Below are 56233 nucleotides of genomic sequence, written 5' to 3'. Positions count from 1 at the left end.
GTAGGCGGTGGTGGTCTTGCCCGAGGTTCCGGTGATGCCGATCTGGAGCAGGTCGCGTCCGGGGTGGCCGTAGATCTCGGTGGCGAGCTCGCCCATCCGGCCCCGCGGGTCGCCCGCCACCAGGACCGGCAGGCCGGTCGCCGCGGCGCGTTCACGGCCCGCCGGGTCGGTCAGCACGGCGACCGCGCCCAGGCTCGCGGCCTGGGCGGCGAAGTCGGCGCCGTGCGTATGGGCGCCCGGCAGCGCGGCGTACAGGTCGCCGGGGCGCACGGCCCGGGAGTCGTGCGTGATGCCGGTGACCTCTCCCGGGCCGGGGGCGGCGGTCCCCAGGCGTTCGGCCAGCGCGCCGAGCGAGGTCGGACGGGCCTGTTCCGGTCGGGGCGCTCCCGGCTGTTTGGCGGGGGCGTCCGGCTGGGCGGTTCGGTACTGATCAGCGTGTGGCACGGCGGTGAGCGTACCGGGCCCACCCTCCGGGTCGCCAAAAGAGGGGGGCACGGCGTCCTGGGTCCCGTCGTGGTTCCCAGGGCCCTGGGTGATGGTTGTCACTGGGGTTCCGGATTTCAGTCGTTGCCGCCGAAGGTGACGGGCAGGTTGGGCGGCTGGGCTCCGCTCGGCGGGATCTGGAGGGTCTTGAGGGCGAACTCCATGACCTGCTTGTAGATGGGTCCGCAGATCTGGCCGCCGAAGTAGCTGCCCTTGGTGGGGTTCTGGATGGCGCAGTAGACGGTGATCCTGGGATTGTCGGCGGGCGCGAACCCGGCGAAGGACGCGGTGTAGCCCTTGTAGGTACCGGTCTTGGGGTCGACCCGGTTGGCGGTGCCGGTCTTGCCCGCGACCCGGTAGCCGGGGATCGCCGCCTTGGTTCCGGTGCCCTCGGCGTCGCCGACGACCGATTCGAGCATCTGGGCCAGTGTCTTGGCGGTCTTCTCGCTGACCACCCGCGTCTGGCGGGGCGCGGGCGCCGGCGTGAAGCGCCCGTCGGGGCCCTTGGTACCGCGCACCAGCGTCGGCTCGACGCGTACGCCGCCGTTGGCGATGGTCGAGTACACCGATGCGGCCTGCATGGCGTTGAGCGAGAGGCCCTGGCCGAAGCGCACCGTGTACTGCTGCGAGGTCGACCACTTGTTCACGGGCGCGAGGATGCCCGGGGTCTCCCCGGGGAAGCCGAGTCCGCTGGGCAGGCCGATGCCGAACTTGCGCAGGTACGAGTACAGGACCTTGTCCGCCTGCGCGTCGGTCTTGCCCAGCTGTTCGACGGCCAGGATCGTGCCGATGTTGCTGGACTTGGCGAGCACGCCGTTGAGGGTCAGGTTCCAGGTGGCGTGGTCGACGTCGTCCTTGAAGAGGCGGTCGCCGCGCTGGAGCCGGTTGGGCACCACCACGTGCGTGTCGGGCGCGGCGACGCCTTCCTCCAGGACGGCGGCCATGGACATGACCTTGGCGGTGGAGCCCGGTTCGAAGGCGTCCTGGAGCGCCGGGTTGCCCAGGACGGCCGCGTTGGCCTGGGCGATGTTGTTGGGGTCGAAGCCGGGCGCGTTCGCCATGGCCAGGACCTCGCCGGTGTCGGACCGCTGCACTATGACGTACCCGCGGTCGGCGTGGGACTCGGCGACCTGGTCGGAGATCGCCTTCTGCGCCATCCACTGGATGTCCCGGTCGATGGTCAGCTCGACGTCGGAGCCGGGCACGGCCGGGGTCTCGTGGGTGCCCGCCGTGGGCACCCGCCGGCCGCCCGACTGGGCGTAGGAGATCTTGCCGTCGGTGCCGGCCAGTTCCTTGTTGAGCGAGGACTCCAGGCCCCCGCCGCCCTTGCCGTCGGCGTTGACGTAGCCCAGTATCCCGGCGGCGAGGTCCCCGTTGGGGTACACCCGCTTGGTGCTGGACTCGTTGAGGACGCCGGCCAGGACGTTGGCGCCGGGGCCCCCCTTGGCCCGGTCGGCCGACGCCTTCTCGCCCAGGACCTTCTTCAGGTCCTTGATCTGGTTCCAGACCTGCGGGGTCTGGCGCCGGGCCAGCACCACGTAGCGGGTCTTGGGCGTCTTGAGCTTCTTGGTGAGCTCGGCCTGGTCCTTGCCGGTCAGGGGCGCGAGCAGGGCGGCGGCCTGCTCGGGGGCGTCCGGAATCTTGGTGGAGCCGGGGGTGAAGAGGGTGGGGTCGGCGGTGATGTCGTACGCGTCGACGCTGGTGGCGAGCGCGACGCCGGCCCGGTCGGTGATCCGGCCGCGCTCGGCGGGCAGCGCGTAGCTGGCGTACCGGTTCTTGTCGGCCTTGGCCGCGTACGCGCTGGCATCGACGGCCTGCACCTGGAGCAGGCGCACCACGAAGGCCAGCATGACCAGGGTGAGTCCGAGGCTGACCAGGCGCAGGCGCGGCCGGTGGCTGCCGAGCTTGAGCTTCTTGGCGGTCGCGGGGCGGCGGGCGGGGGGACGGGAGCGCGCGGGCGGGGGCACCCGTCGGCGCGGCGCTTCCTTGGGGCTCACTGCGTCACCTGCCGGGGGCCGGGGCCGGCGAGGTCTTCGCCGGCCGGCTGGGTCGGGGGGCCGGGGTGTGGTGCTGCTTGGGGTGCGGCGCGGGGGCCTGGCCCTGGGCCGGGGCCAGCGGCGCGGGCTCGGCGGCCTCGGCGGGCGAGGGCTCGCCGGCCGGGGTGGGGACGCCCTTGACGGTGCCGTCGGGGCCGAGGAAGACGGGGTTGCCGCCGGGCACCATGCCGAGGTCACCGGCCCGGCGCGACAGGGCGTCGGGGGCGGACAGGTCGTCCACGTCCCGTTGCAGCGCCTGCTGTTCGTCGGTGAGTTCGGTGGTCTGCCGGCGGTACTCGCTGAGTTTGAACGAGCCCGCGTTGAGGGCCGAGTTCAGCACCAGGAGGGTGATGAGCCCGCCGCCGAGGAGGGCGACGACGAGGAGCACGAACGGGGTGCGGGCGGCACTGTTGGCCCCCTGCGACGGCATCAGCCTGCCGAGCCGCGCGGCCGTGCCGCGCAGCTGCCTGGCCGGTTTGCTCACACGTCCTCCCTGATCCGCTGGACCCCCCGGAGCCGGGCGGGGGCCGCGCGCCGGTTCTCGGCGACCTCCTCCTCCGTGGGGAGTTCGGCACCGCGGGTGAGGAGCTTGAGCCGCGGCTGGTAGCGCTCGGGCACCACCGGGAGCCCGGGCGGCGCGGTGTTGGCGGCGCCGGCCGCGAACACCTGCTTGACGATCCGGTCCTCCAGGGACTGGTAGGAGAGCACCGCGACGCGGCCGCCCACCGTGATGGCCTCGACGGCGGCCGGGATCGCCCGTTCCACGCTGGCGAGTTCGCCGTTGACCTCGATGCGCAGCGCCTGGAAGGTGCGCTTGGAGGGGTTGCCGCCGGTGCGCTTGGCGGCCTGCGGCAGCGAGTCGCGGATGAGTTCCACGAGCCGGGCGCTGTTGGTGAACGGCTCCTTCTCGCGCTCGCGCACGATCGCCGAGACGATGCGCTTGGCCTGCTTCTCCTCGCCGTACGCCCGCAGGATGCGGACGAGTTCGCCGGCCGGGTAGGTGTTGAGCACCTCGGCGGCGCTCATGCCCGTCGACTGGTCCATGCGCATGTCCAGGGGCGCGTCCTGGGCGTAGGCGAAGCCCCGGTCGGCCTCGTCGAGCTGCATGGAGGAGACGCCGAGGTCGAACAGGACGCCCTGGACGCGCGGGGTGCCGAGACGTTCCAGTACGTCGGGGAGCTCGTCGTAGACGGCGTGCACCAGGGTGGCGCGCTCCCCGAACGGGGCGAGGCGCTCGCCGGACAGGCGCAGGGCCTCCTTGTCGCGGTCCAGCGCGATCAGGCGTGCCTCGGGGAACCGGGTGAGCAGGGCCTCGCTGTGGCCGCCGAGGCCGAGGGTGCAGTCGACGACGACCGCTCCCGGCTCGGTCAGGGCCGGGGCCAGCATGTCCAAGCATCGCTGGAGCATGACGGGGACGTGTCGCTGGCTCAAAGCCGCCCTCTCAAGGATCCGGCGCGCGCCGCGCGTACGGGTCCGGCCCGCTTCCCGGGGGCGAACGGCCGGCGCCGGGAAGGGACGTCAGCCGGCCGGAGGGCGGAGGAGGCCGAGCCGTACGTGCGCCGCGCACGCGGGTGAACGGAGGTCGGGGAGGTGGTGCTTCCCGGCCGCCGGGGTCGTCGGACTGGGGTGTGCAAACTTGGGGTGTGCACAGGGGGAGAACGTGTGTCACGCCTCCCACTTCGCGCCACTTTAGTCCACTCGCCCTTGGGGTCAATCAACCCTCCAGCGCGGCGCCGGGCACTTTTCTCACTCGTTCGGGTGAGGCCTCGCCGACCCTGTGGGGTGGCTCACAAGCAGCGGGTTGACCCGCTCTTTCCGCCCCCGTGACGCGCCCGGACGATCAGCGGCGGCTACCGTCGTATACATGTCGACTCCTGCGCACATACCCGCAGAGCCTCCCGCCCCCCGTCCGCACCTCACCGTCCGCGGCGGCGGCACGGTGACCGACCGCCTGGTGGAGGCGAACCGGCGCTACGCCGCAGCCTTCGACGACCCGGGCATGGACGCCCGCCCCGTGCTGCACGTGGCTGTCGTGGCCTGCATGGACGCCCGGCTCGACCTGCACGCGGCGCTGGGGCTCGAACTCGGCGACTGCCACACCATCCGCAACGCGGGCGGCGTGGTCACCGACGACGTGATCCGCTCCCTCACCATCAGCCAGCGCGCGCTCGGGACCACCAGCGTCATGCTGGTGCACCACACCGGCTGCGGCATGGAGTCGCTCACCGAGGACTTCCGGCACGCCCTGGAGGACGAGGTGGGGCAGCGCCCGGCCTGGGCCGTCGAGTCGTTCCGGGACGCCGACCAGGACGTACGCCAGTCCATGCAGCGGGTGCGGACCTCGCCGTTCCTGCCGCACACCGACGACGTCCGCGGTTTCGTCTTCGACGTCACGACCGGCCTCCTGCGGGAGATCGACCCGGCCGTCCGACCGTCGCAGGAACGGAAATAGGGGGACAACTCACTAACAATCCCCCGCACTTGTCCACAGGCAAGTGACACGGCGCGCCAACGGCAACAAGAATGCGGATGTGACACCGCGGTCGAACCGTTCGGCCGCGCTGTCCGTATTCCGGGGTGGGCCGGGCCGTTGGCAGTGCGCCGGCCCGGATGAAAGGGCCGAGGAGGGCCGGGTGACGACCTATGACGATCGAGCGAGCCTCAGCGATCTGACCGCCACAGCGGAGCGAGTCCGCGGGGCGGTGGAGCGCGTGATCGAGGGCAAGCCCGAGGTCGTACGGCTTTCGCTGACCGTACTGCTCGCCGAAGGGCACCTCCTGATCGAGGACGTGCCGGGCGTGGGCAAGACCATGCTGGCCAAGACCCTGGCCAGGTCCATCGACTGCTCGGTCCGGCGCATTCAGTTCACGCCCGACCTGCTGCCCTCGGACATCACCGGGGTGTCGATCTACGACCAGCAGCGGCGGGACTTCGAGTTCAAGCCCGGCGCGATCTTCGCCCAGATCGTGATCGGCGACGAGATCAACCGGGCCTCGCCCAAGACCCAGTCCGCGCTCCTGGAGTCCATGGAGGAGCGGCAGGTCACCATCGACGGCCAGACGTACGAGCTGCCCAGCCCGTTCATGGTCGTCGCCACCCAGAACCCGGTGGAGATGGAGGGCACCTACCCGCTGCCCGAGGCCCAGCGCGACCGGTTCATGGCCCGCGTGTCCATGGGCTATCCCACCCCCGAGGCCGAGCTCCAGATGCTCGACGTGCACGGCTCCGTCTCGCCGCTCGACGACCTCCAGCCGGTGGCCCACGCCCACGACATCGTCAAGCTGATCGACGCGGTGCGCGGGGTGCACGTCGCCGACGCCGTGCGGCGCTACGCGGTGCAGCTGGTCGGCGCGACGCGCAACCACCCGGACCTCCGACTCGGCGCCTCCCCGCGCGCCACGCTCCACCTGCTGCGCGCGGCGAAGGCGTCCGCCGCCCTGAGCGGCCGCGAGTACGCGCTGCCCGACGATGTGCAGGCCCTGGCCGTCGCGGTCCTCGCGCACCGGCTGCTGCCCACCGCGCAGGCCCAGCTCAACCGGCGCACCGCCGAGCAGGTCGTCCTGGAGATCCTCCAGCACACGCCCGTTCCGCAGGCCGGGAACCCGCTGTACGGCCAGCAGCCGCCCGGCGCCCGGCGGCTGTGATGGCGGCCGGGGGGCTCCCCGCCGAGTCCGCCGACGAGCAGGGCAGGGGCGGTCTCCGGGCGGCCCTGGCCGGCCTGACCACCCGCGGCCGCTCCTTCCTCGCGGCCGGCGTCGCCGCCGCGATATGCGCCTTCGTGCTCGGCCAGGAGGACCTGCTGCGGGTCGGGCTGCTGCTCGCCGTGCTGCCGCTGGTGTGCACGGTGGTGCTGTACCGCACCCGCTACCGGGTCTCCGGCACCCGCCGGCTGGAGCCGGGCCGGGTGCCGGCCGGCTCCGAGGCCCGGGTCCAGCTGCGCATCGACAACGTCTCGCGGCTGCCCACCGGCCTGCTGATGCTCCAGGACCGGGTGCCCTACGTGCTCGGTCCGCGTCCGCGCTTCGTCCTCGACCGGGTCGAGGCGGGCGGCCGGCGCGAGGTGTCCTACCGGGTGCGCTCCGACCTGCGCGGCCGGTATCCGCTGGGCCCGTTGCAGCTGCGTCTGACCGACCCGTTCGGGATGTGCGAGCTGACCCGCGCGTTCAGCGCGTACGACACCCTGACCGTCATCCCGAGGACCGAGCCGCTGCCGCCGGTGCGGCTGTCCGGCGAGGCCGCCGGGTACGGCGACGGGCGGCACCGCTCGCTCGCGCTGGCCGGCGAGGACGACGTGATCCCGCGCGGCTACCGGCACGGCGACGACCTGCGCCGGGTGCACTGGCGCTCGACCGCCCGCTACGGCGAGCTGATGGTGCGCCGCGAGGAGCAGCCGCAGCGGGCCCGCTGCACGGTGCTGCTCGACACCCGGGACATCGCCTACGCGGGCGCCGGGCCCGACTCGGCCTTCGAGTGGGCGGTCTCGGGCGCGGCCTCCGCCCTGGTGCACATGCTGGAACGGGGCTTCTCCGTACGTCTGTTGACCGACACGGGCAGCTCGGTGCCCGGCGAGGGGGCCGGCGGGTTCGCGGGCTCCACCCAGGACTCCTCGGACTCGGCGGGCCTGATGATGGACACCCTCGCGGTCGTCGACCACTCCGACGGCGGCGGCCTGTCGCGCGCCTACGACGTGCTGCGCGGGGGCAACGAGGGGCTGCTCGTCGGGTTCTTCGGGGACCTGGACGAGGAGCAGGCCGCCGTCGCCGCGAAGATGCGGCGGCGCAGCGGCGCCGCCATCGCCTTCGTGCTCGACAGCGGGCTGTGGACGCACGGCTCCGACGGGCACGGCCCGGCCGAGGAGCGGCTGCGGCAGCTGCGCGAGGCGGGGTGGACGGCGCTCGCGGTGCGGCCGGGGGCGGCGCTGCCCGACCTGTGGCGCCAGGCCGGGCGGGAACGGAGCAACACGGGGGCGGCGTCCGGCGCCGCGGGCACAGGAGGATGGTCATGAGCGGGCGCGGACGGCTGGCGCTGTGCGCCTGGCTTGCCACGGTGATGGCGGCGTGCTCGATGCTGCCGCTGGTCGACCCGGCGAGCTGGATCCTCCAGGCCGCCTTCCTGCTCGCGCTCCTGACCGGGGTCGGCGCGCTGGCCCGGCGGGTGCCGCTGGCCCGGCCGGTGACGGTGCTCGCCCAGGCCGTAGTGGCCCTCCTGATGCTGACCCTGGTCTTCGCGCGCCATCAGGCGATCGGCGGCGTACTGCCGGGTCCGGACGCCTTCCAGCAGCTGAGCACGCTGCTCCAGCAGGGCACCAATGACGTGGGGCAGTACGCGATCCCGGCCCCGGCCACCCCGGGCATCCGGCTCATGATGGTCGGCGGGGTGCTGGTCATCGGCCTGGCCGTGGACGCGCTCGCGGTCACGTTCCGCAGCGCGGCCCCGGCGGGCCTGCCGCTGCTCGCGCTGTACTCGGTGGCCGCGGGCCTCACCTCGGGCGGCGCGAGCTGGCTGTGGTTCGTGCTCGCCGCGGCCGGCTATCTGCTGCTGCTGCTCGCCGAGGGCCGCGACCGCCTCTCGCAGTGGGGGCGGGTCTTCGGCGGCTCGGCGCGGGCTGCCGGGCGCGACCGGCAGAGCGTGTTCGAGAACAACGCGCCGCTGGCCCCGGTCCGTACCGGACGGCGCATCGGCGCGCTCGCGCTCGGGATCGCCCTGGTGATCCCGGCGATGCTGCCGGCCCTGGACAACGGACTGCTGGGCCCCGGCGGCGGTGAGGGCGGCGACGGCACGGGCGGGACCATCTCGGCGGTCAACCCGCTGGTCTCGCTGCAGAACAGTCTGAACCAGCCCGAGGACCGCGAGGTGATGCGGTACAACACCAACGCGGCGGACACCCGGCAGATGTACCTGCGGATCGTCGCGCTCGACGAGTTCGACGGGGCGTCCTGGAAGTCCTCGGAGCGGCACATCAAGGACGTGCCGAGTCCCCTGCCCGCGCCCGACGGGCTGAGCCCCGCGGTCGCCGTCACCAGTGTGGAGACCAGCGTCTCGGCGGCCGGCTGGTACGCGCAGAGCTGGCTGCCCATGCCGTTCCCCGCGACCGAGGTCGCCATCAAGGGCGACTGGCGGTACGAGCCGGTCGGGCGGACCCTGGTCGGCGACCGCAAGCAGACGACGCGCGGCGCCCAGTACACGGTCTCCAGCCTCCTGGTCCGCCCGACCGCGGCCCAGCTGGCGAACGCGCCGGCGCCGTCGGCGGCCCTGCTCAAGGAGTACACCCGCGTCCCCGACTCGCTGCCCTCGGTGGTCGGCGCGACCGCACGGCGGGTCACCAGCGGCGCGGCCAACGGCTACGAGCAGGCCGTGAAGCTCCAGGACTGGTTCTCCACCAGCGGCGGCTTCAGCTACAACACCCACGTCCAGTCGGGCAGCGGCACCGAGGCCATCGCCAACTTCCTCAAGGACAAGGAGGGGTTCTGCGTCCACTTCTCCTTCTCGATGGCGGCGATGGCCCGCACGCTCGGCATTCCGGCCAGGGTCGCGGTGGGCTTCACCCCCGGCACTCCCCGGCCCGACGGCACGATGTCGGTGGGCCTGCGCGACGCGCACGCCTGGCCCGAGCTGTACTTCGAGGGCGTGGGCTGGACGCGCTTCGAGCCGACGCCGACGCGGGGCTCGGTGCCGGACTACACCCGGCAGCAGTCTCCGGTGGGCAGCCCGAGCAGCCCGGCCGAACCGTCCGCACGGGCCTCGAACGCGCCTTCCGCCGCGCCCAGCGCCTCCGACTCCTGCCCGCCGGCCGCCCGGCGCCTCGGTGACTGCGGCCCCTCGGCCGCGGCGGGCATCGCGGGCCCGACGGACAGCGGGCCCTCGGCCCCGGCGCTGATCGGTACGGCCCTGGGCGTGGCGGCGCTGCTCGCCCTTCCCTTCCTTCCGCTGCTGTGGCGGGGCCGGGTACGGGCCCGACGGCTCGGCTCGGGCGGGCGCACCCCGGCGGACGCGGTGGCCCGTACGCTCGCCGCCTGGCAGGAGGTCACCGATACGGCCTGGGACCACGGCATCCCGCCCGACGAGTCGCTGACGCCCCGCCGGGCGGCGGCCCGGGTGGTGCGCCTCGGCCGCCTCGACGGGGCGGCGGCCGAATCCGTCCACCGGGTGGCGGGCGCGGTGGAGCAGGTCCTGTACGCACCCGAGCCCCGGCCCACGCCCGGACTCGCGGACGACGTCACCCGGGTGGCGGCGGCCCTGCGCGCCTCGGCGGGCCGCCGCGCCGCCCTGCGCGCGATATTCGCCCCGCGCTCGGCCGTACGAGTGGGGTGGGCGCTGGCGCGGCGCTGGGAGGGGGTGCGTCGCGTGGCCTCCTCTCGCTGGGAGGGGGTGCGTCGCGTGGCCTCCTCTCGCTGGGAGGGGGTGCGTCGGGCGGGGTCTCGTGCTGGTGGGGCTTGAGGTGGGCGGGGGGCATCGAGCGCCCTGGGGCTCCGCCCCAGACCCCGAGGGATTTGCCCACCCACCCGCCCGTGACGGGGGTTGGAGGGCACCTGGCCCTGGGGCTGCGCCCCAGACCCCCAGGAGGCTGCCCACCCACCCGCCCGTGCAGGGGGCTGAAGGGTGCCTGGCCCTGGGGCTGCGCCCCAGACCCCCTTGAGGGGCTCCGCCCCTCGGACCCCGATCGCGCCTGAACGGCGCTCGTCCTCAAACGCCGGACGGGCTGAGGATGCGCATGCTGGCCCGCACCGGTGCAGTCAGGGGCGCGGGGAACTGCGCAAGGCAAGCTGAGATGCACGTGCGGGTCAGCACCGGTCCCGCCAAGGGGCGCGGGGAACTGCGCAAGGCAAGCTGAGTTACTCGCGCGGCCCAGCACCAGTCCTGCCAGGGGCGCGGGGAACTGCGCGAGAAGCGACCACGGTCCGCACACGACCGAGGGGTTGAGGGGCGCGGGGCACAGAAGGCACCCCGTCCCGCACCAGCACCGAAGGGGCGCGGGGACTGCGCGACCAGCCACCCACGGCCCGCACACACCAGAGTTCAGGGGCGCGGGGAACTGCGTGAGGGCAGCTCCGGGACGCCCGGAAAGCAGGGGCGGCGGTGCCGGCCGAGGGGACCCGGGGCCACGGCACGGGCCCCGGGATCGCCAAGGGGCGGCCACCCTTGGAAAGGTGACCGCCCCTGGAGCCGGCTCAGAGCGGGGCCGACGCTAGCGACCCTCGTCGCGCCGCCGCTGCCACCGCTGCTCAATCCGATCCATCACCGAGCGCCGCTGCCGAGCCTGCCGCTGCGCGGCAGAACCACCGGAACGCGCCTGTTCACCGGGCCGCGGCGCCTTGCGCCAGCCGGTCACCGCGAGCACCGCACATCCGAGCATGACGAGGAACCCCACCACACTGATCCAGATCTGCTGCGCGACCATTCCTGCCATGAGGAGCGCGATACCCACCAGGAAGCCGGCGACCGCCTGGTAGACCCGTCGCCGGGTGTACGTACGCAGCCCGCTTCCCTCAAGCGCTGTCGCGAACTTGGGATCTTCGGCGTACAGCGCTCGCTCCATCTGCTCGAGCATGCGCTGCTCGTGCTCCGAGAGCGGCACGGAGTCCTCCTACTCGTCGGTCGCGGGGGGCGACCGGATGCGGCCCCTTCAGGATAGGCAGGGAATCGCCCCCGTGAAACCCGCCCTCTACGCCCAATCACCAGCCGGGCCGCCAGGGCGGCTCGGCTGTGGAGATTCAATTCCCCGTGAGCCGATCCGTCATGCCGGACCGTGTCCCCCGATCATACGGGGCGGAGCCGCCGATCGGGGGGCCTGTGGCGTACTCCATGCGGCACAGCGTCGCTGATCAGCCCGCCGGGGGCCACCGGAGCGGGTCAGCCGAGCTTCTCGCCCAGTACGTGCAGCTGGGTGGCGACGGAGTGGAAGGCGGGAAGCTCCGCCGCGGCGGCCTCCAGCTTGAGCAGCGCGTCGAGGGCCCCGGGCTCGGTGTCCACCAGGACGCCGGGCACCAGGTCGGCGAAGACGCGCACCCCGTGCACCGCCCCGGCCCTCGCGCCGGCCGCGCCGACGAGCTCGACGAGCCGGTCGGCGGTGAACCGGTGCGGCACCGGGTCGCCGGCGCCCCAGCGGCCCGCCGGGTCCGACAGCGCGTGCTGGGCCTCGGTGAAGTGCCCGGCGAGCGCGCGGGAGAGCACCGCTCCCCCGAGGCCCGCGGCGAGCAGGCTGAGCGCACCCTCGGGCCGCAGCGCGTCCACCGCGTTGCGCACGCCCTCCGCCGGGTCCTCGACGTACTCCAGGACCCCGTGGCACAGCACCGCGTCGTACCCGCCGCGCTCGACCACGTCGAAGAGGCCGAGCACATCGCCCTGGACGCCCTGCACCCGCTCGGCCACCCCGGCCTCCGCGGCCCTGCGCTCCAGCGCGAACAGGGCGTTGGGGCTCGGGTCCACCACGGTGACCCGGTGCCCGAGCGCGGCCAGCGGGACCGCGAAGTTGCCGGAGCCGCCACCGGTGTCGAGGACGTCGAGGGCTTCGCGCCCGGTCGCCTTGACCCGGCGGTCTAGCGCTTCCTTGAGGACCTCCCAGACCACGGCGGTACGGAGGGAGGCGCGGGGGCGCATGGGGTCCGACACGGCAGTTGACTCCTCGGCGCGGTGCCGCCGCGGACGCGGCGTGGGAAGGGTGAAGACCCGTCCACCCTATTGCCTTCCCACACCGCTCCGGATCAGCCACGGATCATTGCCTTCCCACACCGCTCCGGATCAGCCATGGACCAGTAGTGGATCAGGAGTGGATCAGGAGTGGATCGGCTCCCGATCAGCCCCGGATCGCGCCCGGGCCCAGCCACGGATCGGCTCTCGCCCGGGCGGCCCGAGCGGCACGACCCGTCCCCCTCAACCCGCCCCCCGCTCCGCCTCCGCCTCGCGCGGTCGGGGCTGGGGAAGGACCGGCTGCAGGACGAGCAGGCGCTCGACCAGGCGCAGGAACATCGCCGCGTCGCGCAGCAGGTCGTCCGCGTCCCGGGCGGTGGCGGCGCCCCGGATGCCTGCCTCGGCGCGGGCCCGCCGGTCCGCCCCCGAGGCGAACAGGGCGCTCCACTCGGCCAGTTCGGGCGCTATCTCGGGCAGCACCTCCCAGGCGCTGCGGATGCGCTGCCGGCGGCGCGGGCTGGTCTCGGGCCGGCCGCGGGCGGCGAGCACGGCGGCCGCGGTGCGCAGGGCGGCCAGATGGGCCGTGGCGTACCGCTCGTTGGGGGCGTCGAGGACGGCGGCCTCGTCCAGACCGCCGCGGGCCTGGGCCAGGAGATCGAGGGCGGCCGGTGGTGCGCCCTCGCGGCGCAGCACGGGGTGGACGTCGTTCGCGGGGCCGCCCGCCGGACCGTTCAGTGAGGGGGCAGGGCTGCTTGCGCGGCGCCGGGGTACAGCTGCTGCGTGGGAGCGGGCCATGACGAACCTCCTGTCGTCGTGTGACGGCACTGTGGCCGTATGTGTCCATCGTGAGGGTCACCACTGACAATCGATTCGAATCGGGCCCTGACCTGCTTCTTTGCTCCGCACGAGGGTTCGGGTTATGTTTTGTACTGACCAGTCAGTTCAAATATCGTCGTCCGCTTGGGCCGGAGGCGCGTCCCCGGGGGACGCGCAGAGCAGGGGGGAATGTGGACAGCCCGCACACGGAGCCGCGCGCGGATGCGGCCGGCGCGGCGATCCGTGCCCAGAACTTCGGCCTCAAGGGCCCACGCGGCTGGGCCTTCCGGGGGATCGGCATCGACGCCGCCCCCGGCTCGCTCGTCGCCGTCACCGGCCCCTCCGGCTCCGGCCGCACCTGCCTGTTGCTCGCCCTCACCGGGCGGATGAAGCCCGCCGAGGGCTGGGCCCGGGTGGGCGGCGAACAGCTGCCCCGGAAGATGGCCGCCGTCCGGCGCTTCAGCGCGCTCGGCCAGGTGCCCGGGGTCAGCGAGCTCGACCCCGCCTTCACCGTCGCCGAGCATCTGCGCGAGCGCGTGATGCTCCAGCGGCGCTACGACGGCTCGCTGCGCTCGCTGCTGCGCTCCCCCGCCAGGCGCCGGGCCGAGTCCCGCGCGCTGATCGAGGAGGCACTGGCGGCGGCCGGGCTCGACACCGCCGCGCTGCCCAAGCGCGATCACACCTCCGTACGCGATCTCGAACGCCTGGAGGCGCTGCGCCTGACCGTGGCCCTCGCGCTGATCCACCGCCCCCGGCTGCTCGCGGTCGACGACACCGACATGAAGCTGTCGGACGCCGAGCGCGCGGCGGCCTGGGGCCTGCTGCGCTCGCTCGCGGACAGCGGGATCACGGTCCTCGCGGTGTGCAGCGAGGTGCCCGACGAGGCCGACACCGTGGTCACGACGGAGACCGGGGCAGCGGAAACCGCGGTGCCGGAAGGCGCGGAGGACGCGGAGGACACCGTGGCCGCGCGGGGCACGGCCGTGGGGAGCACCGCCGCGAAGGGCACGGCCGCGAAGGACACCGCGGCCGAGGACGCGACGACACAGGACGGCGCCGGGGACGGAGCCGCGAGCGGAGAGGGGGCGGACGATGCGATCGCCGCGACTGGCAGCGCTTGAGCTGAGGCGGTTCGGCAGGGGGAAGCTGCCGCGGGCCGCGCTGGTCGCGCTGCTCCTGCTGCCGCTGCTCTACGGCGCGCTCTACCTGTGCTCGTTCTGGGACCCCTACAGCCGTCTCGACCGGATACCGGTGGCCCTGGTCAACGACGACCGGGGCGCCGAGGCCGCCGGCCAGCAGCTCCGGGTGGGCGACGAACTCACCCGCAAGCTGCGGGACAGCAAGACCTTCGCCTGGCACGAGGTCAGTGACACCGAGGCCCGCGAGGGTCTCGAAAAGGGCACCTACTACCTGTCGCTGACGATGCCCTCCGACTTCAGCGAGCGCATCGCGTCCAGCTCGGGCGACACCCCCGAGACGAGCGCCCTCCAGGTGCGCACCAACGACGCGAACAACTACATCGTCGGCTCGATCTCGCGCACGGTCTTCGCCGAGGTGCGGGCCGCCGCCTCCACCAAGGCCTCCCGCTCCTTCCTCGACAAGATCTTCATCTCGTTCGGCGACCTCCACGACCAGACGGAGAAGGCGGCCAAGGGCGCCGGCGACCTCAAGGACGGGCTCGGCAAGGCCAAGGACGGCTCCAAGGCGCTGGCCGACGGGCTCGGCGACGCCAAGGCCGGCAGCGGCAAGCTGGCCGGCGGCATCACCAAGCTGGACACCGGCGCGGGCGCCCTGGCGAGCGGCGCCCGGCAGGTCGCGGACGGCACCCAGCGGCTCGCGGACGAGGCCAACGGAGTGGCCGGCAAGGCCCGGCCGTACCTCAAGGACAACGGCAGGACGGTCGGGGACGCCGCGAAGCTCCTGGCCGACTCGATCCAGCCGGTGCGCGACCACCTCAAGACGATCATCGAGCTCGCGCCGGCCGCCGCGTCCGGCACCCACAAGGCCTCCCAGGACCTCGACGCGCTCTACCAGCAGCTCTGCGTGGACACCGCCACCACGGGGCAGGTCTGCCCCAAGCTGAAGGAGGCCAAGAAGGCGATGGCCACCGGTGCGACCCTGACCGCCGACGTCAACAACCTCGTCAAGGACCAGGGCGGTGACTTCAGGAAGCTCGACAAGAGCCTCGCCGACCTCCAGACCCAGGCGCGGGACCTGGCCGCGAAGGCGCCCCACCTCGCCGGCGACCTGAACCAGAAGATCGCCGACGTCAACCGGCTCAACAAGGGCGCGCACGACGTGGCCAAGGGCGCGGCCGACATCCACTCCGGTCTCGGCACCGCCAAGAAGGGGTCCACCGACCTCGACGCGGGTGTGGGCAAGCTGAAGAAGGGCGCGGGCACCCTGGACGGCGGGATCGTCAAGCTCTCCGACGGCTCGGTGCAGTTGTCGAACGGCCTGCACGACGGCGTCGGCAAGATCCCGGACTACGACAAGCAGCAGCGCGACCAGCGCACCGGCGTGATGGCCGACCCCGTCCAGCTGGCCTCGCAGGCGATGCACAAGGCACCCAACTACGGCACCGGCTTCGCCCCGTACTTCATCCCGCTGTCCCTGTGGGTGGGCGCGATGGTGGCGTACATGCTGATCGCGCCGCTCAACCGGCGCGCCCTGGCCGCCGGGGCCTCGGCCTGGCGGATCGCGTTCGCGGGCTGGCTGCCGGTGGCCGCGATCGGGCTGCTGCAGATCGCCGCCCTGATGGCGGTGCTGCACTACGGGCTCGGCCTCGAAATGCAGCGGACCGCGGGGACGCTGGGCTACCTGGCGCTGACCTCCTGCTGCTTCGCGGCGATCGTGCAGTGGATGAACGCCAAGTTCGGCGCGGCCGGACGCATCCTGGTGCTCGCCGCCCTGATGCTCCAGCTGACCTCGGCGGGCGGCACCTACCCCGTCCAGACCAGCCCGGCCTTCTTCGACGCCATCCACCCGTACCTGCCCATGAGTTACGTCGTGGACGGCCTGCGCCGGCTGATCACCGGCGGCGACCTGGGCGTGGTGTGGCAGGGCTGCGCGGTCCTCGCGGCCTTCACCGCGGGCGCCCTCGCGCTGACCGCGCTCGCCGCGCGGCACAAGCAGGTGTGGTCGCTCGACCGCCTCCACCCCGAGCTGAGCCTGTGAGAATCGACGTCATGGACAGCAGCAGCACCAGACGCCAGGCGACCCGGCAGAAGCTGTACGAGGCCGCCGTGACGCTCATCGCCGAGCAGGGCTTCTCGGCCACCACGGTGGACGAGATCGCCGAGCGGGCCGGCGTCGCCAAGGGCACGGTCTACTACAACTTCAAGAGCAAGACCGAGCTGTTCGAGGAGCTGCTGCGGCACGGCGTGGGCCTGCTCACCGCCTCGTTGCAGTCGGCCGCGGACGAGACCGACGAGCGGGGCGGGACCAGGATCGAGGCGCTGGACGCGATGATCCGGGCCGGTCTCGGCTTCATCCACCGCTATCCGGCCTTCACCCAGCTGTACGTGGCCGAGCTGTGGCGCACCAACCGCGCCTGGCAGTCGACGCTCCTGGTGGTGCGCCGGGAGGCGGTGGCGGTGGTGGAGACGGTGCTGCGGGACGCGGTGGCCGGCGGCGAGCTCAGCGAGGAGATCGACATCCCGCTCACGGCCGCGGCCCTGGTCGGGATGGTGCTGGTGGCCGCGCTCGACTGGCAGGCCTTCCAGAGCGAGCGCTCCCTCGACGACGTCCACGCGGCGCTCTCGCGACTCCTGCACGGCCGGGTCGGCGGGCGCTGACCCGGCAGCCGGTCCGCGACGGACGCACGCCGGGCCGGTGCGGTTCAATCCCCCTTGAACCGCACCGGCCCGGCGTTTCCCCCGTACCCCTCACGGAAGGGAGCCGTGCCGGTTCCGCCGCCCCGTGCCGGCGGTACCGGCGCTGCGCCCTTCCGTGACCTCCACCTTCCCGTCCGCGCAGGTGGGAGCCCATCCGTGCGGGTACTCATCTCGCCGTCTAGGTACGGATACTCAGACCTGCGCGCGCGACCCCAGGCCCGGCCTCATCTGGCTACCATCACGACCGTGTCCGTACTCCCCCTCGTTTTCACCAGCGGCTGGGCGAGCGGGATCAACGCGTACGCGGTGGTCCTGCTGCTCGGCATCTTCGGCGCCACCGGCCTCAGCGACGAGGTGCCCGACGCGCTCCAGCGGCCCGACGTCCTGATCGTGGCGGGCGTGCTGTTCCTCTGCGAGGCGGTCGCCGACAAGATCCCGTACGTCGACTCGGTCTGGGACTCCGTGCACACGGTGATCCGGCCGATCGCGGGCGCGGTCGTCGGCGCGCTGCTCGCCGGACAGAACGGCTCGCTGCCGGACCTCGCGGCCGGCGCGGTGGGCGGCTCGTCCGCGCTGCTCAGCCATCTGGTCAAGGCCGGGACGCGGATGGCGGTGAACACCTCGCCCGAGCCGTTCAGCAACATCGCCCTCAGCACCGCCGAGGACCTCGGCGTCGCCGGGCTCATCAGCTTCGCGCTCTTCCACCCGCTCGCGGCGGCCGTCATCGCGGGCACGCTGCTGCTCCTGGGCCTGGTGATACTGGTGGTCCTGTGGCGCAGGATCCGCCGGTTCCGGCGGCGCAGGGCGCAGCGCCGCGAGGAGAAGCGGCTGGCGGCGGCCGGGGTGCCGCGACCACCCGGGTGAGCTGTCGGCGGCGGCCGATAAAGTCGCCGGCATGGCACGAATTGCGGTGATCGGCGCCGGTGCGGGCGCCATGGCGGCGGCCGCCCGGCTGGCCGTGGCAGGCCACCAGGTGACGGTGTACGAGCGCGCGGCGACGTACGGCGGGGCCCTGGGGCGGTTCGAGCGGGACGGGTTCGTCTTCGACACCGGCCCCGCCCTGCTGCGGCTGCCCGCCGTCTATCGCGACCTGTTCGTGAAGACCGGCAAGGAGCCGCTCGAAAGCCGTGTGGAGCTCGCGCCGGTGGACCCGGCGGCGCGCCACGTCTTCGCCGACGGCAGCGAGGTCGCCCTGCCCAACGCCTCGCGCGCGGGCGTGCTTTCGGCGCTGGACGGCGCGCTCGGCGCGGGCGCGGGCGAGCGCTGGGGCGCGTTCCTGCTCCGGGCCAGGGAGGCCTGGGACCGCACCCGCAGGCCCCTCCTGGAGGAGCCGCTCTGGCCCAACTGGGAGGTGCTGGCGCGCGAGCCCTACCCGGCGCCCAAGCAGCGCAGGCTGCTGCGCCCGCCCCGGCAGGCGGCCACGCTGGGCGAGGTCGCCGCCTGGGAGCTGGGCGGCGGCCGGCTCGGCGCGCTCCTGGAGAGCTACGCCCTGGAGTACGGCCTCGATCCGCGCACGGCCCCCGCCTCGGCCGCGGTGCTGGCCTACATGGAGCAGACCTTCGGCAGCTGGTACGTGCGCGGCGGCACCCGGGAGCTGGCGCGGGCGGTGTACGAGCGCTGTGTGGCGCGGAAGGTCGCGTTCGTCTTCGGCGCCGAGGTGCGCGCGATCCACGAGAAGGACGGCAGGGCCGCCGGGCTCGAACTCGCCGACGGCACGCCGGTGGAGGCCGACCACGTGGTGTGCGGCATCGATCCGCGCGGGCTCGAACGGATGCTGCCGGGGCGGGAGTTGTGGGCGCCGGGGCGGGTGCGGCCGGCGGCCGCGCGGTGGCCGAGCCGGTTCACGGTGCTGCTCGCGCTGCGCGGCGCCCGTGCCTCGGACGCGGTGCACCGCACGGTGGTCCACTCCCCCGGCGCCCCGGCCGGGTCCCCGTTCGCGGGCCCGGCCGCCGTCCCGCCGACGGTCACGGTGCTGCGCCCGGACGATCCGGCCACGCGCCCCGACGCCGGCCACGAGGCGGTGACGCTGACGGCGACCGTCGCTGCGCAGGGCCCGGCCGACTGGACGGACCGGGAGCTGGTGGCGCGCTTCACCGACGAGCTGCTCGGGGCCGCGGCACGGGCCGTGCCGGAGCTGCGCGAGCGCCTGCTGTGGCACGAGGTCCGCACCCCGGCGGACGTGGAGCGGGCCACCGGCGCCGGCGGCGGTGCGGTGCCCGCGCCCTCCCTGGCCGGCGCCGGGGCCGCGCTGCTCCACCCGTCGAACAGCACGGCGCTGCCGGGGCTGCATCTGGCCGGCGGCTGGGCGCACCCCGGCGGCGGGCTCGCCCACGCCGGGATGTCGGGCGCGCTGGTGGCCGGTCTGATCGTGGAGGGGGAGGACTTCCGGGGCTCGCAGTGAACCCGCGCCGCCGACCGGCCCCGGGTTCCGGCGCCGACCGCCTCGGGCCCCAACGGCCGCGCGGGGCCGGTCAGTAGCGGTAGGGCTGCTGCTCGGGGTACTGCGGCAGGTCGGGCCCGTTCTGGTGGACCGGGTGGTTCGGGTCGTACGGCTGCTGTGCCTGCGGGGCGGCCTGCTGCTGGTCGTACGGGACGTACTCGCCGTCGCGCTGCTGCGGCACCCAGACGCCGCCGGGCGGGGTGTCCGTGCCGTACTGCGCGGTGAGCGGGTCGGCGTAGGAGGAGTCGGGGTAGGACTGCTGGCCGCCGAAACTGTCGTAGCCGCCGTAAGTCCCGTAGGCCTGGCCCCCGTTGCCGATGTACGGGTCGGAGTACGCGGCGTACTGCCGCTCGCCCGCGTCCGTCCCGTCGTACTGCGGGGTGTAGGGGTCGGCGTACGGCTGCTGCGGGTCGTAGTCGCCGTACTGGGGTGCCGCCTGGGGCTGCTGGGGCGTTCCGTAGACGCCGTACTGGCCGGTGTCGTCGGGCATCGGAAGCGGTTCGTAGACCGAATCGGCGTGCGCCGCCGGGGCGTTGGGGTCCGGCGCGCCGGCTTGCGGGGCCTCGTCGTACTGGAGGTCCGAGACTTCGAGGACCGGCTCGGCCGCGGGGGCGCCCCTGCGGCCCGCCTTGCGGCGCCGGCTCGCGCCCGGTTTGCCGCCGATCGCCCAGCCGGTGGAGAAGCCGCTGCGGAAGGACAGCGTGACGTAGACCTGCCCGACGGCGAAGGCGACGGCGCCCACGATGATCACGAGGACGGACGGGACGAGGACGCCGACGACCACGCCCAGAAAGCCGGTGAAGGCCAGCAACCGCCAGCGCAGCCGCGCCTTGTACTGCAGCAGCACCTCGCCGAGCAGCCACAGTGCGACGATCGCGAACGCGATGTAGAGGACCGTCCAGCCCATGTACGCCCCTCATTCTCCTGCCCCGGGTACGGCTGTCCCACGACCCGGGTACCGGTTTTCGGCTACGCCTGCTGGTGCAGACCGAGATTCTCGTAGATTTCGAGCGTCGCCGTGGAGTTGTTGAGGGTAATGAAGTGCAACCCGGGAACGCCATCGGCGAGCAGCCGCGAGCAGAACTCGGTGGCGAACTCGATGCCCATGGAGCGTACAGCGGCCGGATCGTCCTTGACCGCAAGCATCCGCTCGCGCAGGTCGTCCGGGAAGGCCGCGGTGCTGAGCTGGGGCAGCCGTTCCAGCTGCTTCACGCTGGTCACGGGCATGACTTCGGGGATGATCGGGGTCTCGCAGCCGGCCGCCACGACCCGGTCGCGCAGCCGGGAGTAATTGTCCGGCTCGAAGAACATCTGGGTGATGGCGTAGTCCGCGCCCGCACGGCACTTGTCCACGAAGTGACGGATGTCCGTGTCCCAGTCCGCGGAGCGGGGGTGCATCTCGGGGAAGGCCGCGACACCGACGCAGAAGTCGCCCGACTCCCGGATCAGCGACACCAGTTCGGCCGCGTAGGCCACGCCCTGGGGATGCTTGACCCACTCGCCCATCGGGTCGCCCTTCGGGTCGCCGCGCACCGCGAGGATGTTGCGGATCCCGGCGTCGGCGTACTGGCCGACGGTGTGGCGCAGTTCGGCGACCGAGTGCCCGACGGCGGTGAGGTGGGCGACGGGGGTGAGGGTGGTGTCCTCGGTGATCTGCTGGGTGGCCTCGACGGTTCCGGAGCGGGTGGTGCCGCCGGCGCCGTACGTCACGGAGACGAAGTCGGGGGCGACCGCCTCGACCCGGCGCAGCGCGTTCCAGAGGTTCCGCTCGCCCTTCTCGGTCTTGGGCGCGTAGAACTCGAAGGAGTACGTGGTCTCGCCGGTCGCGAGCATGTCGCGCACGGTTCGTGCGCGATCAGTCCTGGTGGAAGCTGTGCCAAGGGCCATACTCGCAGGTTAGCCACGGGGGCCCGGCACCCCAACCAAACGGGGGTGAATTGTCTCGATTGCCGGACTTCTGTCCACCCCTCGGACAGCGGACGGTTTCCTGGGGGACGCGGGCCCTCCGGTTGGCCGCCCGGCCCCCTCCGGGTCCTCCGGACCGGTCAGACGAGCCGCTCCCGGACCCGCCGGGCGAGCCGGGCCGCGGCCTCGGCCGGGTCGTCGGCCTCGGTGAGGGCCCGTACGACGACGATGCGGTCGGCGCCCGCGTCGAGCACCTCGTCCAGGTTGTCCGCGTCGATCCCGCCGATGGCGAACCAGGGCCGGGCGGTGCCGAGCGCGGCGGTGCGGCGCACCAGGTCGAGGCCCGGCGCGTGGCGGCCCGGCTTGGTGGGGGTGGGCCAGCAGGGGCCGGTGCAGAAGTAGTCGACGCCGGGCTCGTCGGCGGCGGCGGCCGCCTCGGCCTCGCTGTGCGTGGAGCGGCCGATCAGCACCTGGTCGCCCAGGATGGCGCGGGCCGCGGGGACCGGGAGGTCGCCCTGGCCCAGGTGGAGCACATCGGCGCCGATGGCGTGGGCCACGTCGGCCCGGTCGTTGACCGCGAGGAGCCTGCCGTGCCGGCGGCAGGCCTCGGCGAGGACGGCCAGGTGCTCCAGCTCCTCGGCGGCCTCCATGCCCTTGTCGCGCAGCTGCACGATGTCCACGCCGCTGGAGAGCACCGCGTCCAGGAACGCGGGCAGGTCGCCCTGGCGCTTGCGGGCGTCGGTGCACAGGTAGAGCCGGGCGTCGGCGAGCCGCTCACGGGCCGTGGGCATGGGAGTCCCCCGTTTTGATCGTCGTCGGCCGGGCCGCGCGGGTGTACGGGCCGGGTGGACCGGACCGTACACCCGTGCTCACGCGGCGCCGACGGGCGGGCTCGTCCCGGTCAGAGGGCGAGCGCCTGGGCGCGGCGCTTCACCTCCGTGCCGCGGTTCTCGGCGAGCGCCTGCGCGGGGGTGCCGGGCAGGCTCGGGTCCGGGGTGAAGAGCCACTCCAGCATCTCCTCGTCGGAGAAGCCGTCGTCGCGCAGGAGCGTGAGCGTTCCCACCAGGCCCTTGACCACCTTGTCGGTGTCGATGAAGGGGGCCGGCACCTGCAGTGCCCTGTTCTCTCCGCGGCGTACGGCGATGAGCTGGCCCTCCTTGACCAGCTGCCGTACCCGGGTCACCTCCACGTCCAGCATCTCCGCGATGTCGGGGAGGTGGAGCCAGGCGGGGACGAGGGCATCGATCTTTGCGTCAATCTCGGTCACGCTCCAAGCGTGCCACCTCCCGGGGGCACCCGGTACCGGGGCACCCCCTCGGGGGGCCTCCACCCCCGGCCCCCTGGGCTCCGCCCCGGCCCCGCTTAGGCTCGCCCCCGGCCCCGCTGGGTTCCGCCCCGACCCCGCTGAGGCTCGACCCCGGCCCCGCTCGGACCCACCCCCGGGCCCGCTGGGGCTTTGCCCCCCTGCTCCCCCCTCGGGGGCGCTGCCCCCGGGCCCCCGCTCCTCAAGCGCCGGAGGGGCTGGCTTCGGCTGCGGACCGTGCGGGGCTGGTCGCGCAGTTCCCCGCGCCCCTGTAGGGCACCCCGCACCCCACCTGGCGCCCCTCCGCGGCAAACCCGCACGCCCGGCGCGGTCCGGCACCGATCCCGCCAGGGGCGCGGGGAACTGCGCGAGAAGCGACCACGGCCCGCACACGAAGACGGGGTTGAGGGGCGCGGGGAACTGCGCAAACCCAGGGCCCGCCCAACCCCGCCAGGGGCGCGAGGAACTGCGCAAGGCAGGCCAGATACGGCATGCGGGCCAGCACCGATCCCGCCAGGGGCGCGGGGAACTGCGCGAGAAGCGAGCACGGCCCGCACACGAAGGCGGGGGCGAGGGGCGCGGGGCAGGGCCCCGGGGGGCGGGCTCTGCCTGCGCCCCGCACGGAAAGCCCCCGCACAACCCGCCCCCCGCCCAGGGGCTACCCCAGCGAAGCCGACTTCAGCGGGATCGTGGGGTCCGCCACCTTCGCCGGGTCCAGGGGGGTCGCGGATTCGATCAGTTTGCGGGCCTGGGCCAGGTCGCGGGGGCGGCCCACCGTCAGGACCGCCACGAGGGCGCCGTCGCGGAGCCAGCACACCGACCAGGGGGTCGCCGACGGGTCGCCGCGGTGGATCAGCTCGTCGGTGTCGGCGTGGTGGCCCGCGTACTGCACGAAGCGGCCGAACTGCTCGGACCAGAAGTACGGGACCGGGTCGTAGTCGGTGGGCTGCTCCCCGACGATGTCCGCCGCGACCGTGCGCGGGCCCTGGAGGGCGTTGTCCCAGTGGTGGACCAGCAGGCGCTCGCCGAAGCGGGCCGAGGGGAACGAGACGCAGTCACCGACCGCGTACACGCCGGGCAGCGAGGTGCGCAGCCGGGCGTCCGCGGTGATCGCGCCCTCGGGGCCGAGGGCGATGCCGGAGCCGGCCAGCCAGCCGGTGGCCGGCCGCGCGCCGATGCCGATGATCACCGCGTCGGCGGGCAGCCGGCGGCCGTCGGCGAGCAGCACCTGGCCCGGCTCCACGGCCCGGACCCGGGCGCCGGTGATCAGTTCCGCACCGGACTCGGCGTACCAGGTGGCCATGGGGGCCGCGACCTCGGCGGGCAGCACCCCGGCGAGGGGCCGGGCGGCGGCCTCCACGACGGTGACCTCGCAGCCCGCGTCGCGCGCGGCCGTGGCGAACTCCGCGCCGATCCACCCGGCGCCCACCACCACGATCCGGTGCCGCTGGTCGAGGACCGGGCGCAGGCGCCGCGCGTCGTCCAGGGTGCGCAGGAGGTGCACCCCCGGCACTCCCCCGCTGCCGGGCAGCGTGAGCGGTTCGGCGCCGGTGGCGATGACCAGGGTGTCGTAGCCGATCTCGCCCGCCCCGGTCACCACCCGGCGCTCGGCGGCCCGCACCGCGGTGACTTCGAGGCCCAGGCGCAGGTCCACGCCGAGCGCGTCGAAGTCCACTTCGAAGGCCGAGCCCTCGGCCTTGCCGAGGAGGACGGCCTTGGACAGCGGGGGCCGGTCGTAGGGCTGGTGGGGTTCGGCGCCGATGAGGGTGATGGCTCCGGTGAAGCCCTGTTCGCGCAGGGCCACCGCGGTCTGCACCCCGGCCATGCCCGCGCCGACGACCACCACGTGCCGCGCTTCGGATTGCGTCTGCTGTTCGCTCACCCGATCACCATAAGCAGCTGACTATGCGTCAGGTAGGGGGCCCGGGTGCCCCGGGCGCGCGGACGGTCCCTTACTGCGCCCCGGGGGCTCGGGCTATGGTGGCAGGCGTAAAGCACTCGCGGGAGCCCGGACGCACCGGGCTGAGAGGGAGGCTGGGCGGCCTCCGACCGTACGAACCTGATCCGGGTCATGCCGGCGAAGGGAGGGGCTGGACGCCCATGCGTTCTTCACACCACGGGTCCGGGAACGGGTCCGACGTCCTTGTGGTCGGCGGCGGGATCATCGGGCTCGTCACCGCGTGGCGGGCCGCACAGCACGGCCTCGGGGTCGTGCTGGTCGACCCGGAGCCGGGCGGCGGGGCCGCGCAGGTCGCGGCCGGGATGCTGGCCGCCGTCACCGAACTGCACTACGGCGAGCAGACGCTGCTGGCCCTCAACGTCGAATCCGCCCGCCGCTACCCGGCCTTCGCCGCCGAGCTGAGCGAGGTCACCGGTCTGGACACCGGCTACCGCGCCTGCGGCACCCTGGCCGTGGCGCTCGACTCCGACGACCGCGCCCATCTGCGGGACCTGCACGCGCTCCAGGTCCGCTGCGGCCTGGAGTCCGAGTGGCTCCCGGGCCGCGACTGCCGCCGCCTGGAGCCGATGCTCGCGCCGGGCGTGCGCGGCGGGCTGCGGGTGGACGGGGACCACCAGGTCGATCCCCGGCGCCTGGCCCGGGCCCTGGTCGCCGCCTGCGCCGCGGCCGGGGTGCGCTTCGCGCACGGCTGGGCCGAGCGGCTCACGGTCGTACGGGAACGGGCGACGGGAGTCGTCCTCGCGGACGGCACCGCGCTCACCGCCGACCGGGTCGTGCTCGCCGCGGGCAGCCTCAGCGCCCGGCTCGATGGTGTGCCGCAGGAGCTGCTCCCGCCGGTGCGCCCCGTGAAGGGCCAGGTGCTGCGGCTCACGGTGCCGCCCGCGTACGCGCCCTTCCTGTCCCGGACCGTGCGGGCGGTGGTGCGGGGCAGCGACGTCTATCTCGTACCGCGCGAGAACGGTGAACTCGTCGTCGGCGCCACCAGTGAGGAGCTGGGGTGGGACACCACGGTCACCGCCGGCGGGGTCTACCAACTCCTGCGCGACGCCCATGAGTTGGTGCCCGGCATCACCGAGCTCCCGCTCACCGAGACCCGGGCCGGCCTGCGCCCGGCCTCCCCCGACAACGCGCCCCTGCTCGGCCCGACCGCGCTGCCGGGCCTGCTGCTCGCCACCGGGCACCACCGCAACGGCGTGCTGCTGACCGCCGTGACCGGCGACGTCATGGCGCACGTCCTGACCACCGGCGAACTGCCCGACGAGGCCCGCCCGTTCACCCCCCGCCGCTTCACCTCCGCACCTCGGGAGCTGACGACCGCATGACCATCTCCGTCAACGGCGAGCCCCGCGCGCTCGCCTCCGGGACCACCCTCGACGCCCTCGTCGCCGCCCTCACCCCCGCGCGCTCCGGCATCGCCGCCGCCGTCAACGAGACGGTCGTGCCGCGCGGCGCTTGGCCGACGACCACGCTGGGCGAGGGCGACCGCGTCGAGGTCCTCACCGCCGTGCAGGGGGGCTGAGCCGTGGCCGACGACCTGCTGACCATCGCCGACACCACCTTCGGCTCCCGTCTGATCATGGGCACCGGCGGGGCACCGAGCCTCGACACCCTGGAGCGGGCCCTGGTGGTCTCCGGCACCGAGCTCACCACCGTCGCGATGCGCCGCCTCGATCCGACCGTGCAGGGCTCGGTCCTCTCGGTGCTCGCCCGGCTCGGCATCCGGGTGCTGCCCAACACCGCCGGCTGCTTCACCGCGGGCGAGGCCGTGCTGACGGCCCGGCTCGCCCGCGAGGCGCTGGGCACGCACTGGGTGAAGCTGGAGGTGGTGGCCGACGAGCGCACCCTGCTGCCCGACCCGATAGAGCTCCTGGACGCCGCCGAAGTGCTGGTCGACGACGGTTTCACGGTGCTCCCGTACACCAACGACGACCCGGTCCTCGCGCGGAAGCTGGAGGACGTCGGCTGCGCGGCGATCATGCCGCTCGGCTCCCCCATCGGCTCGGGCCTCGGGATACGCAATCCGCACAACTTCGAGCTGATCGTCGACCGGGCGAACGTGCCGGTCATCCTCGACGCGGGCGCGGGCACGGCGTCGGACGCCGCGCTCGCGATGGAGCTCGGCTGCGCCGCGGTGATGCTCGCCTCCGCGGTCACCCGGGCCCAGGAGCCGACGCTGATGGCGGAGGCGATGCGGCACGCGGTGGAGGCGGGCCGGCTCGCCCACCGCGCGGGCCGCATCCCGCGCCGCCACTTCGCGCGGGCGTCCTCGGCCATGGAGGGCCGGGCCGCGCTCGACCCCGAACGGCCCGCCTTCTAGCACCGGCGGGCCGCCGTGCGGGCGGGGCCGCGCGGGCGTCCTCGTCACAGCTCGGCTTCAGTACGGGCCCAGGGGCGCACGCGGCGTGAAGGGCGTCGCGGGGCGCTCGTAAACTCTCCCCGTGGATACGACCCTTCATGACCCCCTGGTCGGGCAGGTGCTCGACGGCCGCTACCGCGTCGACGCGCGCATCGCCGTCGGCGGTATGGCCACGGTCTACCGGGCCGTCGACACCCGTCTCGACCGCGTGCTCGCCCTCAAGGTGATGCATCCGGGCCTCGCCGCCGACGCCACCTTCGTGGAGCGCTTCATCCGCGAGGCCAAGTCGGTCGCCCGGCTCGCGCACCCCAATGTGGTCGGCGTCTTCGACCAGGGGGCGCAGGACCAGTACGTGTACCTCGCGATGGAGTACATCGCCGGCTGCACCCTGCGCGACGTGCTGCGCGAGCGCGGCGCGCTCCAGCCGCGCGCGGCCCTGGACATCCTGGAGCCGGTGCTCGCCGCCCTCGGCGCGGCGCACCGGGCCGGGTTCGTGCACCGGGACATGAAGCCGGAGAACGTCCTGATCGGCGACGACGGCCGGGTCAAGGTCGCCGACTTCGGCCTGGTCCGGGCCGTGGACGCGGTGACGAGCACCACGGGATCGGTCCTCGGCACGGTCTCCTACCTCGCCCCCGAACAGATCGAGCACGGCACCGCGGACACCCGCGCCGACGTGTACGCCTGCGGGGTCGTGCTGTACGAGATGCTCACCGGCGCCAAGCCGCACGGCGGGGAGACCCCCGCCCAGATCCTCTACGCCCACCTCCACGAGGGGATGCCCGCGCCGTCCGCCGCGGTGCCGGGCCTCGCCCTCGAACTGGACGAGCTGGTCGCCTCGGCGACCGCCCGCAACCCCGAGGTGCGCCCCGACGACGCGGTGGCCCTGCTCGCGCAGACCCTCGTGGCCCGCGCGGCGCTCGACGAGGAACAACTGGACGCCGTCCCGCCGGGCGCCCGCCCCGGCTCCGGCCGCACCGGCGCCGATGACCGTACGAGCGTGATCCCGCGGGCCGTGCCCACCCCGGCCGGGGCCGCCGCCGTGCCGCTGCCGCAGGACGCGGCGCCGCCGCCGCAGGACGCCGTGCCCGGGCCGGCCATCCACCGCACGACCCGGCTGAGGACCGAAGGACCCGTCCACCACACCAGCCGGCTGATCATGCCGCAGCGCATCGAGGACGAACCCGAGCCGCCGCGGCGCGCCCTGCGCAGCCGCCTGAACAACCGGCGCGGGCCGATCGCCCTGGTGGTCGCGCTGCTCCTGGTGCTCGGGGTCGGCGCGGGCGTCTGGTACATCAACTCCGGCCAGTTCACCCGGGTTCCGGCCCTCATCGGGCAGGGCGAGGACGCGGCGAAGAAGAAGCTGTCGGACGCCGGGCTCGGGGTGAAGAAGGTCGACCGGCAGTTCAGCGACACCGTCGAGCGCGGCCAGGTCGTCTCCACCGACCCGGCCACCGGCGCCCGTATCCGCGGCAACGGCTCGGTGACGCTGGTCGTCTCGCGCGGCCCGGAGACGGCGCAGGTGCCCAAGCTCGACGGGATGCCGCTCGACCGGGCCAAGAGCGAGCTGCAGAAGGCGGGTTTCGCGCCGGGCGACACCTCCAGCGAGTTCAGCGACGACGTCGACCAGGGCGCGGTGATCCGCACCGACCCGCCCGCCGGCGTCAAGCGCCACACGGACACCGCCGTCGCCCTCGTCCTCAGCAAGGGCGCCCCCGTGGACACCCCCTCGGTGGTCGGCGACTCGGTGGCCGACGCCACCTCGGCCCTCCAGAACGCCGGGCTCAAGGTCGTCGTCGCGCCCGAGCAGGTCAACTCCGCGCAGGACGCGGGCAAGGTGGCCGCCCAGTCGGCCGCGGAGCACGCGCGGCTGGCCAAGGGCGACACGGTCACCCTGACCGTCTCCAAGGGCCCCCGCCTGGTCACCGTGCCCAAGGTCACCGGCGAGAAGGCGGACGACGCGCAGAAGGACCTGGAGAAGGCCGGCTTCAAGGTGAAGGTCGACCGCGGCTTCCCGTTCCTCAGCGACGAGGTGTCCGGGCAGTCGGTGGCCGCCGGCTCCCAGGCCCCCGAGGGCTCCACCATCACCATCACCACCAAGGGACTGTAGGTAGTCACCCCATGCGCAACCCCATCGGCGGCCACGTGCCCGTGGCCGGCGGCCTCGCCACGGTCGGGCTCGGCTACGCGCGCGAGATCGGCGCCGAGGCCGTGCAGGTCTTCGCCGCCAATCCGCGCGGCTGGGCCACCCCCGCAGGCAACCCGGCCCAGGACGAGCGGTTCAGGGCGGAGTGCGCCGAGGCCTCCATCCCGGCGTATGTGCACGCCCCGTACCTGATCAACTTCGGCTCGCACACCGCGGCGACGGTGGAGCGGTCGGTGGAGTCGCTCCGCCACTCGCTGCGCCGGGCCCGGGCGATCGGCGCGCTCGGCGTGGTCGTGCACACCGGCTCGGCGACCGGCGGGCGTCCGCGCGCCGAGGCGCTCGCCCAGGTCCGTACGCATCTGCTGCCACTGCTCGACGAACTGACCCACGACGACGACCCGTTCCTGCTCCTGGAGTCGACCGCGGGCCAGGGCTCCTCACTGTGCTCGCGCACCTGGGACTTCGGCCCCTACTTCGAGGCCCTGGACGCCCATCCGATGCTGGGCGTCTGCCTGGACACCTGCCACATCTACGCGGCCGGGCACGATCTGGCCGGGCCCGGCGGGATGAAGCAGACCCTGGACCTGCTGGTGGACACCGTGGGCGAGGGGCGGCTCAAGCTGATCCACGCCAACGACTCCAAGGACGTGGTGGGCGCGCACAAGGACCGGCACGAGAACATCGGCTCGGGGCACATCGGCGCGGAGCCGTTCCGCGAGCTGCTCGGGCATCCGGCGACCGAGGGCGTACCGCTGGTGATCGAGACGCCGGGCGGCAAGGAGGGGCACGCGGCGGACGTGGCCCGGCTGAAGTCCCTGCGATCCTAGGGCCCGTGCGGCGGGCGGGCGGCCCGGCTCAGAGCTCGGGGCCGTCCCCGGGCTCCTCCTGGTAGGAGTAGCGCTGCTCGCGCCAGGGGTCGCCGATGTTGTGGTAGCCCCGCTCCTCCCAGAAGCCCCGGCGGTCGGCGGTCATGTACTCGACGCCGCGCACCCACTTGGGGCCCTTCCAGGCGTACAGGTGCGGGACGACCAGGCGCAGCGGGAAGCCGTGTTCGGCGGTGAGCAGGTCGCCGCCGTTGTGGGTGGCGAACAGAGTGCGGTCGGACAGGAAGTCGGCCAGCCGCAGGTTGGAGCTGAAGCCGTACTCGGCCCAGACCATGACGTGGGTGACATCCGGTGCGGGCGGCGCGAGTTCGGCGATCGTACGGGCCCCGACCCCGCCCCATTCGGCCCCGAGCATCGAGAACTTGGTGACGCAGTGCAGGTCGGCCACGACCGTCTCGAAGGGCAGCGCCGAGAACTCCTCGTGGTTCCAGCAGTGCTTGTCGCCGTCGGCGGTGGCCCCGAAGACGCGGAACTCCCAGCGCTCCGGCTTGAACTTGGGCACCGGTCCGTAGTGGGTGACCGGCCAGCCGCGCTGGAGGCGCTGCCCCGGCGGAAGCTCCGACTGCGCTGCTCCCTGCCGCTCCCGGCTCTCCGGCTGACCCATGACTCCATGGTGACAGACCCCGGGGGGTGGTGCCGACCAGGGACGTCCTGATTCGGGCAACTCCTACTAAGCATGCACTTACTGGACGGGTTCTGATCACGGTGCAAGGATGCGCGGAACCTGCCCAGTTACCGCTTGGAAGGAGCCTCTGCGATGCAGGGCGACCCCGAGGTCATCGAATTCCTGAATGAGCAGCTGAGTGCCGAGCTGACGGCGATCAACCAGTACTGGCTGCACAGCGCGATGCAGGCCAACTTCGGCTGGACGAAGCTGGCGAAGTACACGCGTCACGAGTCGATCGACGAGATGAAGCACGCGGAGGTGCTGACCGACCGGATCCTGTTCCTGGACGGCCTGCCGAACTTCCAGCGGCTCTTCCATGTACGCATCGGGCAGACCGTCACCGAGATGTTCCAGGCGGACCGGCAGATCGAGGTCGAGGCGATCGACCGTCTCAAGCGCGGCATCGAGGTGATGCGCACCAAGGGCGACATCACCTCGGCGAACATCTTCGAGTCGATCCTGGCCGACGAGGAGCACCACATCGACTACCTCGACACCCAGCTGGAGCTGGTCGAGAAGCTCGGTGAGGCGCTGTACATCGCGCAGCTCATCGAGCAGCCGGAGAGCTAGGCACCGGCCCGCGCGGCGGGCTCCGGACGGCTCAGGCGGCTTCGTCGAGCGCGGGGGCGAGCTCCGGCGCCACGGCGGTGAGCGGGGGCATGCCCTGGTCCACCAGCTCGCGCCGGGGGCAGGCGCCGCGTCCGAGCAGCGACTGGATGCGGCGCACGCACGAACCGCAGTCGGTGCCGGCCTTGCTGGCCGAAGCTATCTGGCGGGGGGTGCAGGCACCGCCCTCCGCGTGCTTCTTGACCTGCTCCTCGGTGACACCGAAGCAGTTGCATACGTACACGCGGTTCACCTCCCGGGGTGTGCGGCGCGGGGGCCGTCGGGTCCAGCCGTCCCGATCGACCGGTTCCCGATCCGTCGGTGAGGCAAACCTAACCTTACCCGGCGCCCCGGGGCAACGACAGCCCCGGTACGCCAGTGGGGCGCGGATCACATGGATCCGCGCCCCACTGGCGTGTCACCGGTGGACCTACTGGTCGCGGTACATCTCGGCGACCAGGAACGCCAGGTCGAGGGACTGGCTGCGGTTCAGACGGGGGTCGCAGGCCGTCTCGTAGCGCTGGTGCAGGTCGTCGACGAAGATCTCGTCGCCGCCGCCCACGCACTCGGTGACGTCGTCACCGGTGAGCTCGACGTGGATGCCGCCCGGGTGGGTGCCGAGCGCCTTGTGCACCTCGAAGAAGCCCTTGACCTCGTCCAGGACGTCGTCGAAGCGGCGCGTCTTGTGGCCCGAGGCCGCCTCGAAGGTGTTGCCGTGCATCGGGTCGGTGACCCAGGCGACGACCGCACCGGAGGCGGTGACCTTCTCGACCAGCTCGGGGAGCTTGTCGCGGACCTTGTCGGCGCCCATCCGCACGACGAAGGTCAGCCGGCCCGGCTCGCGGTCCGGGTCGAGCCGGTCCACGTAGGTCAGCGCCTCGTCGACGGTGGTCGTCGGGCCGAGCTTGATGCCGATCGGGTTGCGGATCCGGGAGGCGAACTCGATGTGCGCCCCGTCCAGCTGCCGGGTGCGCTCACCGATCCACACCATGTGGCCCGAGGTGTCGTACAGGTGGCCGGTGCGCGAGTCGGTGCGGGTGAGCGCGGACTCGTAGTCGAGCAGCAGCGCCTCGTGCGAGGCGTAGAACTCGACGGCCTTGAACTCGGCCGGGTCGGTGCCGCAGGCCTTCATGAAGTTCAGCGCGTTGTCGATCTCGCGGGCGAGCTGCTCGTAGCGCTGGCCGGACGGCGAGGACTTCACGAAGTCCTGGTTCCAGGCGTGCACCTGGCGCAGGTCGGCGTAGCCGCCGGTGGTGAAGGCGCGCACCAGGTTGAGCGTCGAGGCGGAGGCGTTGTACATCCGCTTCAGGCGCTCGGGGTCCGGCACGCGGTCCTTCTCCGTGAAGGCGAAGCCGTTCACGGAGTCGCCGCGGTAGGTCGGCAGGGTCACGCCGTCGCGGGTCTCGGTGCCCTTGGAGCGGGGCTTGGAGTACTGGCCGGCGATACGGCCGACCTTCACCACGGGCACCGAGGCCGCGTAGGTGAGGACGGCGCTCATCTGCAGGAGGGTCTTGAGCTTGGCCCGGATGTGCTCGGCCGACACGGCGTCGAAGGCCTCGGCGCAGTCGCCGCCCTGGAGCAGGAACGCCTCGCCCTGGGCGACGGCTCCCAGACGGGCGCGCAGCTGGTCGCACTCGCCCGCGAAGACGAGCGGCGGATACGACTCGAGGTCCGCGATCACATCGCGCAGAGCCTCGGCATCGGGGTACTCGGGCTGCTGCGCCGCGGGAAGGTCACGCCAGGTGTTTACGTTCACGGTCACCGGACCCACATTACGGGGTCGGGCAAGCCGTCCATTCCGGCGACCACCCAATGAGACGACGACCGTCGGAGCCGGACCCGCTTCCAAGATCGCGCAGACCCTCCCCCCTCGCCCCACGACGGGCTCACCCCCTGTTAATCTCACGCCACATATTGAATACAGGGCAAAGTGACCAGGGGTGGGTGTGAGCCGAAGCGTGAGCAGAAGGCAGCAGAGTCGCGCGACGAAGAAGATCCTTGCGTACGGGGTGGCGGGGGCCGTGGCCGTCACCGCGTTCGGCACGGTGGCCGTGGCAGCGCCGCGTGAGGCGGGGGCGGCGCAGGACGGCGGGGGGCGGGCCACGACGGCCCTGCAGGCCCAATTCGCCGCTGCGGCCAAGGAGTTCAAGGTTCCGCAGAGCGTGCTGATGGCGGTCTCCTACCGTCAGACGCGCTGGGAGGACCACAACGGCGAGCCCAGCACATCGGGCGCGTACAACGTCATGGGCCTGACCAGGGTCACGCCCGCCGACGTGGCGCCGCCCAGTGCGCAGGAGCAGCTCGCGCACCTGAACATGAGCGGCGATCCGGCCGTCATGAAGAAGTTCGACGCCCGGAAGGCGCCGACCGGCGAGGCCGGTGTCGACACCAACGACCCGCGGCTGCACACGCTCGACGAGGCGGCCCGGCTCATCAACAAGCCGGTGGACACGGTCCGCGACGACGCCGGGCAGAGCGTCCGGGCGGGCGCGGCGCTGCTCGCCCAGTACCAGCGCGCGGCGACCGGTTCGCTGCCGGCCGATCCGGGCGCCTGGTACCCGGCGGTGGCCCGCTACAGCCAGGCCCCCGACGTCAAGGGCGCGGACGCCTTCGCCCAGCGGGTCTTCGACTCGGTGCGCTCCGGCGAGAGCCGCGTGACCACCGACGGCCAGCACCTCGCCCTGGCCGCCGACCCGGCGGTCGAGCCGGTGAAGCCCGCGAAGATGCCGCTCGCCACGGCCCCCGCGGGAGCGGCCGCCGCGGCTCCGGCCGCCGCCGAGTGCCCCGCGGGCCTGCCGTGCGACGTCAAGCCGGCCCATGTGAACAACTACAACCTCGCCACGCGGCCGGACAACGGGTTCGACATCCGGCAGATCATCATCCACGACACCGAGGGCAGCTACGACGGCTCCGTCGCGGTCTTCCAGGACCCCAACGCCCAGGCGAGCACGCACTATCTGATCAAGGACGACGGAAGCCTCGTCACGCAGATGGTGGCGACGAAGGACGAGTCGTACCACGCGGGCAACAAGACCGTGAACATGCACTCGCTCGGCATCGAGCACGTGGGCTTCGCGATCAAGGAAGGCAGCTGGTACAGCGAGCAGCTGTACGAGTCGTCGGCCACGCTCGTCAAGTACCTGGCCGGCCGGTTCGGCATCCCGCTGGACCGCGAGCACATCATCGGCCACGACGAGGTGCCGGGCGTCCTGGACGGCAACGTCGCCGCGATGCACTGGGACCCGGGTCCGTTCTGGGACTGGAACCACTACATGTCCCTGCTCGGCGCCCCCACCGGCGCCGGCGGCGCAGGCCAGCCGCTGCGGGCCGGCCAGGTCGTCAAGGTGGTGCCGCCGTTCACCTCGGCGAACCAGCCGCCCCTGACCTACGGCGGCAAGGACGTCAGCGCCCGTCCGGCGAACTTCGGCTACCTCTACGCCACGGCCTCGACGGCGACGCCCATCGCGGACCCGTACATGCCGAACGTGAAGTGGAGCGACGGGCCGAACTGGGGCGACAAGGTCGTGGCCGGCGGCAGCTACGTGGTCGCCGACTGGAGCGGTGACTGGACGGCGATCTGGTACGCCGGCCGCAAGGCCTGGTTCTACAACCCGGGCGGTCAGTACACCTCGGTCGTGGCCCCCTCGGCCCCGGTCGTCCTGAAGGCCAAGGGCACGGCGGCCGTCCCGGTCTACGGGCGCGCCTACCCGGAGGACGCGGCGTACGCGGGCACCGGGGTGCCGGTGCAGAACAACAACAACGCCTCGCTGACGAAGTACAGCATCCCGGCCGGCCAGGCCTACGTCGCCGCCGGTGCGCCGGTCGCGGGCGACTACTACTACGGCGGCACCACCCTCGGCACCCTGGTCAAGGGCACCCAGACCTTCTACCCGATCCGGTACAACCACCGGATCGCCTGGGTGAAGACGGCCGACGTCCAGCAGATCACCCCGACCGGGCCGGTGGCCGCCGACAACCGCTACAACCTGCTCGCGCGGGACGCGGACGGCGGGTTCTGGCAGTACCAGGGCTCCGGTGACATCGCGCAGCCGTTCCTGACCCGGTTCCGGATCGGCAGCGGCTGGGGCATCTACAACGCCATGACGGACCTGTCGGACTTCCGTGCCGACGGCCGCGGCGACCTGATAGCCCGGGACGCCTCCGGCGTGGCCTGGTACTACAAGGGCAGCGGCAACCCGGCGGCCCCGTTCGGCGACCGGGTCAAGCTCGGCGCGGGCTGGGGCGTGTTCAACGCGCTGGTCGGCGCGGGCGACCTGACCGGTGACGGCCAGGCAGACCTGATCACCCGGGACGGCGACGGCCGGCTGTGGCTCTACCCGGGCACCGGCGGCCCCGCCTTCGGCACCCGCACCCAGATCGGGACCAGCTGGGGCATCTACGACCAGATCCTGAGCACCGGTGACCTCGACGGCGACGGCAAGGGCGACTTCGTGGCGCGCGAGCCCTCGGGCAAGCTGTGGTTCTACCCGGGCACCGGCAGCGCGGTGCAGCCCTTCGGCGACCGCCACCAGGTCGGCACCGGCTGGAACGTCTACGACTCGATCGTCAGCTCCGGCGACCTGAACGGGGACGGCAAGCCGGACCTGACGGGCCGCGACGCCGACGGCAAGCTCTGGTTCTACCCGGGCAACGGCGGATCGGTGCAGCCCTTCGGCGACCGCCGCCAGATCGGCTCCGGCTGGAACATCTACAACACGCTCCTCTGATCCGGACGATCGATCCGCACGGTTGATCCGCGCGGTTCGATCCGCACGGTTGATCCGCGCGGTTCGATCCGCTGATCCGCGCGGTTCGATCCGCACGATCGCGCGATGGCGCCGCCGGCCGGCGGCGCCATCGAGTAGAGTGCCGGCATGTTCGCGCAGCTGAACCAGAACTGGTGGTGGACCGCTCATCCGGCGGCCCGCTGACTCTCTGCGCTGACACAGACTCACGAAGGCCGCCCCGAGGGGCGGCCTTCCGTGCATCCGGCGCCGTTCCTCCCGCACCTCCACGGAAGGAACCAACTCATGCCGATCCAGCGGCTGTTGGACGAGAACTGCCCGCCGTTCGCCCTGCTGCGCAGGCGCACCCCGGGCCATGACCACGACATCGTCGAGCTCCTGATCGGCGAGGTCCACGAGGCCGGGCACCTGGCCGACCTGCCCGTCGGCGACCGGCCGACGCTCGCCCTCGTGCCGTTCCGCCAGATCCGCGAGCGCGGCTTCGACGTCCGCGACGACGGGACCCCGCTGTCGTACCTGGTCGCCGACGAGACCCATGAGCTGCCGCTCGCGGACGTGCTCGCCGCGCTGCCCGCGCACGAGGTGCACGTCGAGGACGGGGGCTTCGACGTGGACGACGCGGCGTACGCGGGCATCGTGCGGCGGGTGATCGAGGACGAGATCGGCCGCGGCGAGGGCGCCAACTTCGTGATCCGGCGCACCTTCACCGGCACCGTCCCCGGCTTCGGCCGGGCCGACGCGCTGGCCCTGTTCCGCCGGCTGCTGGTGGGCGAGGAGGGCGCGTACTGGACGTACGTGGTGCACACGGGCGAGCGGACCCTGGTGGGCGCGAGCCCCGAGGTGCACGTGCGGATGTCCGGCGGCACGGTCGTCATGAACCCGATCAGCGGGACCTACCGCTACCCGGCCGGCGGCCCGAGCGCGGAGGACCTGCTGACCTTCCTCGCCGACCGCAAGGAGACCGACGAGCTGTCGATGGTGGTCGACGAGGAGCTCAAGATGATGTGCACGGTGGGCGACATGGGCGGCGTGGTGATCGGGCCGCGCCTGAAGGAGATGGCCCATCTCGCGCACACCGAGTACGAGTTGAGGGGCCGCTCCTCGCTGGACGTGCGCGAGGTCCTCAGGGAGACGATGTTCGCGGCGACCGTCACCGGCTCCCCGGTGCAGAACGCCTGCCGCGTCATCGAGCGGTACGAGGAGGGCGGGCGCGGCTACTACGCGGGCGCGCTGGCCCTGCTCGGCCGGGACGCGGGCGGCGCCCAGACGCTGGACTCCCCGATCCTGATCCGCACCGCCGACATCTCCGCCACGGGCCGGCTGCGGGTCCCGGTCGGCGCCACCCTGGTGCGGCACTCCGACCCGGACGGCGAGGTCGCCGAGACGCACGCCAAGGCGGCGGGGGTGCTGGCCGCCCTCGGGGTGCGGCCCGGCCGGGCGCGGGAGGGATCGGCGCGCCCGCGCCTGGCCGACGACCCGCGGGTGCGGGCCGCGCTCGACGCCCGGCGGGCCGACCTCGCGCCGTTCTGGCTGCGGATGCAGGACCGGCCGGCCGAGCCGTCCGGCTCGGCCCTCGTGGTGGACTGCGAGGACACCTTCACCGCGATGCTCGCCCATGTGCTGCGCTCGGCGGGCCTCGACGTCTCCGTGCTCCGCTACGACGTGCCCGGGCTGCGGGAGCGGGTGCTGGGCCACGAGGGCCCGGTGGTGCTCGGTCCGGGGCCGGGCGATCCGCTGGACGCGGCCGATCCCAGGATGCGGCTGCTGCGCCCGCTGGCGGCCGAGCTGCTGCGCTCGCACCGGCACGGACTGCTCGGCGTGTGCCTGGGCCACGAGCTGATCGCGGCGGAGCTCGGCCTCGAACTCGTCCGCAAGCGGGAGCCCTACCAGGGCGCGCAGGTGCGGATCGACCTGTTCGGGCGCGAGGAGACGGTCGGGTTCTACAACAGCTTCGCGGCGCGCTGCGAGGACGCGCTCGGCCTGCCCGGCGTCGAGATCGCGCGCGACCCGGTGACGCACGAGGTGCACGCGCTGCGCGGCCCCGGCTACGCGGGCATCCAGTTCCACCCGGAGTCGGTGCTCACGCTGCGCGGCCCCGAGGTCGTCAGGGAGCTCCTTGCGGGGGTGGCGGCACTGCACTGACCAGGACGTTCGGGGTGTGGCGGCCTTCGATGTAGGCCGCCACGTTCTCCAGCGTCGCCGCGACGATCTGGCCCACCGCGTCCTCGGTGTAGTACGCCTGGTGCGAGGTGACGACCACGTTCGGGAAGGTCACCAGGCGGGCCAGGGTGTCGTCCTCGACCGCCTCCAGGGACTTGTCGAGGAAGAACAGGCCCGCCTCCGCCTCGTACACGTCGAGGCCGACCCCGGCGAAGCGTCCCTTGCGCAGCTCGCCCACCAGGGCGTCGGTGTCGATGAGGCCGCCGCGGCTGGAGTTGACCAGGATCGCATCGTCCTTCATCGCCGCGAGTTCCGCGCGGCCGATGAGGTGGTGGGTGGCGGGCAGCAGCGGCACGTGCAGGCTGATCACGTCGGCCCGGGCGAGCAGTTCGTCCTTGTCCACGTACGTCATGCCGAGTTCGGCGCAGGCCGGGTTCGGCGCCACGTCCCAGCCGAGCAGCTCCATGCCGAAGCCGTGCGCGATCCGCGCGAAGGCCACGCCGATCTTGCCGGTGCCGAGCACGCCCACGGTGCGGCCGCGCAGATCGCGGCCGAGCAGGCCGTCCAGGCGGAAGTCGAAGTCGCGGGTGCGGTTGCAGGCCCGCACGATGCGGCGGTTCACGGCCATCGCCAGCGTCCAGGCGAATTCGGCGACGGAGTACGGGGAGTAGTACGAGACCCGGGCGATGGTCAGGCCGAGGCGCTCGGCCACGTCCAGATCGATGTTGTTGAAGCCGGTGGAGCGCTGGGCGATCATCTGCGTGCCGCCGACGGCCAGGCTCTGCAGCACCCGGGCGTCCAGGATGGCGTTGACGCTGGTGGAGATCACCTCGTACCCGGCGGCGATCGGCGCGGTGTCCTCGGTCAGGAAGACGTCGAGGCAGCGGACGTCGTGGTGTCCCGCGAAGGCCCTCTCGATCAGCGGCTTCTCGTCGGCCTGCACGCCGAATGCCAGGATGTCCACGACTCTCCCCTTGGTGGGCGCGGTCCGACCGTCACGACCGTTTCGGCCGTTTCGGACGGACTTGCGGGCTATGGGCCGGTCAGCGCGAATATACGGCCCACAGCCTCGCCGTGCCCGGCCGCGTCAGCCGAAGAAGACGCCGACCTCCGCGTAGAGCGCCGGGTCCACGGTCTTCAGTTTCGCGGTGGCCTCCGCGATCGGCACCCGCACGATGTCGGTGCCGCGCAGCGCGACCATCGAGCCGAAGGCGCCGTCGCGCACCGCCTCGATGGCGTGCAGCCCGAAGCGGGTGGCGAGCCAGCGGTCGAACGCGCTCGGGGTGCCGCCGCGCTGCACATGGCCGAGGACGGTGGTCCTGGCCTCCTTGCCGGTGCGCCTCTCGATCTCCTTGGCCAGCCATTCGCCGACGCCGGACAGACGCACGTGCCCGAAGGAGTCGAGGGTGCCGTCCTTGAGGACCATCTCGCCGTCCTTGGGCATGGCGCCCTCGGCGACGCAGACGATCGGGGCGTAGGTGGCCTGGAAGCGGGAGGTGACCCACGCGCAGACCTGGTCGACGTCGAAGCGCTGTTCCGGGATGAGGATGACGTTGGCGCCGCCGGCCAGCCCCGAGTGCAGGGCGATCCAGCCCGCGTGGCGGCCCATGACCTCGACGACCAGGACCCGCATGTGGGACTCGGCGGTGGTGTGCAGCCGGTCGATGGCCTCGGTGGCGATGCCGACGGCGGTGTTGAAGCCGAAGGTGTAGTCGGTGGCGGACAGGTCGTTGTCGATCGTCTTGGGCACGCCGACACAGGGGATGCCGTACTCGTCGCTGAGGCGGGCCGCGACCCCGAGGGTGTCCTCGCCGCCGATGGCGATCACGGCGTCGATCTCTTCCTTGGCGAGGTTCTCCTTGATGCGGCGGACCCCGTTCTCCGCCTTGAGGGGGTTGGTGCGCGAGGAGCCGAGGATGGTGCCGCCGCGCGGCAGGATGCCGCGCACCGCCGGGATGTCCAGCGGGACGGTGTCGCCCTCCAGGGGGCCGCGCCAGCCGTCCTTGAACCCGGTGAACTCGTAGCCGTACTCCTGCACACCCTTGCGGACGATGCCCCGGATGACGGCGTTGAGCCCGGGGCAGTCACCGCCTCCGGTCAGTACTCCGACCCGCATGGAATGGTCCCTTCACCTGGGAGTGACGTACGCCGTCCACGCTAGTGGTGACGTACGTCACTCCGGGATGGGGCGGATGGTCAATTCCCTTGATCGGTACGGGAGTTGACGGGCCGTCGTTCACTCGCACGGGGGACCTCAGACGTCGTCGAGCCCGCGTTCGATCGCGTACCGCACGAGTTCGACGCGGTTGTGCAGCTGGAGCTTGCCCAGGGTGTTCTGCACATGGTTCTGCACGGTGCGGTGCGAGATGACCAGGCGCTCGGCTATCTGCTTGTAGCTCAGGCCCTTGGCGACCAGGCGCAGCACCTCGGTCTCGCGCTCGGTGAGTTCGGGGGCCCTGGGTTCGTCGGCGGTGGCCGGGGCCGGGTCCCGCGCGAGGCGGCGGTACTCGCCGAGCACCAGGCCGGCCAGGCCCGGCGTGAACACCGGGTCGCCGACGGCCGTGCGGCGCACCGCGTCGGTCAGCTCGTCGGCGCTGGCCGACTTCAGGAGGTAGCCGAGGGCACCGGACTTCACCGCCTCCAGCACGTCGGCGTGCTCGCCCGATGCGGACAGGACCAGGACGCGAAGGGCCGGGTCGGCGGCCACCAGTTCCTTGCAGACCTGGGCGCCGGGCATGCCCGGCAGGTTCAGGTCGAGGACCAGGACGTCGGGCGCCACGGCCCGGGCCCGGCGCACCGCCTGCGGGCCGTCGCCCGCGGTGGCCACCACGTCGAAGCCCGCGGCGGCCAGGTCGCGGGCGACCGCGTCGCGCCACATCGGGTGGTCGTCGACCACCATCACCCTGACCGTGCCGTCCGCCCGCACCGCCTGCTGTTCCGTCATCCGTGCCGTCCTGCCTTCCCCCGTGGGACCTTCAGTTCAACTTCCGTACCCTGGCCCGGCACGGAGATCAGCTCCGCCGTGCCGCCCAGGTCGCGCAGCCTGCCGCGGATCGAGAGGGCGACGCCCAGGCGCCCCTCCCCCTCGGCCCGCTCCAGACGGCCCGCCGGGATGCCGGGGCCGTCGTCCCGCACCGTCACGATCACCTCGTCCCCCCAGTCCTCGACCAGGATCCAGGCCTGGGCGGACGCTCCGGCGTGCCTGCGGACATTGTCCAGGGCGGCACTGACAGCCGCCGCCAGCTCATGGGCCACGGCCGGTGCGAGCGGCACCGGGGCTCCCGGCTCCGCGAAGGAGACCCGCGACCCCGCGTGCCGGGCGAGCAGCGAGCGCAGGTCGACCCCGGCCGCGTCACCGGGCTCGTCCTCGACCTCGACCTCCCGCACCACGGCCCCGTTGGCGAGGTCCTCGGAGGCGCGGGTCGGCGGGACGAGGCCGCTGGAGACCAGGGTGCGCAGGGCGACCTCCTGCTCGCCCGCCAGCCGGCCGAGCTCCGCCGCCTCACCGCCGAGCGCGCTGCCGCGGCGCTGCACCATGGCCAGGACCTGGAGCACGCTGTCGTGGATGTCGCGGGCCAGGCGCTCGCGCTCGCGGGTGGCCGCCTCGATCTCCAGGGCCCGGGCGAGGGTGGCCTCGCTGGAGCGGGCCACCTCCACGATGTAGCCGATCGCGATGGAGGCGATCCACACCAGCAGCACGTTGTGGAAGGTGTCCCGGGTGGGATAGGCGCGCTCCACGATGTTGGCGACGGCCACCAGGGACGAGGCGAACCCGGCCCAGCGCCAGCCGCCCTTGATCGCGAAGGCGAGCACCGCGCCGGCGGTGGCGATGGTCGGCAGCGTCGGGCCGTCGACGTGCTGGGCGTCCAGGTCGGCGAGCGGGGTCAGCAGGATGCCGGCGAGCACCACGGTGAGGTCGACGGCCAGGAACCGCTTGGTGCAGGCCGCCGCGTTCGCCACCCGGGGCAGGGTCGCGGCGTTCCACACCGTCAGGACGGCCAGGTAGCCGATGCCGACCCAGGGCCGTTCGAACTTCTCGTAGCCGCTGGCGAAGATCGCCAGCGCGTAGAGCGTGGTGAGCACCCGGTAGCCGGTCAGGGCCCGCCACAGCGGCAGCTCCACCGACATCCGTACGACGCGTTCCCGCTTCGCCATCTCCCCCGCCCCCCGGGCCGGCCCCGTGAACGGGCGCTAGTCGCCCGGCTGTTCCGCCCGCTTGGCCTGCTCGGCCTCGCGGGCCCGTTCGGCCTTCTCCGCGGCCTTGAGCTCATCGGCGGCACGCTTGGCCTGGTCCGCGATCTGCCGCTTGGCCGCCGTCGCGTAGATGTCGACGTACTCCTGGCCGGAGAGCTTCATGATCTCGTACATGACCTCGTCGGTCACCGAGCGCAGGATGAAGCGGTCGCTCTCCATGCCCTGGTACCGGCTGAAGTCGAGCGGCTTGCCGATCCGGATGCCGGGACGCATCAGCTTGGGGACGACCTTCCCCGGCGGCTGGATCTTCTCGGTGTCGATCATGGCGATCGGGATCACCGGGGCGCCGGTGGCCAGCGCGACGCGGGGCAGCCCGCCCGGCTTGCCGCGGTAGAGACGGCCGTCGGGCGAGCGCGTGCCCTCCGGATAGATGCCGAAGAGGCCGCCGGCCTTGAGGACGTCGATGCCGGCGTTGATCGCGGCGTCACCGGCCCCGCGGACACCCGAGCGGTCCACCGGGAGCTGGCCGACGCCCTTGAAGAACGCGGCCGTCAGCTTGCCCTTGACCCCGGGCGAGGTGAAGTACTCCGCCTTGGCGATGAACGTCACCTTGCGGTCGAGGACGGCCGGCAGGAAGAAGGAGTCCGAGAAGGAGAGGTGATTGCTCGCCAGGATCGCCGGTCCTTCGGCGGGGATGTTCTCCAGGCCCTCCACCCACGGCCTGAAGGCGAGCTTCAGAGAGCCGCCGATGGAGAACTTCATAGCGCCGTAGATCAACTCGGATGCCTTCCTGTGCTTGTCGAACAGACCTTAACCCGTGCCGGGCCCGGCCTCCCGCGCGACGGCCCTGGTCGGTGTCGGTCCGGTCGCGTACCGTGAAGTAGGACTCCCCCGCACAACCCCCCGCCCCTGCTCATGAACAGGAGACCCCTGGTGCCGGTCCTCCCTGGAGCCGAGCCGTTCCGCCACGAGGGCGGAGAGGTCGGCGTCCTCCTCTGTCACGGTTTCACCGGTTCCCCGCAGTCGCTGCGGCCCTGGGCCGAGTACCTCGCGGAGCGCGGCCTCACGGTCTCGCTGCCGCTCCTTCCCGGGCACGGCACCCGCTGGCAGGACATGCAGCTCACGGGCTGGCAGGACTGGTACGCGGAGGTGGACCGCGCGCTGCGCGAACTCCTCGAGCGCTGCACCCGGGTCTTCGTGTTCGGGCTCTCCATGGGCGGCGCCCTCGCGCTGCGGCTGGCCGCCAGGCACGGCGACTCGGTGAGCGGGCTCGTGCTGGTCAACCCCGGCAACAAGGTGCACGGCGCGGCCGCCCACGCGCTGCCGGTGGTGCGCCACTTCGTGCCGTCCACCAAGGGCATCGCCAGCGACATCGCGCTCGAGGGCTCGGTGGAGATCGGCTACGACCGGGTACCGCTGCACGCGGCACACGCGCTGCGGAACTTCTTCCGCATCGTGGACGGTGAACTGCCGCAGGTGACCCAGCCGTTGGTGGTCCTGCACAGCCCCCAGGACCACGTGGTGCCGCCGGCCGACTCGGCGCGGATCCTCAGCCGGGTCTCCTCCACGGACGTCAAGGAGATCCTGCTGGAACAGAGCTACCACGTGGCGACGTTGGACCACGATGCGGAGCGGATCTTCGAGGAGAGCTACTCGTTCATCGGCCGCCTCGCTCCGAGCGTCGGGAAGAAGGGGAGCGCCACCGGTGGCTGAACACGACGCGGACCGTGAGCCGCAGCCGATCGACGAAGAGGCCGCGTGGGCGGCGATCGTGGCCGGATACGGCGAGGAACCGGCCGACCCGCCCGGGGCGAGACCCTTCAGATCCATCGAGGACCTGGCCCTGATCGAGGAGGACCCGGAGCCGCCGGACGCCCCCGCTCCGGCCCCCGCACCGGCCCCTGCACCGGCCCCGGATGCGGAAGCCACCCCGCGGGTTGCCGCACCGCCGCCCTCGCCCGCGCCCGGCACGTCCGGCGCCGGTGACCCGGGCAACAAGAGCGACAAGAGCGATAAGGGCGACAAGTTCAGCAAGCCGGGCGAGCCTGGTGATTCCGGTGAGTCCGGCGAGTCCGGCGAGTCCGGCGAGTCCGGTGATGGGTTGGGCAGGCCGGCGCTCGGCAGCTCGGTGGTGTTCGCGCCCGGGGTGGGCGGCCCCCGCGACTTCTCGCCCGCCGAGCCGTCCGAGAACGGGCCGGACGCTCTGGACGAGGGCCACTTCGTACCACCGGAGCCTCCGCCCCTGCCGGAGGCGGACGCGGCGGCGAAATTCGCCTGGCTGGGCGTGATAGGCGGACCGCTGCTGCTGGTCCTGGCGGCGATCTTCGGCTGGGACATCACGTGGTGGCTCACGCTGCTGGGGGTGGGCGGGTTCCTGGGCGGGATCGCGACGCTGTTCGCCCGGATGGAGGGGGATGAGGAGGATGAGGATCCGGGGAGGGGGGCTGTGGTGTGAGCGCCCGGGGGGGCTTGAGTTTGGGGGTTCGGGTGGGTGCGGGCTTGAGGGGGTGACTCCCTGAGGGCCTCGGGCCCGCTGTGCCCCGCGGGTGGGCTGGGGGTTGCCGCGCAGTTCGCCGCGCCCCTGGATCCCCGGTTGCCTGCGGGTCGTGGTTGCTTCTCGCGCAGTTCCCCGCGCCCCTTATGGGGTTGGGCTTCGGCCGGGATGTGCGGTTGCCCGGTTACGCGGTGGGCCAAGGGCCTCGGTCGTGTGCGGGTCGTGGTCGCTTCTCGCGCAGTTCCCCGCGCCCCTTAGCAGGACCGGTGCTGGCCCGCACGTGCATCCCAGCCCGCCTTGCGCAGTTCCCCGCGCCCCTAACCGCACCGGTGCGGGCCAGCACGCGCATCTTCAGCCCGTCCGGCGATTGAGGACGAGCGCCGTTCAGGCGCGATCGGGGTTCGGGGCGGAGCCCCGAGCAGGGGTGCAGGGGGCGGAGCCCCCGCCGGGGTCAGAGGGGCGGAGCCCCTCAGCGGGTCTGGGGCGCAGCCCCAGGGCCAGGCACCCTCCAACCCCCTGCACGGGCGGGCGGGTGGGCAAACCCCCCGGGGGTCTGGGGCGGAGCCCCAGGGAGCCGGGCCCCCCAACCCCCCGCGCGGGCGGGTGGGTGGGCAAGCCCCCCCCAGGGCAGAGCCCCAGGCCGCCCCCGCTAGGGAACCGGGACACGCAGAGCCGCCAGGACCGGGAGGTGGTCCGTGGCGGCGGCCAGATCGGCGGAAGCCAGCCCCTCGGGCACCCCGCACCCCAACACCTCCACCCCACCCGTCACAAAAACCGCGTCGATACGCTGATGAGGATCCCAGGACGTAGAGGTGAACTCCCCACCCCAGGGCGCCACTTGACGGCAGTCCTGCAACGCGGAGGCCAGCCGCCGGAAGCTGGGCCCGTCGGGCCGCTCGTTGAGGTCGCCGCCCGCGACCGCGTGCTCCACCCCCATCCCGGCGAGCCGGTCGAGCAGCGCCCCCGCCTGCTCGTACCGCTCGGCCGCCTGGAGGCTGAGGTGGGCGCTCAGGACGCCGATCCTGGCCCCGCCGATCCGTACCACCGCCGTCGCGAATCCCCGGCGGTGCAGCCCGGGGGTGAGCGGGAGCAGCACGTCCTCGGTGCGTTCCACGGTGGCCCGCAGGGAGCAGAGCAGCATCGGCCCGGCAGCGGTGGCGCCGCCGCTGAGGACGACGAGGTCGGTCGCCGCCGCGAGACGGGCCGCCGCCTTGCGCCAGCGGAAGAAGCGGGGCGCCTCCTGGATGAGGACGAGGTCGGGCTCGCAGGCCCGGATCACCCGGGCGAGCGCCGCGTTGTCGTCGCGCATCGAGCGGATGTTGTAGCTGAGGACACGGATCACGGCAGAGCCGGTTTCCGTCGCGGACGCGGGCAGGCCGTCGGCAGGGGTCGTCATGGTCCACAACGTATGACAGCGCCCGCCGGTCCGGAGAGGACTCGACGGGCGCTGCGGGTACCACGCGCGCCCCACAGAACCGGCGCGGGCCCGTGCCACACGGCAGGGACCCACGGACCCGCACAACGCGGGCGCCCACCCACCTCACACGAACAGAACCGGCGCGGGCCCGCGCCGCACGGACCCCGCACAACACGGCACCAACCCGCGTCACACGAACAGAACCGGCACCGGTCGGGCCCGCACGTCACGGCACGGCAGGCACGGCACGGACCCACAGACCCGAAGACCCCCGGCCCCCGCACAAAGCGGCGCCCACCCACCTCACATGATCGGATCCGGCTGTCGGGCCAGGTCGGCCGCGCCGACCAGGCCCGCCTTGTTGCCCAGCTGGGCGGCGATCACATCGGCCACCGGGCGCCAGTTCCCGCCGACGAGCCAGCGGCGGTAGGACTTGCGGATGGGGTCGAGCACCAGCTCGCCCTCGTCCGAGAGGCCGCCGCCGACGATGAACGCCGAGGGGTCGAAGAGCGAGGCCAGGTCGGCCAGGCCCGCGCCGGCCCAGCGGGCCAGCTCGCGGTAGGAGTCGACCGCGACCGGGTCGCCCTGGCGGGCGGCCATCGAGATGTGCTTGCCCTCGATGCCCTCCGGGGTGCCGTCCCCGAGCCCGAGCAGGAACTCGGCGCGCTCGGGGGTGGCGTTGGCGCGCTGCTTGGCGTAGCGCACCAGGGCCCGGCCGGAGGCGTACTGCTCCCAGCAGCCCTGGCTGCCGCAGCCGCACAGCAGGCCGTCCGGCACCATGCGGATGTGGCCGAACTCGGCGGCCACGCCGAAGTGGCCGCGGCGCAGCTTGTTGCCGATGATGATGCCGCCGCCGAGACCGGTGCCGAGCGTGATGCAGATGACGTTCCGGTGGCCCTTGCCGGCGCCGAAGCGGTACTCGCCCCAGGCGGCCGCGTTGGCGTCGTTCTCGACCACGACGGGGAGGCCGACGCGCTGCTCGACCTTCTCCTTGAGCGGCTCCTGGCGCCAGTCGATGTTGGGCGCGAAGTAGACGGTGGACCGCTGCCGGTTGACGTAACCGGCGGCTCCGATGCCCACGCCCACGATCTCGTGTCCGGCGCGCGCGCCGTCGACGGCCGAGGCGATCGCGTCCACGATGGCATCGGGCGTGCCGGGAGTCGGCACCTTGTGGGTGGAGAGGATGTTGCCGTCCTCGTCGACCACGCCCGCCGCGATCTTCGTGCCGCCGATATCGACACCGATGGTGAGTCCCATGAATCCCTCAGTTCGGTCGAGCCCCGCTACGGCCAACCGTACCCGAGCCGGGGCTCCACCCAGCGTGCCGAGCCCGCGTTCGTCCCAGGGGTGAGACGGGCGCGGCGCTTTGTCCGTACCGGTCCGGATCCCGGCGGGCCGACGGCCGCCGGGCGGGGCCGGGGCGGGCCGCGGGTTCAGTCCAGGTCGATGTGCTCGGTGGGGCCCGGGCCCCCGTCGTCGCGGCCGCGCTCCGCGTCCGCGGTCCAGCGGCGCTCGTGGCCCTCGACGGCCGAGCGGTAGGCGGCGAGCAGCTCGCTGCCGGCCGCGGCCAGGTGGTCGAAGACCTCCGGGTTGCGCTCGATGACGGGCTCGACGGCGGACTTCGCCTGGCTGATCAACTGCTGCACGGCGCCCTGCGCGGCGAGCCCCGACAGTCCCGCCGGGCCGTCGAGGAGGCCGGAGACCTTGTCGGTGACGGCGTCGAACAGCTTGCGCAGCTCCTCGGCGGCTGACCCGGGCGGGGTGCCGTACCGGGCGCGGTGGCGCTCCTTCTCGGCGGCCAGGTCCTCGGCGCAGGCATCCGCCCAGGCATCCGCGTCGGGTCCGGGTCGCTCGGTGGCTTCGCTCATGGCGGACTCCAGCGGCTGGTTTTCCTACGGGTCTGTTTCCCTCGACGTTACCCGAACGGGGGTACCCCGTTCAGCGGGCGCGGGGCCACAGTTCGGGATCCGGGGCGAACCGGATGTCCAGGACGCCGTCGTGCAGCCCGGCCCCGGTGACGGTGCAGCGGCGCAGCGCGGAGGGCAGCGGCACGATGCGGCGGAACGGGCCCACGGTGAGCAGGAGTTCGTCCCCGCGCCGGACCAGCGACAGGCCGTCCTTGACCGCGCCGGGCAGGGGCAGGCTCCACACCAGGACGTCGTCCTGGGCGAGCCGGTCCAGGACGTCCCAGCGCGGTGCCGGAGGCGCGTCGGGGCCAGGCCCGGGCACGAGCCGCTCCAGGTCGTCGTCGCCGCGCGGATCGTGCCCGAGGTGTGCCGCCTCGCGGACGACGGGGTACTCACCGGCCAGCTCGGCCAGGTGCTTGCGCTGCTGGGCGATCAGCCCGGCGAGCCAGGGATCGGGGCTCTCCGCGGGCAGCAGCCGGTTGGCGACGACCGCGTCGAGGGCCAGTCCCTGCACGGCGGTCCCGAGCCGGGCGGTGCGCAGCGCGTCGGCCGCCGCGGGGCCGGGCTCCGCGACGAGCCGTACGGTCGTGCCCGGCGCCTCGATCACGGCCTGGACGGCGGCCAGTTCGCGGTCCCAGCGGGCCGCGGTCTCGTACAGCCACTGCGCGGGCATGGGCACCCCGGCGAGCTGGGCGAGGACCGGGCGCAGGGAGCGGGCCGCCTGGCGTTCGGGCGGCAGCAGCCGGCGCAGATAGCGGCGCAGCTGTTCGGGCAGGGCGAGTGCGGCGAGCGCGCGGTCGGCCGGCGGGAGGTCGACGACGAGCAGGTCCGGCTCCTCGTCCGCCGCCTCGCGCAGGGCGCTGAGCAGCGCGAGCTGTTCGGCGCCGGGGAGTTCGGTGAGTTCCTCGGCGTCCAGGCGGGAGGCGCCGAGCAGGTCGAGCGCGGCGCCCGCCCGGTCCTGGAAGGCGAGGAGTTCGGCGCGGAAGTGGCCCACCGCGTCGATCCGCCGCACGGTGACCCCGGCAAGGCCGCCGGGTGCCCGGTCGCCGGTGAGCAGGGTGACCCGGGCGCCGCCGCGGGCGGCCGCGAGCGCGGTCGCCGCCGCGACGGTGGTGCGGCCCGCGCCGCCGGGACCGGTGACGAGGACCGTGCGCATGGCTAGAGCGACTCGGCCCCGCCGGCGGAAGCGGCTCCGGAGGCACCCGGGCCGCTCTCGACGCGCTTCTTCAGCCCGGCCAGCGCCCGGTCGATGATGACCTTCTCGGCCTTGCGCTTGATCATGCCGAGCATCGGGATCTTGACGTCGACGGTCAGCCGGTAGGTGACCTCGGTCCGGCCGCCCGGGGCGTCCGCGAGGGTGTACGAGCCGTCGAGGGTGCGCAGCATCTGGGACTTGACCAGCGTCCAGCTGACCGTGTTGCCGTCCCAGGTGTAGGCGAGGGTGTGGTCGTCCTTGATCGCGCCCGCGTCGAGCAGCAGCCGCACCTTCTCGGCGTGGCCGGCGGCGTCGGTGGCGAGCACCTCGGCCTCCTTCACCTCGCCGGTCCACTCCGGATACCGGCCGAAGTCCGCGATCACGCCCATGACGTCGGCGGGGGCCGCCTCGATGGTGATAGACGAGCTGGTGTGTTCCGCCATCGTCGTGGCTCCTCCAGTGCGCGGTCCGGTGGGTGTGGGTCTCCCCCGCCCGGCGGGGCCTGCGGCGGCGGGGAGGTGCCCGTGCAGGCTATCGCGTACGGGCCGGTGGCCGTTCCAGTGGCCGGATCACCACTCCAGGGCGAACGGCCGGGAGGTGGCCGCGAAGTGGCCGACGTTCACGCACTCGGTGTCCCCGACGCGCATCCGCCGCGCCAGCGGCTGGTGGACGTGGCCGAACAGGGAGTAGCGGGGCCGGGTCTTCCTGATCGCGGCGAGCAGCGCGCGCGAGCCGCGCTCGAAGCGGCGGGCCACGGTGTCGTAGACGAGCTCGGGGACCTCGGGCGGGATGTGCGTGCAGAGCACGTCGACCTCGCCCAGCGCCTCGACCTTGGCGGCGTACTCCTCGTCGGAGATCTCGTACGGGGTCCGCATCGCGGTGCGCAGCCCGCCGCCGACGAAGCCGAAGACGCGCCCGGCTATCTCCACCCGCTGCCCGTCCAGGACGGTGGTGCCCGGGCCCGCGTACTGCGGCCACAGGCCCGGCATGTCGACATTGCCGTACGTGGCGTACGTCGGGGTGGGGAAGGCGGCGAACAGCTCGGCGTACTGGCGGCGGACGGCGGCCTCGACGGCGGCCTCGCGGTCGAGCCCGGCCCACAGGGAACGCCCGAGGTCGCGGGCCTCCTCAAAGCGCCGTGCGGTGCGCAGGGCGACGATCCGGTGGGCGTTCTCGACGCCGAAGAGATCGGGGAAGATGCCGCGGGAGTGGTCGGCGTAGTCCAGGAAGAGGACCAGGTCACCGAGGCAGATCAGGGCGTCCGCCCCCTCGCCCGCCTTGGCCAGTCCCTCGGCGTTCCCGTGCACGTCACTGACCACATGAACTCGCATGGAAGCCACCTTAGGCCGTCGGACCTGCGGTTACTTCCGGGTGCTCAAAGGTGTGGACTACTGTGCGCGAAGCAGTGTCAAAGATGTGTGACGCACCGAACATCTGGCCAGAACCCCCTATCCGGAACCCACTACCGGTGGGTAACGTCCGGGCAGTCCAGTCGTGCTCGTCAGTTCCGCCCCCCACGGATCCGCCGGGCACCTGCCCGATCTTGGACCGCAGCCGGTGCGTCACACAGAGCCGTGGCACCGGCGCCCGATGAGGAGCAGCAGTCTTGCGCGAGTTCAGCCTTCCGGCCCTGTACGAGGTCCCTTCGGACGGCAACCTGACGGATCTGATCCGCCGCAATGCCGCTCAGCATCCCGATGTCGCGGTCATGGGCCGCAAGATCGCGGGTGCCTGGGCCGACGTCAGCGCCCGCCAGTTCCTCACCGAGGTGCGTGCCGTCGCCAAGGGCCTGATCGCCGCGGGCGTCGAGGCGGGCGACCGGGTCGCCCTGCTCTCGCGCACCCGTTACGAGTGGGTGCTGCTCGACTTCGCGATCTGGAGCGCGGGCGCGGTCACCGTGCCGGTGTACGAGACCAGCTCCCCCGAGCAGATCCAGTGGATCCTCGGCGACTCCGGCGCCACCCTCGCCGTCGTCGAGTCCGCGGCCCACCACGCCTCGGTCGCCTCCGTCCAGGCCGGGCTGCCCGCGCTCAAGGGCGTCTGGGAGGTCGAGGCCGCCGCCGTGGAGCGGCTCACCGCGATGGGCGCGGACGTCTCCGACGAGCTCCTCGACCAGCGGATGTCCTCGGCGCACGCCGACGACCCGGCGACGATCGTCTACACCTCGGGCACCACCGGCCGCCCCAAGGGCTGTGTGCTGACCCACCGCGCGTTCTTCGCGGAGTGCGGCAACGTGGTGGAGCGCCTCAAGCCCCTCTTCCGCACCGGCGAGTGTTCGGTGCTGCTCTTCCTGCCGGCCGCCCATGTCTTCGGGCGCCTGGTCGAGGTGGCCTCGGTGATGGCGCCGATCAAGCTCGGCTGCGTCCCGGACATCAAGAACCTCACCGATGAACTCGCCTCGTTCCGGCCGACGTTGATCCTCGGGGTGCCGCGCGTCTTCGAGAAGGTCTACAACTCGGCCCGCGCCAAGGCCCAGGCCGACGGCAAGGGCAAGATCTTCGACAGGGCCGCGAACACGGCGATCGCCTACAGCGCGGCGCTCAGCACGGAGGCCGGCCCTTCGCTGGGTCTGCGCCTCAAGCACAAGGTCTTCGACCGGCTCGTCTACAGCAAGCTGCGGGCGGTGCTCGGCGGGCGCGGAGAGTACGCCATCTCCGGCGGCGCGCCGCTGGGCGAGCGGCTCGGCCACTTCTTCCGCGGCATCGGCTTCACGGTCCTGGAGGGCTACGGCCTGACCGAGTCCTGCGCCGCGACCGCCTTCAACCCCTGGGACCGGCCGAAGATCGGCACGGTCGGGCAGCCGCTGCCGGGGTCGGTGGTCCGCATCGCCGACGACGGCGAGGTGCTGCTGCACGGCGAGCACCTCTTCCAGGGCTACTGGAACAACGAGTCCGCCACGGCCGAGGCGCTGGCCGACGGCTGGTTCCACACCGGGGACATCGGAACCCTCGACGAGGACGGCTACCTCGCGATCACCGGCCGCAAGAAGGAGATCATCGTGACGGCGGGCGGCAAGAACGTCGCGCCCGCGGTCATCGAGGACCGCATCCGGGCGCACGCGCTCGTCGCGGAGTGCATGGTCGTCGGCGACGGACGGCCGTTCGTCGGGGCGCTCGTCACCCTGGACGAGGAGTTCCTCGGCCGCTGGGCCGCGGAGCACGGCAAGCCCCTGGCGACGGTGGCGGCCCTGCGCGAGGACGCGGAGCTCCTCGCGGAGGTGCAGCGGGCCGTGGACGACGGCAACGCGGCGGTCTCCAAGGCGGAGTCGGTACGCAAGTTCCGGGTGCTGGGGGCGCAGTTCACCGAGGAGGCGGGGCACATCACGCCTTCGCTGAAGCTGAAGCGGAATGTTGTGGCCAAGGATTTCGCGGCAGAGATCGAGGCGATCTACACCCCCTGAGGGCCCGCCCCCCTGCACCCCTGCTCAGGGGCTGCGCCCCCGAACCCCCCTTTCGCGCCTGAACGGCGCTCGTCCTCAAACGCCGGACGGGCTGAAATACCCCGATGCGGGCCAGCACCAGGTAGTTAAGGGGCGCGGGGAACTGCGCGAGAAGCGACCACGGCCCGCACACGAAGGCGGGGTTGGGGGCGCGAGGAACTGCGCGAAGCAGGCCGGCATACGCATGCGGCCCAGCACCGATCCCGCCAGGGGCGCGGGGAACTGCGCGAGAAGCGACCACGGCCCGCACACGCAGACGGGGTTGAGGGGCGCGGGGAACTGCGCGGAGGGGGCCGGGCCCCGGCGGGCTACAGGAGGGTGCGGAGTTTGGTGGCGAGGAGGTCCCAGCGCCACCTCTCCTCGACCCACTCCCGCCCCCGCCCCCCCATCCGCCCACGCAACCCCGCATCCAGAAGCAGCGAAACCACCCGCTCCGCCGTGTCCGAGGCGGAGCCACCCCGCACCACCCACCCCGTCTCCCCGTCGAGCACCGCGTCCGGCGCACCCCCGGAGTCGCCCGCCACCACCGGAAGACCCGTCGCCGAGGCCTCCAGATAGACGATGCCGAGCCCTTCGACGTCCAGGCCCCCGCGCCGCGTGCGGCAGGGCATCGCGAAGACGTCGCCCGCGCCGTAGTGCGCGGGCAGCTCCGCCCACGGCACCGCCCCGGTGAAGCGCACCGAGGACGCGACCCCGGTCCGCTCCGCGAGCTTGCGCAGGTCCGCCTCGTACGGCCCGCCGCCCACGATGAGCAGCACCGCGTCCGGCACCCGCGCGAGGATCGCGGGCAGGGCGAGGATGAGGGTGTCCTGCCCCTTGCGCGGCACGAGCCGCGAGACGCACACCACCACCGGCCGCTCCGTGAGGCCGAGCCGCGCGCGCACCGCGTCGCCGCCCGAGCCGGGGTGGAAGGTCTTCTCGTCCACCCCCGGCGGAAGTTGGACCATGCGGGCCGCCGCCTGCGGGGTGAGCGCGTCCGCGATCCGCGAGCGGGTGTACTCGCCGAGGTAGGTGATCGTGTCCGTGCCCTCGCCGATCCGCCTCAACAGCTGCCGCGCGCCGGGGAGTTGGGCCCACCCCGCCTCATGGCCGTGGGTGGTCGCCACCAGGCGTTCCGCGCCCGCCCTGCGCAGTGCGGGCGCCATCAGACCGAGCGGCGCCGCCGCCCCGAACCACACCGAGGAGCAGCCGTGCTCGCGCAGCAGGCCGACGGCCCGCCGGGTGACCCGGGGGGTGGGGAGCAGCATCGTGGTGCGGTCCCGTACGACGGTGAACGGCTGCTCGGCGTCGAAGGCGGCGGTCGCCTCGGCGCCCTCGCGGCCGCGCTTCCACGTCGAGGCGTAGACGACCACCCGGTCGGGGTCGAGCCGCAGCGCCATGTTGTGCAGGAACGCCTGGATCCCGCCGGGGCGGGGCGGGAAGTCATTGGTCACGATCAAGGTCTTGTGCATCGCCGCCGACAGTACCGAACCCCGGCCGCGCAGCCGAGAGGAGCCCGCGGGGCGGCGCCGGGGAACCCCGGCGGGCCCGGCCCCGCCTGACCGCCGACACGCCGTGCCACCGGCATCATGGCTGGCTCCGGCCCCCGAAACGAGGACGAGGCGGACATCATGCACACCACCCGGCGCCCCTTCGCCGTCGCGGTCACCTGGGCCGCGACCCGTTATCTGCTGCTGCTGTGCGTCCTGCGGGTGCTGGTGCTGCCGGGCCCGGACGTCAGCAGCGACGTACGGGTGATCTACCAGGGCTGGTCGCAGGTGCTCCGTACCGGCACCTACCCCCTGGACGACGTGACCTGGCAGTACCCGCCCGGCGCCGCCCTCGCGGTCCTCTCCCCCGCCGCGCTGCCGTTCGTGGACTACGCCACGGCGTTCTTCCTCCTGGTCCTGCTCGCGGACGCGCTGGTCCTCGCCCTCCTGATGTACACGGCGGGCCGCCCGGGCAAGTCCCTGAACGGCGCCTGGGTGTGGACGCTCGGGGTGCCGCTGCTCGGCCCCACCGCGTACGCCCGCTACGACCTGATGGTGACCGCCGTGGCGGTGGCGGGCCTGCTCGCCGGGGTGCGCCGGCCCCGGGTGCTGGGCGCGCTCGCCGCGGTCGGGGCGCTGCTCAAGGTGTGGCCGGTCCTGCTGCTGGTGCGCGCCCCGCGGCGCGCCCTGACGGCCGCCGCGCTGACCGCGGCCGTCCTGCTGGCGGTGTGCGCGGCGGCGGCGCCGGGCGCGTTCGCCTTCCTCACCTTCCAGCGCGAGCGCGGCACGGAGGTCGAGTCGCTGGGCGCGCTGGTCTTCCACGCGGCCCGGCAGTTCGGCTGGGCGGGCCGGGTCCAGCTGAACTACGGCTCGGTGGAGTTCCTCGGCCCGTACGTCCCGCTGGTATCGACCCTCGCGATGGGCCTGACCGTGCTGGCCTTCGGCTGGCTGCTGCTGTGGCGGGTCAGGGCCCGGGGCCCGCTGCGCCCGAGCACCCCGGCGGACGCCGCCTTCACCGCGGTGCTCCTGTTCACCACCACGAGCCGCGTCATCAGCCCCCAGTACCTGCTGTGGCTGGTCGGGCTCGCCGCGGTGTGCCTGGCCTTCCGACGCGGCCCGATGCTGCGGCCCGCGCAACTCGTCCTGGCGGCGACGGCCGTGACGTTCCTGGAGTTCCCGATCTGGTTCTCGCACGTGGTGGCGAGCGACTGGCTCGGCCTGCTGCTGCTCACCGTCCGCAACGGCCTGCTGGTCGCGGCCTGTGTGCTCGCCGGGCGGCAGCTGTGGCGCTCGACGTGCCCGGACCGCGGTCTGCCGTCCGCGCTCAGCCCAGCTCCGCCCGTACGTACGCACGCCACTGCGCCGTGAACTCCCTTGGCGTCAGCCCGAGTTGGTCACCCATGGCCTTCTCTGCGGCGCCCTCCCGCTGTGCCTGCTCGCCGATCTCGGTGTAGAGGCGGGCCAGCGCCGCCTCGCCCCAGCGGGACGCGATCATGCGGCAGGCCAGCCAGCCGCCCTCGTACGCCCGGGCCAGCCGGTCCGCGCCGCCGTCGAAGCCGAAGTCGGCGTCCGTGGGCAGGTCCGCGGGCAGCGCGCCCGCGCGCACGGCCTTCTGGAGTTCGGGGGCTGCCTGCGCGGCGGTGCGGCCGGTGTCGCGGTAGCCGACCCAGTCCGCGTACCCCTCCGAGAGCCACATCGGGGTGGCGGGCGAGGTGTGTGCGCGGGTCGCGACATGGGTGGTCTCGTGCGTCAGGACGACCGTGCGGCCGAGGTCGCCGAGGACCGCGTAGGCGTCCGGGTTGATGATCACCCGGTCCGCCGGGGCCGTTCCCGCGCCGCCCGCCTCGCCCGTGGTCACCGCGGCGATGCCCCGGTAGGACGCGGCGGGCGCGCCGAGCAGGGCGGCCATGGCCTCCAGCGAACCGGGCACCAGGACGACGACCCGGCCGGCCCACTTCCCCGGCCAGGCCGCCGAGACGGCCGGCACCGCCGCGTCCTCGGCCGCCGCGATCTCGTGCAGCCGGGCCGGCTCCTGGCCCACCCCCAGGACCAGGCTGTGCGCGCCGTGCACGGCGGTGACCCGGCCCTGCTGCCACAGCAGCTGGGCGGCGCCCCGGGCGGGCCGGTCCCCGGTGACGTACCAGCGCG

At 73.2% G+C, this 56233-nt stretch carries 50 protein-coding genes and 1 riboswitch (2 of these 51 running past the window's edge); of the genes, 22 read left to right on the top strand and 28 right to left on the bottom strand.

What is annotated here, in order from left to right; all coding sequences use genetic code 11:
• The 4 genes in view from ACGF3I_RS18260 to rsmH are tightly spaced (at most 14 nt apart) and all read right to left on the bottom strand, a layout consistent with a single transcriptional unit that may run on beyond the window.
• Nucleotides 1–546, bottom strand: partial view of a UDP-N-acetylmuramoyl-L-alanyl-D-glutamate--2,6-diaminopimelate ligase gene (locus ACGF3I_RS18260; RefSeq protein ID WP_393133148.1) — the beginning only. The gene continues 1122 nt to the left of window position 1, outside the view; the window shows 546 of its 1668 coding nt (coding positions 1–546); its start codon is at nt 544–546; its stop codon lies beyond the left edge, outside the window.
• Between the two features lie 14 nt (nt 547–560).
• Complete coding sequence (locus ACGF3I_RS18255) at nt 561–2480, bottom strand: peptidoglycan D,D-transpeptidase FtsI family protein (RefSeq protein ID WP_393133146.1); 1920 nt, start codon at nt 2478–2480, stop codon at nt 561–563.
• Nucleotides 2481–2484: 4 nt separating this feature from the next.
• Complete coding sequence (locus ACGF3I_RS18250) at nt 2485–3003, bottom strand: hypothetical protein (RefSeq protein ID WP_393133144.1); 519 nt, start codon at nt 3001–3003, stop codon at nt 2485–2487.
• On the bottom strand, nt 3000–3950 hold the full coding sequence (rsmH, locus tag ACGF3I_RS18245) for a 16S rRNA (cytosine(1402)-N(4))-methyltransferase RsmH (protein ID WP_393133142.1): 951 nt from the start codon (nt 3948–3950) through the stop codon (nt 3000–3002). The genes ACGF3I_RS18250 and rsmH overlap by 4 nt, the downstream gene beginning before the upstream one ends.
• A 433-nt stretch (nt 3951–4383) precedes the next feature.
• Here rsmH and ACGF3I_RS18240 point away from each other — a divergent pair, with 433 nt between their 5' ends.
• The 4 genes from ACGF3I_RS18240 (at nt 4384) to ACGF3I_RS18225 (ending at nt 9956) form a co-directional block, all read left to right on the top strand.
• On the top strand, nt 4384–4971 hold the full coding sequence (locus ACGF3I_RS18240) for a beta-class carbonic anhydrase (protein WP_393133140.1): 588 nt from the start codon (nt 4384–4386) through the stop codon (nt 4969–4971).
• A 181-nt stretch (nt 4972–5152) separates the two neighbouring features.
• A complete protein-coding gene (locus ACGF3I_RS18235) occupies nt 5153–6163 on the top strand; it encodes an AAA family ATPase (RefSeq protein WP_393133138.1) in 1011 nt (336 codons plus the stop codon).
• A complete protein-coding gene (locus ACGF3I_RS18230) occupies nt 6163–7524 on the top strand; it encodes a DUF58 domain-containing protein (protein WP_393133136.1) in 1362 nt (453 codons plus the stop codon). The genes ACGF3I_RS18235 and ACGF3I_RS18230 overlap by 1 nt, the downstream gene beginning before the upstream one ends.
• The gene (locus ACGF3I_RS18225) at nt 7521–9956 is read left to right on the top strand and encodes a DUF3488 and DUF4129 domain-containing transglutaminase family protein (RefSeq protein WP_393133134.1); all 2436 of its coding nucleotides are present in this window, start codon (nt 7521–7523) and stop codon (nt 9954–9956) included. The genes ACGF3I_RS18230 and ACGF3I_RS18225 overlap by 4 nt, the downstream gene beginning before the upstream one ends.
• 748 nt (nt 9957–10704) lie before the next feature.
• Here the strand turns inward: ACGF3I_RS18225 and ACGF3I_RS18220 are convergent.
• The 3 genes from ACGF3I_RS18220 to ACGF3I_RS18210 all read right to left on the bottom strand — a co-directional run bounded on the left by ACGF3I_RS18220 (nt 10705) and on the right by ACGF3I_RS18210 (nt 12941).
• Nucleotides 10705–11094 carry a DUF3040 domain-containing protein gene (locus ACGF3I_RS18220; RefSeq protein ID WP_393133132.1) on the bottom strand — a complete coding sequence of 130 codons (390 nt, stop codon included), beginning with the start codon at nt 11092–11094 and terminating at the stop codon, nt 10705–10707.
• Nucleotides 11095–11369: 275 nt separating this feature from the next.
• Nucleotides 11370–12128, bottom strand: a complete 759-nt coding sequence (locus ACGF3I_RS18215; protein ID WP_393133130.1) for a class I SAM-dependent methyltransferase — start codon at nt 12126–12128, stop codon at nt 11370–11372.
• Nucleotides 12129–12389: 261 nt separating this feature from the next.
• The gene (locus ACGF3I_RS18210; RefSeq protein ID WP_393133128.1) at nt 12390–12941 is read right to left on the bottom strand and encodes an SAV_6107 family HEPN domain-containing protein; all 552 of its coding nucleotides are present in this window, start codon (nt 12939–12941) and stop codon (nt 12390–12392) included.
• Nucleotides 12942–13153: 212 nt separating this feature from the next.
• Between ACGF3I_RS18210 and ACGF3I_RS18205 the strand changes: the two genes are divergently transcribed.
• The 5 genes from ACGF3I_RS18205 (at nt 13154) to ACGF3I_RS18185 (ending at nt 19199) form a co-directional block, all read left to right on the top strand.
• On the top strand, nt 13154–14083 hold the full coding sequence (locus ACGF3I_RS18205) for an ATP-binding cassette domain-containing protein (protein ID WP_393133126.1): 930 nt from the start codon (nt 13154–13156) through the stop codon (nt 14081–14083).
• Nucleotides 14055–16139, top strand: a complete 2085-nt coding sequence (locus tag ACGF3I_RS18200; protein ID WP_393133124.1) for a YhgE/Pip family protein — start codon at nt 14055–14057, stop codon at nt 16137–16139. Before ACGF3I_RS18205 ends, ACGF3I_RS18200 begins: the two co-directional genes overlap by 29 nt.
• An 11-nt stretch (nt 16140–16150) precedes the next feature.
• On the top strand, nt 16151–16759 hold the full coding sequence (locus tag ACGF3I_RS18195; protein ID WP_393133122.1) for a TetR/AcrR family transcriptional regulator: 609 nt from the start codon (nt 16151–16153) through the stop codon (nt 16757–16759).
• A gap of 285 nt (nt 16760–17044) precedes the next feature.
• Nucleotides 17045–17662, top strand: coding sequence for a DUF4126 domain-containing protein (locus ACGF3I_RS18190; protein ID WP_393133120.1), 618 nt, complete (start codon nt 17045–17047; stop codon nt 17660–17662).
• A 31-nt stretch (nt 17663–17693) separates the two neighbouring features.
• Nucleotides 17694–19199: a phytoene desaturase family protein gene (locus ACGF3I_RS18185; RefSeq protein ID WP_393133118.1), complete on the top strand. Its 1506-nt coding sequence runs from the start codon at nt 17694–17696 to the stop codon at nt 19197–19199.
• Nucleotides 19200–19269: 70 nt separating this feature from the next.
• Here the strand turns inward: ACGF3I_RS18185 and ACGF3I_RS18180 are convergent, their stop codons facing one another.
• The 5 genes from ACGF3I_RS18180 to ACGF3I_RS18160 form a co-directional block, all read right to left on the bottom strand.
• Nucleotides 19270–20145, bottom strand: coding sequence for a hypothetical protein (locus tag ACGF3I_RS18180; RefSeq protein ID WP_393133116.1), 876 nt, complete (start codon nt 20143–20145; stop codon nt 19270–19272).
• Between the two features lie 62 nt (nt 20146–20207).
• Nucleotides 20208–21125, bottom strand: a complete 918-nt coding sequence (gene metF, locus ACGF3I_RS18175; protein ID WP_393133114.1) for a methylenetetrahydrofolate reductase [NAD(P)H] — start codon at nt 21123–21125, stop codon at nt 20208–20210.
• A gap of 158 nt (nt 21126–21283) precedes the next feature.
• Nucleotides 21284–21934, bottom strand: a complete 651-nt coding sequence (thiE, locus tag ACGF3I_RS18170; RefSeq protein ID WP_393133112.1) for a thiamine phosphate synthase — start codon at nt 21932–21934, stop codon at nt 21284–21286.
• 110 nt (nt 21935–22044) lie between these two features.
• Entirely contained in the window at nt 22045–22410 is a 366-nt protein-coding gene (locus ACGF3I_RS18165) for an Rv2175c family DNA-binding protein (RefSeq protein ID WP_393133110.1), read from the bottom strand.
• A gap of 694 nt (nt 22411–23104) precedes the next feature.
• Nucleotides 23105–24328 carry an NAD(P)/FAD-dependent oxidoreductase gene (locus tag ACGF3I_RS18160; RefSeq protein WP_393133108.1) on the bottom strand — a complete coding sequence of 408 codons (1224 nt, stop codon included), beginning with the start codon at nt 24326–24328 and terminating at the stop codon, nt 23105–23107.
• A 108-nt stretch (nt 24329–24436) separates the two neighbouring features.
• Nucleotides 24437–24549: riboswitch (TPP riboswitch) on the top strand.
• Here ACGF3I_RS18160 and thiO point away from each other — a divergent pair.
• The 5 genes from thiO to ACGF3I_RS18135 all read left to right on the top strand — a co-directional run bounded on the left by thiO (nt 24547) and on the right by ACGF3I_RS18135 (nt 29735).
• Complete coding sequence (gene thiO, locus ACGF3I_RS18155; RefSeq protein WP_393133106.1) at nt 24547–25728, top strand: glycine oxidase ThiO; 1182 nt, start codon at nt 24547–24549, stop codon at nt 25726–25728. (Overlaps the previous riboswitch by 3 nt.)
• The gene (gene thiS / locus ACGF3I_RS18150) at nt 25725–25925 is read left to right on the top strand and encodes a sulfur carrier protein ThiS (RefSeq protein WP_393133104.1); all 201 of its coding nucleotides are present in this window, start codon (nt 25725–25727) and stop codon (nt 25923–25925) included. Before thiO ends, thiS begins: the two co-directional genes overlap by 4 nt.
• A gap of 3 nt (nt 25926–25928) precedes the next feature.
• Nucleotides 25929–26723, top strand: coding sequence for a thiazole synthase (locus ACGF3I_RS18145; protein ID WP_393133102.1), 795 nt, complete (start codon nt 25929–25931; stop codon nt 26721–26723).
• 121 nt (nt 26724–26844) lie between these two features.
• Nucleotides 26845–28872, top strand: coding sequence for a Stk1 family PASTA domain-containing Ser/Thr kinase (gene pknB / locus ACGF3I_RS18140; RefSeq protein ID WP_393133100.1), 2028 nt, complete (start codon nt 26845–26847; stop codon nt 28870–28872).
• Between the two features lie 11 nt (nt 28873–28883).
• Nucleotides 28884–29735, top strand: coding sequence for a deoxyribonuclease IV (locus ACGF3I_RS18135; protein WP_393133098.1), 852 nt, complete (start codon nt 28884–28886; stop codon nt 29733–29735).
• Nucleotides 29736–29763: 28 nt separating this feature from the next.
• Here the strand turns inward: ACGF3I_RS18135 and ACGF3I_RS18130 are convergent, their stop codons facing one another.
• Nucleotides 29764–30396, bottom strand: a complete 633-nt coding sequence (locus ACGF3I_RS18130) for a sulfite oxidase-like oxidoreductase (protein WP_393133096.1) — start codon at nt 30394–30396, stop codon at nt 29764–29766.
• Between the two features lie 153 nt (nt 30397–30549).
• Between ACGF3I_RS18130 and bfr the strand changes: the two genes are divergently transcribed.
• A complete protein-coding gene (gene bfr / locus ACGF3I_RS18125) occupies nt 30550–31029 on the top strand; it encodes a bacterioferritin (protein ID WP_393133094.1) in 480 nt (159 codons plus the stop codon).
• A 31-nt stretch (nt 31030–31060) separates the two neighbouring features.
• Here bfr and ACGF3I_RS18120 read toward each other — a convergent pair whose 3' ends face one another.
• Together ACGF3I_RS18120 and ACGF3I_RS18115 are read right to left on the bottom strand one after the other, a co-directional pair.
• The gene (locus ACGF3I_RS18120) at nt 31061–31318 is read right to left on the bottom strand and encodes a bacterioferritin-associated ferredoxin (RefSeq protein WP_393133092.1); all 258 of its coding nucleotides are present in this window, start codon (nt 31316–31318) and stop codon (nt 31061–31063) included.
• 177 nt (nt 31319–31495) lie between these two features.
• Nucleotides 31496–32827 (bottom strand): class II 3-deoxy-7-phosphoheptulonate synthase, encoded by a 1332-nt coding sequence (locus tag ACGF3I_RS18115; protein WP_393133090.1) that lies wholly within the window; start codon nt 32825–32827, stop codon nt 31496–31498.
• Nucleotides 32828–33023: 196 nt separating this feature from the next.
• Here ACGF3I_RS18115 and ACGF3I_RS18110 point away from each other — a divergent pair, with 196 nt between their 5' ends.
• The 3 genes from ACGF3I_RS18110 (at nt 33024) to ACGF3I_RS18100 (ending at nt 37952) form a co-directional block, all read left to right on the top strand.
• Nucleotides 33024–35792: an N-acetylmuramoyl-L-alanine amidase gene (locus ACGF3I_RS18110; RefSeq protein ID WP_393133088.1), complete on the top strand. Its 2769-nt coding sequence runs from the start codon at nt 33024–33026 to the stop codon at nt 35790–35792.
• 147 nt (nt 35793–35939) lie between these two features.
• The gene (locus ACGF3I_RS18105) at nt 35940–35996 is read left to right on the top strand and encodes a trp operon leader peptide (protein ID WP_393133194.1); all 57 of its coding nucleotides are present in this window, start codon (nt 35940–35942) and stop codon (nt 35994–35996) included.
• A gap of 99 nt (nt 35997–36095) precedes the next feature.
• On the top strand, nt 36096–37952 hold the full coding sequence (locus tag ACGF3I_RS18100) for an anthranilate synthase family protein (RefSeq protein WP_393133086.1): 1857 nt from the start codon (nt 36096–36098) through the stop codon (nt 37950–37952).
• On the opposite strand, the gene ACGF3I_RS18095 is transcribed toward ACGF3I_RS18100, so the two are convergent.
• From ACGF3I_RS18095 to ACGF3I_RS18075, 5 genes are all read right to left on the bottom strand, one after another.
• Nucleotides 37915–38934, bottom strand: a complete 1020-nt coding sequence (locus ACGF3I_RS18095) for a 2-hydroxyacid dehydrogenase (protein ID WP_393133085.1) — start codon at nt 38932–38934, stop codon at nt 37915–37917. The two genes, ACGF3I_RS18100 and ACGF3I_RS18095, sit on opposite strands and share 38 nt — an antisense overlap.
• A gap of 123 nt (nt 38935–39057) precedes the next feature.
• Complete coding sequence (locus ACGF3I_RS18090; protein WP_393133083.1) at nt 39058–40086, bottom strand: 6-phosphofructokinase; 1029 nt, start codon at nt 40084–40086, stop codon at nt 39058–39060.
• A gap of 138 nt (nt 40087–40224) precedes the next feature.
• Nucleotides 40225–40914, bottom strand: coding sequence for a response regulator (locus tag ACGF3I_RS18085; protein WP_393133081.1), 690 nt, complete (start codon nt 40912–40914; stop codon nt 40225–40227).
• Nucleotides 40911–42125 carry a MacS family sensor histidine kinase gene (gene macS / locus ACGF3I_RS18080; protein WP_393133079.1) on the bottom strand — a complete coding sequence of 405 codons (1215 nt, stop codon included), beginning with the start codon at nt 42123–42125 and terminating at the stop codon, nt 40911–40913. The genes ACGF3I_RS18085 and macS overlap by 4 nt, the downstream gene beginning before the upstream one ends.
• A gap of 36 nt (nt 42126–42161) precedes the next feature.
• Entirely contained in the window at nt 42162–42941 is a 780-nt protein-coding gene (locus ACGF3I_RS18075) for a 1-acyl-sn-glycerol-3-phosphate acyltransferase (protein ID WP_393133077.1), read from the bottom strand.
• Nucleotides 42942–43097: 156 nt separating this feature from the next.
• Here ACGF3I_RS18075 and ACGF3I_RS18070 point away from each other — a divergent pair, with 156 nt between their 5' ends.
• Nucleotides 43098–43877, top strand: a complete 780-nt coding sequence (locus ACGF3I_RS18070; protein WP_393133075.1) for an alpha/beta hydrolase — start codon at nt 43098–43100, stop codon at nt 43875–43877.
• Nucleotides 43870–44619 (top strand): hypothetical protein, encoded by a 750-nt coding sequence (locus ACGF3I_RS18065; protein WP_393133073.1) that lies wholly within the window; start codon nt 43870–43872, stop codon nt 44617–44619. Before ACGF3I_RS18070 ends, ACGF3I_RS18065 begins: the two co-directional genes overlap by 8 nt.
• A gap of 688 nt (nt 44620–45307) precedes the next feature.
• Here ACGF3I_RS18065 and ACGF3I_RS18060 read toward each other — a convergent pair.
• From ACGF3I_RS18060 to ACGF3I_RS18035, 6 genes are all read right to left on the bottom strand, one after another.
• Complete coding sequence (locus tag ACGF3I_RS18060) at nt 45308–46054, bottom strand: endonuclease/exonuclease/phosphatase family protein (protein WP_393133071.1); 747 nt, start codon at nt 46052–46054, stop codon at nt 45308–45310.
• A gap of 324 nt (nt 46055–46378) precedes the next feature.
• Nucleotides 46379–47332 carry an ROK family glucokinase gene (locus tag ACGF3I_RS18055; protein WP_161248258.1) on the bottom strand — a complete coding sequence of 318 codons (954 nt, stop codon included), beginning with the start codon at nt 47330–47332 and terminating at the stop codon, nt 46379–46381.
• A gap of 176 nt (nt 47333–47508) precedes the next feature.
• Nucleotides 47509–47943 (bottom strand): DUF5304 domain-containing protein, encoded by a 435-nt coding sequence (locus ACGF3I_RS18050; protein WP_393133069.1) that lies wholly within the window; start codon nt 47941–47943, stop codon nt 47509–47511.
• Nucleotides 47944–48013: 70 nt separating this feature from the next.
• The gene (locus ACGF3I_RS18045) at nt 48014–49138 is read right to left on the bottom strand and encodes an ArsA-related P-loop ATPase (protein WP_393133067.1); all 1125 of its coding nucleotides are present in this window, start codon (nt 49136–49138) and stop codon (nt 48014–48016) included.
• Nucleotides 49139–49140: 2 nt separating this feature from the next.
• Entirely contained in the window at nt 49141–49620 is a 480-nt protein-coding gene (locus ACGF3I_RS18040) for an SRPBCC family protein (protein WP_393133066.1), read from the bottom strand.
• Between the two features lie 126 nt (nt 49621–49746).
• Complete coding sequence (locus ACGF3I_RS18035; protein ID WP_393133064.1) at nt 49747–50508, bottom strand: metallophosphoesterase; 762 nt, start codon at nt 50506–50508, stop codon at nt 49747–49749.
• Nucleotides 50509–50783: 275 nt separating this feature from the next.
• Here ACGF3I_RS18035 and ACGF3I_RS18030 point away from each other — a divergent pair, with 275 nt between their 5' ends.
• On the top strand, nt 50784–52577 hold the full coding sequence (locus ACGF3I_RS18030; protein ID WP_393133062.1) for an AMP-dependent synthetase/ligase: 1794 nt from the start codon (nt 50784–50786) through the stop codon (nt 52575–52577).
• Between the two features lie 347 nt (nt 52578–52924).
• Here the strand turns inward: ACGF3I_RS18030 and ACGF3I_RS18025 are convergent, their stop codons facing one another.
• A complete protein-coding gene (locus tag ACGF3I_RS18025; RefSeq protein ID WP_393133060.1) occupies nt 52925–54067 on the bottom strand; it encodes a glycosyltransferase family 4 protein in 1143 nt (380 codons plus the stop codon).
• A 159-nt stretch (nt 54068–54226) separates the two neighbouring features.
• Between ACGF3I_RS18025 and ACGF3I_RS18020 the strand changes: the two genes are divergently transcribed.
• Nucleotides 54227–55453, top strand: a complete 1227-nt coding sequence (locus ACGF3I_RS18020; protein ID WP_393133058.1) for a glycosyltransferase 87 family protein — start codon at nt 54227–54229, stop codon at nt 55451–55453.
• Here the strand turns inward: ACGF3I_RS18020 and ACGF3I_RS18015 are convergent.
• Nucleotides 55410–56233: the 3' portion of a hypothetical protein gene (locus ACGF3I_RS18015; protein WP_393133056.1), read on the bottom strand. Its footprint extends 409 nt past the window's final position; only the last 824 of its 1233 coding nucleotides appear in the window; the start codon falls outside the window, past its right edge — the gene reads right to left on this strand; the stop codon is at nt 55410–55412. The two genes, ACGF3I_RS18020 and ACGF3I_RS18015, sit on opposite strands and share 44 nt — an antisense overlap.

The sequence above is a fragment of the Streptomyces sp. NPDC048111 genome (genome assembly GCF_043202815.1).
Classification (GTDB): domain Bacteria; phylum Actinomycetota; class Actinomycetes; order Streptomycetales; family Streptomycetaceae; genus Streptomyces.
The sequence above is the reverse complement of the archived record's forward strand: the minus strand, read 5'-3'. Positions and strand labels throughout refer to the sequence as shown.

What these genes read in the sequence shown, in the direction of transcription:
- ACGF3I_RS18210 (WP_393133128.1), bottom strand. Translation starts at nt 12,941, where the DNA reads ATGGCCCGCTCCCACGCAGCAGCTGTACCCCGGCGCCGCGCAAGCAGC.
- thiS (WP_393133104.1), top strand. Translation starts at nt 25,725, where the DNA reads ATGACCATCTCCGTCAACGGCGAGCCCCGCGCGCTCGCCTCCGGGACC.
- ACGF3I_RS18045 (WP_393133067.1), bottom strand. Translation starts at nt 49,138, where the DNA reads ATGCGCACGGTCCTCGTCACCGGTCCCGGCGGCGCGGGCCGCACCACC.
- metF (WP_393133114.1), bottom strand. Translation starts at nt 21,125, where the DNA reads ATGGCCCTTGGCACAGCTTCCACCAGGACTGATCGCGCACGAACCGTG.
- ACGF3I_RS18135 (WP_393133098.1), top strand. Translation starts at nt 28,884, where the DNA reads ATGCGCAACCCCATCGGCGGCCACGTGCCCGTGGCCGGCGGCCTCGCC.
- ACGF3I_RS18180 (WP_393133116.1), bottom strand. Translation starts at nt 20,145, where the DNA reads ATGGGCTGGACGGTCCTCTACATCGCGTTCGCGATCGTCGCACTGTGG.
- thiO (WP_393133106.1), top strand. Translation starts at nt 24,547, where the DNA reads ATGCGTTCTTCACACCACGGGTCCGGGAACGGGTCCGACGTCCTTGTG.
- ACGF3I_RS18055 (WP_161248258.1), bottom strand. Translation starts at nt 47,332, where the DNA reads ATGGGACTCACCATCGGTGTCGATATCGGCGGCACGAAGATCGCGGCG.
- thiE (WP_393133112.1), bottom strand. Translation starts at nt 21,934, where the DNA reads ATGCCCACGGCCCGTGAGCGGCTCGCCGACGCCCGGCTCTACCTGTGC.
- ACGF3I_RS18100 (WP_393133086.1), top strand. Translation starts at nt 36,096, where the DNA reads ATGCCGATCCAGCGGCTGTTGGACGAGAACTGCCCGCCGTTCGCCCTG.
- ACGF3I_RS18185 (WP_393133118.1), top strand. Translation starts at nt 17,694, where the DNA reads ATGGCACGAATTGCGGTGATCGGCGCCGGTGCGGGCGCCATGGCGGCG.
- ACGF3I_RS18200 (WP_393133124.1), top strand. Translation starts at nt 14,055, where the DNA reads ATGCGATCGCCGCGACTGGCAGCGCTTGAGCTGAGGCGGTTCGGCAGG.
- macS (WP_393133079.1), bottom strand. Translation starts at nt 42,125, where the DNA reads ATGGCGAAGCGGGAACGCGTCGTACGGATGTCGGTGGAGCTGCCGCTG.
- ACGF3I_RS18020 (WP_393133058.1), top strand. Translation starts at nt 54,227, where the DNA reads ATGCACACCACCCGGCGCCCCTTCGCCGTCGCGGTCACCTGGGCCGCG.
- ACGF3I_RS18060 (WP_393133071.1), bottom strand. Translation starts at nt 46,054, where the DNA reads ATGACGACCCCTGCCGACGGCCTGCCCGCGTCCGCGACGGAAACCGGC.
- ACGF3I_RS18025 (WP_393133060.1), bottom strand. Translation starts at nt 54,067, where the DNA reads ATGCACAAGACCTTGATCGTGACCAATGACTTCCCGCCCCGCCCCGGC.
- ACGF3I_RS18085 (WP_393133081.1), bottom strand. Translation starts at nt 40,914, where the DNA reads ATGACGGAACAGCAGGCGGTGCGGGCGGACGGCACGGTCAGGGTGATG.
- ACGF3I_RS18240 (WP_393133140.1), top strand. Translation starts at nt 4,384, where the DNA reads ATGTCGACTCCTGCGCACATACCCGCAGAGCCTCCCGCCCCCCGTCCG.
- ACGF3I_RS18230 (WP_393133136.1), top strand. Translation starts at nt 6,163, where the DNA reads ATGGCGGCCGGGGGGCTCCCCGCCGAGTCCGCCGACGAGCAGGGCAGG.
- ACGF3I_RS18050 (WP_393133069.1), bottom strand. Translation starts at nt 47,943, where the DNA reads ATGAGCGAAGCCACCGAGCGACCCGGACCCGACGCGGATGCCTGGGCG.
- ACGF3I_RS18130 (WP_393133096.1), bottom strand. Translation starts at nt 30,396, where the DNA reads ATGGGTCAGCCGGAGAGCCGGGAGCGGCAGGGAGCAGCGCAGTCGGAG.
- ACGF3I_RS18225 (WP_393133134.1), top strand. Translation starts at nt 7,521, where the DNA reads ATGAGCGGGCGCGGACGGCTGGCGCTGTGCGCCTGGCTTGCCACGGTG.
- ACGF3I_RS18090 (WP_393133083.1), bottom strand. Translation starts at nt 40,086, where the DNA reads ATGCGGGTCGGAGTACTGACCGGAGGCGGTGACTGCCCCGGGCTCAAC.
- ACGF3I_RS18195 (WP_393133122.1), top strand. Translation starts at nt 16,151, where the DNA reads ATGGACAGCAGCAGCACCAGACGCCAGGCGACCCGGCAGAAGCTGTAC.
- bfr (WP_393133094.1), top strand. Translation starts at nt 30,550, where the DNA reads ATGCAGGGCGACCCCGAGGTCATCGAATTCCTGAATGAGCAGCTGAGT.
- ACGF3I_RS18040 (WP_393133066.1), bottom strand. Translation starts at nt 49,620, where the DNA reads ATGGCGGAACACACCAGCTCGTCTATCACCATCGAGGCGGCCCCCGCC.
- ACGF3I_RS18035 (WP_393133064.1), bottom strand. Translation starts at nt 50,508, where the DNA reads ATGCGAGTTCATGTGGTCAGTGACGTGCACGGGAACGCCGAGGGACTG.